The following is a 57671-nucleotide window of genomic DNA, read 5'->3' as shown; positions in this document are numbered from 1 at the left end:
TACTTGTTGAAACCGTTCACCTTCGCGGCTTTCAGAGACAAGCTCGAGCGCTACCGCGAGTTCCACGACGCGTTGGCTGCCGGCGAGAATGCAGCCAGCCAACGCGACATCGACCGTGCAATGTCACATCTGCGGATCGCCGACGATCGCGCCTCCACACCCAAAGGCATTGCGCCGCAGACGATGGACGGCATCACCGCTATCGTCCGTCAGTCGTCTGCCGGTCTCAACGCCTCCGAGGTCGCCAAGGCGGTCGGGGTGTCGCGAGTGACGGCCTGGCGGTACCTCGAACGCCTCGCCGACGACGGCCTGGTCACCCGCATCACCGAATACGGCAAGGCGGGGCGACCGCAGGTCCGTTACCTCTGGCGGTAGTCGAGTGAACCGCCCGTCTTGTCCACGATCCAGGCGTACTCGAAAGCCGCTTCCTTCCACTTCTCGTATCGCCCGCTGACGCCACCGTGACCCGCACTCATCTCCGTCTTGAGCAGCAGGTCGGAGTCACCGGTCTTCGTAGCGCGCAGCGCAGCAACCCATTTCGCCGGCTCGACGTACAACACGCGGGTGTCGTTGATCGAGGTGATCGCCAGGATGCTCGGGTAGTCCTTTGCCTCGACGTTCTCGTAGGGACTGTACGACTTCATGTACTCGTACACCTCCATGTCTGCCAACGGATTACCCCATTCGTCCCATTCGATGACGGTCAGCGGCAGCGATGGGTCGAGGATCGAGGTCAAGGGATCGACGAACGGCACATTGGCAAGAATCCCGTTGAACAGTTCGGGTGCGAGGTTCGCGACCGCGCCCATCAGCAGCCCACCGGCACTTCCGCCGTCGGCGACGAGATGCTGCGGCGAGGTGCGGCCACTGTCGATCAGATACTGTGCGGCAGCGACGAAGTCGGTGAACGTGTTCTTCTTGGTCAGGGTCTTGCCGTTGTCGTACCACGATCTGCCCATTTCGCCGCCGCCGCGAACGTGCGCGACGACGAACACGATGCCCCGATCCAGCAGCGACAGCCGTGCGACCGAGAAGGACGGGTCCATGCTCGCCTCGTACGAACCGTAGCCGTACAGCAGTGTCGGAGCCGGCCCATCCGGCACGTCCTTGCGCAGGACGACCGACAACGGAATTCGAGTACCGTCCGCGGCGGTGGCCCACTCACGATGCTGGACATAGTCGTTCGCGTCGAAGTCGCCCAATACCGGTTGCGACCTACGCAGCATCATCTCACCCGTTGCGAGGTCGTAGTCGTAGACCTTGGCGGGGGTGATGAACGAGGTGTACACCAGACGCAGCAGAGGCTGACTCCACTCCGGGTTGGAACCCGCTCCGACGGAGTAGAGCTCCTCGTCGAACGTCATCTCCGCGTACTCGCCGTAACCGTTCTCGTCGAGTGGCCAGATCGCCAGCCGCGTCAGAGCCTCGCGTCGATAGTTCAGTACGAGGTGGTCGGCAAACGCATCGACGTCCTCGAGTCGAACGTCGGTGCGGTGTGGAACGAGGATCCGCTGGTCCTCGGGGTTGTCGACGGGGGCCTCGGCGAGCAGGAAGTTCTCGGCCTTCTCCCCTTCGGTGCCCCAGCCGTTCACCGATCCGTTGTGCTGGATTAGGAACCGATCCTCGCCCTTCACGACAGCGTGTTCGACGCTGTATTCCACACCGTCGACGCGCGGGAGAACGACGCGGAATTCGCCTTCCGGATCGGCGGATTCGAGGACGAGGCATTCGGTGGTGATCTTCGACCCCACCCAGATCATCAGGTATTTTTCGCTGCGAGTGGATCCGAAGCCGACCCAGTAGCTTTCGTCGGGCTCGTGGAAGACCTTCTGGTCCTGCTCGGTAGGGGTGCCGAGGGTGTGACGCCACACGGTGTCCGGCCGCCAGGATTCATCGACGGTCTGATAGAAGACGTGGCGGTGATCGATAGCCCACGTTGCACCCGTGGAGACGTTCTCGATCGTGTCGGCGAGCAGTTCACCGGTCGAGAGGTCCTTGAAGCGCAGCGTGTATCGCTCGTCGCCCTCGGTGTCGGTCGAGTAGGCCAGGAGGTTCCCGTCCTGGCTGATCGAGAAGGCGCCGAGCGAGAAGAAGTCGTGTCCTTCTGCTTCGAGATTGGAGTCGAGGAGTATCTGCTCGCCGGCGATCTCGGTATCCGCCGATAGTGTCGGCGGAGTCCAATTATCGAGTGAGTCTACCGGGCAACGGCATTGGAGCCCGTACGACTTCCCTTCGAGGGTGCGCGAGTAGTACCACCAGTTGCCCATCCGCGTCGGGACGGACAGATCGGTTTCCTGGGTCCGCGATTTGATCTCGTCGAATATCTTCCCCCGCAGTTCGGCCAGCCCGGCGGTCTCCTGCTCGGTGTACGCGTTCTCGGCTTCGAGGTAGGCGATGACCTCGGCGTCGTCCTTCTCGCGCAACCACTCGTAATTGTCGACGAAGGTATCGCCATGATGGGTTCGCTTCAGCGGAACCTTTTTGGCGATCGGTGGTGTGAGTGTCATGGCTTGACCCAATCTTCGAAGTTCAGACCCGAAATACGTTCGTAGGCCTCGATGTAACGTGCGCGTGTCGCTGCGACGACTTCCTCGGGAAGCGGTGGCGGCGCGCTCTGCCCATGGCGGTCCCAGCCGGATTCACCGGTGAGCCAGTCGCGGACGTACTGCTTGTCGAAACTCGGCTGCACCCGGCCTTCGACGTATCCGTCGGCGGGCCAGTAGCGCGAGGAGTCGGGGGTGAGAACCTCGTCTGCGAGAACGAGATTGTTATCACGGTCGAGACCGAACTCGAACTTGGTGTCGGCCAATATGATTCCACGATCGAGCGCGAAATTAGCGGCACTGATGTAGATCTCGAGGGTTTCCGAGCGAAGCTTGAAGGCAAGCGCCTCACCGACCTGATCGACGACGGTCTGGAAGTCCACGTTCTCGTCGTGCTCCCCCATCGCTGCCTTGGCGGCCGGAGTGAAAATGGGCTCGTCCAGCTTGGAGGATTCGACGAGGCCCTGTGGCAGTTCGACTCCGCATACCGCACCGGTGCTGCGGTAGTCCGACAATCCGGAACCCGTCAGATAGCCACGGACGACGCACTCGATCGGGACCATCTGCAGCTTCTTCACCACCAAAGCCCGTCCGAGGAGTTCCTGCGGAATCCTCTCGTCGAGCGGGTCGCCGGCGAGGTGATTCACTCCACCGAGCTGGTCGAAGAAGAACACGCTCATCGCCGTCAGGACCCTGCCCTTGTCGGGGATCGGGGTATCGAGGACGTGGTCGTAGGCGGAGATGCGGTCGCTCGCGACAAGAAGCAGGTGATCTTCGTCGACGATATAGAGATCGCGAACCTTGCCGCCGGCCAGATGCTGATAGCTATGAAGAGTTGGGCGCACGTAATCACCCTATCTGGGCCTGATGGCGCGCTCTCCCGGCGACGGGAGAACAATGAACCGCAATGGCAACGAACAACGAAGTCGCCGACGTCGGCTTCCGGTCCGAACGCGGGCCCGTACTCATCGCGTTGATGCTCAGCACCTCGCTGGTTGCGTTGGACTCAACGATCATCGCCACCGCAGTCCTGACCATCGTCGGCGACCTCGGCGGCTTCGGTCAGTTCCCATGGTTGTTCTCGATCTACCTGCTCGCCCAAGCCGTGTCGGTGCCGCTGTACGGCAAGTTGTCCGACCTTTTCGGACGCAAGAAGATCATGCTGTTCGGAATCGGTGTCTTCCTGCTCGGTTCGATTCTGTGCGGACTGGCGTGGAGCATGCCGGCACTGATCGCTTTCCGAGCGGTCCAAGGTCTCGGCGCGGGGGCCGTGCAACCGATGTCGATCACCATCGCCGGTGACATCTACACGTTGGCCGAACGCGCGAAAGCACAGGGATATCTCGCGAGCGTGTGGGCCATGTCGGCGGTGCTGGGTCCGGCGCTCGGCGGAATCTTTTCCGAATACCTGTCGTGGCGCTGGATCTTCTTCGTCAACATCCCGTTGTGTCTGCTCGCGGCGTGGATGCTGATCACCAAGTTCCACGAGGGTGCCGTGGAACGGAAGAGGCCGAAGATCGACTACCTCGGAGCAGGCTTGCTCACCACGGGCGCAGCACTGATGCTGTTGGGTCTGCTCGAAGGCGGGCAGTCGTGGTCATGGGCGTCGCCGATCAGTATCTCGATCTTTTCCGCAGGTGTCCTCTCACTCACGCTGTTCGCGTGGGTGCAGACGCGAGTGCCCGAGCCGATCCTGCCGCTATGGGTCTTCACCCGGCGAGTCCTCGTCGTCAGTAGCGTCATCTCGTTGCTCGTCGGAGCGCTGGTTCTGGGCCTGACATCGTATGTTCCGACCTTCGTTCAAGGGGTACTCGGAACCGGCGCGATCGTGGCGGGCTTCGCGCTCGCAACTCTCACCCTCGGATGGCCGATCGCGGCCTCGCAATCGGGCAGGCTCTATCTTCGGTTCGGTTTCCGCACGACCGCGTTGACCGGCGCGTCCATCGCTCTTGTCGGTGCTGCTGCATCGACGTTCATCGGTTCCGGTAGCGCCATCTGGCAGATCGCCGTCGTATGTTTCGTCATCGGTCTCGGCATGGGGCTGATCGCCAGTCCCACCCTCATCGCCGCGCAATCGAGCGTCGAGTGGTCCGAACGTGGCGTCGTCACCTCCACCAACATGTTTGCTCGATCGATCGGAAGTGCCGTCGGCGTTGCCATCTTCGGAGCCATCGTCAACTCCCGGATCTCCGGCCCGGGCGAACCCGATCCGCAACAGCTGTCCGACGCCATCCACGTGGTCTTTCTCGGGGTGGCGGTGGCGGCGATGCTGATGGCTGTTGCTGCGCTGTTCATGCCGAGGAACTCGGCGCGATGACGCCCCCCTACAGCCCCACGCGCTCGAGCATGGCGTCGAATTCCTCGCTCGCCTCTTGTTCGGTGCGCCCGGCCTCGATGACGCTGTTATAGAGCGCCAGTGCCTCGCCCTGGTATTTCTTGTATTTCTCGAGCCACTGTTCGGACCGCGCGCGCCAGTATCCGATGATGTGGAAATGTGCGATGTCGTAACCTCGCTCCTTGCGGAAGTACTTGCGTACCACGCGCGAAGATGCGGCCTCACCGGCGAACCACACGTATCCGACGCCTTCGGGTAATTCGTAGCTGCGTACAGCGTCGTCGAGAACGCTTGCGCAGTCACCGTTTCCGGAACCGATGCGCCAGTCGTAGGTGACGGATGCTGCCGTGTCGAAACTTTGGATGTCGCCCCGCTCGAGCACCTCCACGACGGCATGAGCTCTCATGCCGGCCGGTAGTTCCTCGATGATGCGTCCGAGCGCTGGGAGTCCGGTCATGTCGGCAACGAGGAGTTGCCACTGAACGTCGGCCGGGACGCGGTACCAGGACCGCGGCCGCGCCAGCAGCACCCGTTGGCCGACGGTTGCCTGCCGCGCCCAGGTGGCCGCGACTCCCCCGTCGTGTGCGACGAAGTCGATGACCAGCTCGCCTTCGGTGCTGTTCAACCGCCGGACCGTGTAGTTACGACCTTCGGGGACGTCTTCGATTCCGTGATACCACCAGACGCCGTCGACCTCGGTCATCGGCGGTGGGGAAGTTTCACCGTTGCGCGGGAAGTAGACGGCGACGCATTCGTCCGGTACACCGATGCCCTCGTACCGGGCCAGGTGTTCTCCGCCGAACGTCACCCGCACCATGTGCGTGGTGAGTTGTTCCACGCCCACTACGTCGGCGTAGTAGAAGCCGAGCTCGCCTTCGCTCATTTCTTCGCCCTCGCTACGATGACCATTTCCGTAGGCTAGCCTACCCTGTGGCTTTCGTACAAGGGTGCCGCGAACTCCAACACCGTCGACCCCCACCCCAGTGACCCCACCCGAGCGGCTCCACCTCCGGATTCGGCTACCAACGCACACACCTCCGCTTCGGTACGACGCCCGGCACCGTAGAGACACAGTCGCAGCAGATCCTCTTCGGTGTCGTGATCGTCGGTCGTCGACGGGTCGAGTAGGTCGGTGATCAGCACGACTCGCGTGGCGGATGCCCCTAGGGTGCGCAACAGCAGCAGAGCGTCGGAGTCCGGATGCGTGTCGAGCACGTCGACAGCGATTGCCAAGTCGACCGGCGCTGCCAAAGCTGTGAATTCGCTGGCGTCGATGCGGGTGATCCCGTCCCGACGCGTCTCCGCGACGTCGCCGAGGTTCCTGGCGTTCGAGGCCGGAAGCCCGACGAGAGAAATCGACAGTTCCGGATGCACGCGAGCCAACGTATCGGCGTACACCCCGGCGCCTTCTCCGTAGATCGCGACCGACGTCACGTCCTCGAGGTCCACCGCCTCCGGCAAGGCCGGGGCGCGGTACACCGCTCCGAACGCGGACTCCTCGTGGAAGTCTTCGATGAAGCTCGGATCGGCCTTCTTGTCGAGGAAACTGTGCGCGGCGGCGGGCAACCCCGTCCGAATCGATTCGAGCAATCCGAGGAACGCCAGATCCAGACGAGTGTGGATCTTGTCGAAGTGCAATGCCTGGCTGGCGAATGTGTCCTGATCGGCGAGAATCGATCCCATCTCGGTCAAGGTGAAGCGGCCGTCGTCGTGGCTGAGGAGATCCATCAGCACGAGGTGTCGCAGCAGCTTCGCCGTCGCACCCGGATGCGTCGCGCATTCCGCTGCAATGGCATCCGCGGTATCCACACCGCCGTCGACGGCGGCAAAGATACCCACAGTCACCGCGGTACGAATAGCGAAAGGTGGCAGTAGTTCCGACATTTCGTGGAGCTGTTCGTCGGGGCTCGGCTCACCTGCGGGATCGAGAACCGGCTGGCCCGCAGCCACCGCGGACGTCTCACGAAAACGCCAGTATCCGGCGATCTCGACGAACTGCTTCGGGATTAGCTTGTCCTGCTTGGCCCATCGGCGCAACGGTTTGATGGTCGACGCCTCACCGGCGACCCAGAGATACGGCTGGCCCGGACGCCACTGCGCGGCCTGCACAGTGTCGACCATCCGCGACTGGCCGTCGTTCTCCGAGCGGTACAGCCAGGTGATGTCCACCGAAGCCGCGGAGAAGAGTTCCTGGCGGTGCGAAGGCTCGGCCACCTCGATCACCACCGTGGCCGGCAGATCTGCCGGCAGCTTCTCCAGGCAATGCGCGATGGCGGGCAGCGCGGTCTCGTCTCCGGCGATCAGCATCCAATCCACGTCACGCGGCAGCGAAGAAGAGTGTTTGGGCCCGGCGATGAGGATCTTCTCCCCCGCCTGCACTCCGAATGCCCAGTCTGCCGCCAGCCCACCATCGTGCATCGCGAAGTCCAGTGCCATCTCGCGGGTGTCCTCGTCGAAGCGGCGCACGGTGTACGTCCGGCTGTACTGGAACGAGCCTGTCGGCCAGTCGACCGTGCCGTTGTCTGAGTTGACCGGAACCGTGAACGGCAGGGTGCCGGTCGCTGGGTCGACGGGCAGAATCTTGACGTCGTCGTCGAAACCTCGGGTACGTACCGGAGGAAGCTCGACGCCGTCGCGAACGTGGCGATCCATCGAGGGACCCCCGACGATCACTCGACGCATTCCCGGGGTGATGTCCTCTACCCGTAGAACGTCCAGTTCTCGTATGCAAATCGGAAAAACCTCGACCTCGCGGACAGTCGCCACCATCGAAAATCCCTCTCTCTCAATTATTTTCAGTACTCGCCGAGTGCGACGGCGATCCAATGCGCGACGGTCGGGTCGGCGGCAAGCGTCGGAAAGTCGATATCGGGCGCACCCGCGGACCGCCATCGTTCCACAAGCCCCATGATGCGAATCGAGTCCAATCCTTCGTCGAGCAGGTTGGTGTCCTCGCTGATCGAGCCGAGCGGCCGATCCAGGGCGGTGGCGATATCACCGATGACGGTCTCGCGGGTGAGCACAGTGTTTTTCCTTCGTTGTTCGGTGAACAGGTTTCGGGCCGAATCGTCCTAAGCGGCGAACATCTCCTGGACCTGGTCCAGAGTTGCCATCACGCCGTCGTAGTCCGGACGGTAGCTGGTAGCAGGCAATTCGTAGACCTTGTTGCCGGCGAATGCAGGCAGGCCAACGTACAGCGGATCCTGTTGGAGCTCTGCAAGAGTGCGTCCGGCGACCGGAACGACGAACATGGCCGGGGCACTGCCTACCGGCGCCAACAGCTCGTTGCTGATGATGAACGAGTCACCCGAGCCGTACAGTTCGGGGTTGTTCGCCTTGGTGATCACATCGTCCGGCTCGAAACCGACGGCCGAAAGCAGAGTGGGCAAGGTGGCGCTCTGTGGGATGAACGCAGGTTCGTTGGTGCTCAGCGACAGGAAGTACGACACGGGCGTCGCTGGAATGGTGATCGAGTCCTTCACCTCGGCGACCTTGTCTTCGTACGCCTGCAGCAAACCGTCGACCTTCTCGCTCTCACCCGCTGCCTCGGCGACCGCGGTCAGCTGCTCCTGCCACGTTGCCAGCGAAGACGAAATCAATACCGTCGGTGCGATATTGCTGAGCTGATCGTAGGATTCGTTCGCCTGGACGGCGGAGATTCCCTGGCCGCCACCGATGATGAGGTCGGGTTCGGCCGCCGCGAGCGCCTCGATGTTCAACGTTTCACCCGCAGGCAGTTCTTGCGTGCCCTGCTTGTCTGCCTTCTCCGCCCACTGCGGTGGGAAGCCGCCGTCGAGATTCGTCACCCCGAGCAGCCTGGTGTCGGTGATCGCGATAGGGGCATCGAGGGTGAACAGGTAGCCGGCGAGGCCTGCCGACAGCACGGCGATCTTCTGCGGCTCGGCGGGCACCGTGATATCGCCCTTGTCGGTGGAGACCATCCGCGTCTCGGTACCCGAGGTGTCCTCGCTCGAACTGTCGGAGCTACATGCAGCCAACCCAAGCGCAACGAAAGCCACCGATGCGGTCGCAACTATGCGAAGACCACGTCGTCGAAACTGTGAATCTGACACTGAGATAGATCCTTTCGAGATCATCGATCGTAACCGGCACGCGGTGTTCGCGGCCGGGCCGGACTTCTTCATTCGCCTCGCCCTATGTCGACGAGTTGCGCTAGCGCCGCAACCGATTGACGGGTGAGAAGTTCGTTGACATCCACCGCGATGCCGGTTTTTCGGGTGAGCATCGACACCAGAGCCATGGCGGCCAAGGAGTCGCCGCCGCTGTCGGCGAAGCCGTCGTCTGCACCGATCTCGTCCAGTCCGAGCACCGCGCAGAACACCTCGGCCACCGTTCGTTGGCTGTCGGTATGCAAGCTCTCGCCGGCTTGTCGAACTGGAGGAGCCGGGAGCGCACCGCGATCGAGCTTTCCGTTGACGGTCAGCGGTATCGACTCGATGTCCACGATCTGCGCGGGCACCAGATGTGCAGGAACCCGGTCCCGGAGCATCTCACGCAGATCCCGCTCCGACGGCGCACCGTCGGTGACCACGTATCCGATCAACCGGGCGCTCGAACCGTGCTGCCGCACGCTCGCAGCGGCTCTCGCCACGCCGGGTAGCGCTTCGAGTGCAGACTCGACCTCTCCCAGTTCGATTCGAATTCCGCGAATCTTGACCTGCCGGTCGGCGCGTCCGAGATACTCCAGCCTGCCGCCTTCGCGATAGCGGACCAGATCTCCGGTGCGGTACATCCGCTCACCCGACCCGACCGGGTCGGCCACGAACACCGCACTGCTCTGCCCGGCCCGACCCCGGTATCCGCGCGCGATACCGTCTCCCGACATGTAGAGCTCACCGGCGGCACCCGGCGCGACTGGACGAAGTCCCGAATCCAACACCCATGCAACAGCATTGCGCACCGGGGTTCCGAGGCACGGAGTCTCGCTGTCGGCGACCGCCGAGCCCATGGCATTGATCGTGAACTCCGTCGGCCCGTACAGGTCGTAACCGTCAACCTCACGCTGATCGCGCAAGCGAGTCCACAATTCCTGCGGGACTGCTTCACCGCCGAGCATGACCAGTGTCGGCGCTCGCTCACCATCGAGCAAACCCGCTGAGATCAATTCCCTTGCATAGGAGGGCGTCACGTTCACCACGTCGATTCCCACGCTGCGATAGTGCTCGACCAACGTGACGGGGTTGGCTCGCGCATCCTCGTCGATGACGTGGACATGGTGGCCGGCGAGCATCCAGAACAGTTCTTCCCACGACATGTCGAAGGAAAACGACACCGTGTGTGCAATGCGTAGCTGCCTGCCCCCCACGATGTGTTCGGTGCGCGCGAAGATCTCGTCGCGATGATTGTGATACATCGAGGTCAGTCCGCGATGACCGATCTCGACGCCCTTGGGTTTACCCGTCGAACCCGAGGTGTAGATGATGTAGGCGGACTGATCTCGATGACGTGGTCCACCGACCTGATCCGGTGACACCGGTTGCGCCGGAATATGTCCGGACAGGATGTCGCTCACTGCCGGATCGGCCAGATCCACGACCGCGATGTCCAGCCCCGCTACGACGGCGGCGGCCGCAGTTGCGGACGAGGTGACGATGGTCGTAGCCCCGCTGTCGGAGAGGATCTCCCGCAACCGAGAAGCCGGGCTCTGTCGATCGAGCGGGAGATACGCTGCACCTGCACGCATCACGGCGAAGATTGCCACCACATGTTCGGTGGTACGTGGCAGCAACAAGGCGACCACGTCACCGACGCCGACACCCGTCGCTGCGAGATATCGCGCCATCGCGGTGACAGCGTCGTCGAACTCGCGGGCGCTCAGTGTCACGTTTCCGCACGTCAATGCGGGTGCATCGGGTGCCGCCGCAGCCCGCTCGGACAGCAACGCATCGATGCTGCCCTCGCGCTCCCCCGGACCTGGAACGGCGACGCGAGCGGCGATCAACGGCGTCCGCTCCAGTTCATCGAACCGGCGGCCGGTGTCGGCGACGGTCCGCGAATCGATCAGCGCACCCAGCATCTCGGTCATGGTTTCCAGCAACGATTCGGCAGTGCGATCGTCGATGAGATCCGGACGGCTTTCCATCGTCACTTCCATCGCGCCACTGCGACTTCGCGGATCGACGTCGACGGTCATGGCGTAGTGCGTGGCATCGTCGGCCTCGGCAGCAGTGATACCCGCACGTTCGAACACCTCGACGCGGGCAGCGTCGCCGCCGATGTTGCGAAACACGAGCAGCGTGTCGAATAAGGTGGCGAACCCTGCCGCACGGCTGATCTCGCCCAACCCGAGATGCTGATGTTCGATCAGCCCGCCCTGCTCTGCGAGCATCTCCTTCAACAGTTCCGGCAGCAGTACCGCAGGTCTCATACGCACCCGGACGGGGACGGTGTTGAGCGTCGGACCCACCATGCGATCGATCGACGGCACTACCGGGTCGCGCCCGGATACGGTGGAACCGAAGACCACGTCGTCGCGTCCAGTGAAGCGTCGCAACGTGAGAGCCCACGCCAATGTCACCATGGTCGAGACGGTGACTCCATGTGTTGCGGCAGCGGACACGATTCCTGCACTCACGTCGGCATCGATGGCACGGGTGCGCCGATGCGGAAGTGCCATGCTCGCGCGGTCGGGCGCAGGTGCCACCGACGTCGGCTCGGCGAGGTCGCCCAGGTATCGAGCCCACGCGTCGGTAGCACCGACGACGTCCCGCTCAGCCAGTCGGCGCAGGTGATCGGTGAAGTCCGCCGGCGGATCGAGCACCCGCGCCAACGCCGACGCCATGTCCGACTCCTCCGGGTACAGGCCGGCCGTCATGCGCGCCACCCCGTACAGCACGAACAGCTCGGTGAACATCACGCCCTGCGACCACGCATCGGTCAACAGATGGTGCTGGGTGACGATGAGTTCCTCGGAACCGCTCGGCGTCACGGCAATCAGCATCCGCATCAACGGCGTGCGATCGAGGTCGAAGGCTCGCCCGAATTCGGCCGCGGCGATAGTGCCGAGTGTGGTGTTGCCGCAATGTATGTCCGTGATGGATATCGTGCTGGGCCCGACGATCGCAACGGGCTCGGCAAAAGCGGTGTGGGTGAACGCGCCGCCCAGGTTCGGATACCGGCGTAGCACTGCATTCGCTGCTGCACCGAGCGCACGTCGATCGATCGACGCAGCGAAGGTGAACCGGTGCTGCACATGATAATTGTCGGTCGAGGTTTTGCCGCCGGTCACCGACTGGAAGTACATGCCTCGCTGCAGCGGCGTCAGCGGGAGAACCTGCTGCCACCCGGGATACGCCGCATCCAGCATTTCCCTGGCCTGCTCGTCCACCTCGACGAGCTCACCCGAGAACCCTTCTGCCTCGGGGACTGCCCCTGATTCCGTGCGGGACGCCCCGGCCGCAAGTTCGGTGAGACTGCTCGCGTCGAAGACGTCGGCGACGGCGATGTCGACCCCTCGCTTGCCAGCGGCGGCAACGAACCGCACGGCGGCGATGCTGTCGCCGCCGAGTTCGAAGAAGCTCGATGCCGGATCGACCTCGATACCCAGAATCTCCCCGGCCGTCGCGAGCAGGTCGGCCGATACGGTGTTCTCCGACACTGCCTTTCCGGACACTGTCTTTCCCGATACTGACGGAGGAGCTGCGATCTCGGGTTCGGGAAGCGCGGATCGGTCGAGCTTTCCGTTCAACGTTCGGGGAAGGCGGTCGATCACCGTGATCGTCTGCGGCACGAACTGATCGGGCAGCATGTCCGCGAGTTCCCCGCGCATCCGAGAGATGTCGGCCACAGCGCCTTCTGGTGTAGTCGCCAATACGACGTAACCGAACAGGCGGGCAGTGCCGTCGGCGATCTCGACGACTTTGGCTGCCGCGTCACGAACACCGGGCAGTGTCCGCAGCGCCGTCTCGACCTCACCGAGCTCGACTCGGAATCCGCGTACCTTGACCTGGTCATCGGTTCGCCGCAGGTATTCGGTGCGTCCTCCTCTGCGACGCACGAGATCGCCTGTCCGGTAGAGACGTTCGGTGGCTCGCTCCGGATCGGCGACGAATCGAGTTGCCGTGTGCCCGGGCCGTCCGAGATATCCCCTGGCCACCTGGGCACCACCCAGATACAACTCGCCGCTCGCGCCCTCGGGAACCGGCCGCAACATGTCGTCGAGAATGCGCGCTCGCACCCCGTCCCACGGGGATCCGATGCTGACGGGATTGCCATGTGTCATCTTGTCCGCAGTGGCCCATACCGTGACCTCGGTGGGCCCGTACACGTTCCACACCTCGGCGCAGGCGCCCGTCAGAGTGTCGGCCAGGGCAGCCGGCACGGCTTCCCCACCGATGAGTGCGCGCATTCGCGCAAGACGTGCACGGTCACCGGAATCGAGCAGCAACCGCCACAGGGACGGTGTTGCCTGCACCACGCTCACGCCGTAGTCCTCGATGATCGTCTCGAGCTTCGCCGGATCCACCACCGATGCCCGTGGCACGAGAACCACGGCCGCACCGACCGTCAACGGACACAGCAATTCCAGCACTGCGATATCGAACGACACGGTGGTCACCGCCGCGAGCCGGTCGGTAGGACGTACCCATCCCATGTCGGTCACCGCATCGGCGAACACCGCCATGTTGGCGGTGGTGACCATGACGCCCTTGGGCTTTCCCGTCGTGCCCGAGGTGTGGATGATGTAGGCCAGCTGGTTACTCGGCCCCGGGGGTGGCGGCAGTACAACATGCTCGGACGGGCGAGCTGCACTCGCGTCGACCTGCGGTAGCTGCATCCACCGGATCGAGTCGGCGACGGCGGCGGTGGTGACAACACAGACCGGATCTGCATCATCGATCATGTACTGCAACCGCTCCCGCGGATAGTCGATGTCCAGCGGGAGGTACGCCGCACCGCATCGCAGCACTGCGAGCAGTGCGATGGGCAGATTCCAGTCTCGTTCGACGGCGATACCGACGACGCAACCAGGGCCCACCCCAGTCGCGATCAATTCTCGCGCAAGCGAATCGACTTGCGCACCCACGTGGCGGTAGTCGAAGACACGCCCGCCTGCCATGATCGCCACGTCTTCGGGTCTCGTGTGAACCTGCTCCACGAACCGCTGAATGACCGAACGGGGAGCAGCACTCCGGCTCGGCTCGTCCGCGGGTGGAAGGTCTGTACCGATCTGGATGATCGACGTATCCGGGCGATGCACCACGACGTCGAGTACAGCGAAAATCTCGTCGAGTAGATACGCCGCAGTGGCCGCGTCGAACAGATCGGCGTCGGCACCGAGTCGGATGTCGGTGTACGGTCCGCGTTCGCGCAACCACACCACGACGTCCATCCGGGCGGGTGGATCGATCGGGTCGACCGGTCTCGCTTCGACCTCGCCCAACCGAACCGGTTCGCCGCCGATCTCGTGTCCGACGAAGGTCTGGAACAGCGGATGACGTCCGTTCGCTCGTGCGGGCGCTACCGCATCGACTACGCGATCGAACGGAACCTGCTGGTAGGAAAGCGCATTCACCCCTACCGTGCGCACTCGGTCGAGGACCTGCGCGAGCGTGGGGTTGCCCGCCAGATCGATCCGATGAACGACGGTGTTGACCAGGTACCCGACCGTGTCCCGATACCTGCCGTCGTCGAACAGTTCTCGCTCCGACACCGTCGTGCCGAGCGCGATGTCCTCTCCTGCGCCGAACCGCTGCCACACCAACGCCACTGCAGTTTCCATCAGCATCAGTGGACTGGCTCCGTAGCGGACGGCGGCAGCGCGGACGGCGGTAGCCATGGCGTCGGTCAGTTCTCGTGTCGAAAACACCGAGGTGTGTGTGGGATGTCGTGGGCGAGGCCGGTCCATCGGCAGTTCCAACTCGACCGGCAGCGAGGCGAGGTGCGATCTCCAGTACTGCAACGCCTCCTGCGCTTCGCTCGAATTGATCCGGGCGCGATCGGCTGTTGCGAACTCCGCAAACTCAGGAGCCTGCCCGGTCGGCGGCACAGCCGTGCCGTCCAGGTGACCGCGATAGGCCGTGGCCAGGGCGCCCAGTATCAGCGACACCGACGCGCCGTCGACGGCGATGTGGTGAATCACGATCACCAGTGCTGCCCAGTCCGGCCCGGTGAGATGAACCGCTCGTACCGGTGCGGCGTTCTCGATATCGAATGCTGCTGTGGTGCTCGATAGTTCACCTCGGACGGCGTCAGTGAGCGAGAGCGCACTCTCACGAGTCAGCACTGCGGGTATCGCGTCCTCGGCAAGGACCACTACCGAGGGCTCGCCGTTCTCGGCAGTTGGATAGCAGGTCCGCAGTATCGGGTAACGGATGATCACATCGCGCCACGCGGCACCGAGGGCGTCGAGATCCACCGGACCCGACAGTTCCAGCACCACCGGCACATCGTGCGTGTGGGAGGAGGGCTCGAGATGCTGCAGAATCCACAGTCGCTCCTGAGCGGACGAGAGCACCGGCACGCTGCTCGCTATCTCGTCGTTGCGTTGCCCAGCAGTCGGAACGAGGTCGACGGAGACCGTGCGCGAGAGCGACGCCAGCGCGCGTGGAGTGCGCGCACCGAAGATGTCGGCGACGGTCACCACGATTCCGCGCTTGCGCAGGCCACTGACTGCACGCATCGCTGCCAGCGAATGGCCGCCGTGCTCGAAGAAGTCGTCCTCGGGCTGCAACGGGGCATCGAGTACCTCGGCCAACACCTCGGTGACGGTCTCCACCGCTGGCACGCTGAAGGCTGGAACACCGATAGCCGGAACACGGACGGCTGCAGGGATATCCGCATGCAAGGAGGTCAGCCTGTTCACGGACGACGGCACGAGATCGGCGGCGGGAGAATCGAGACCGACCAGCATGGCCTCGATGACGTTCGGTAGCGCCGCTGCGACGGCGGAAGCGGTAGCCGAGTCGACGGCGGTCGGATCGTGATCGACCACGAGCCGGAAGCTCTCGCCCGGAGGTGCAAGCAGCGACAACGGGAATTGGGTCAGACTCAGATTGCCCACTGCGGTGATCCGCGTGGCGTCGGGATCGGTGTCGACCGCCTCGCCCCCGAAGAGCGCAGGGTAGTTCTCGAACACTACGAGTGTGTCGAAAAGAGCAGTGCCACTGGGGACGTCACTGCAGGCGGCGATGTCCGGCGATGGCAGGTGCTCGGCATCACCGAGGTCGTATTGCTCGCTCTGACTTTCCCGGAGCACCTGCGCAAGCGGGCGATCGTCCAGACACATACGGACCGGAACCGTCGTACTGAACAGTCCGACCATCTCTTCCACCCGCGCCAGGTCGGCGGGTCGTCCGGACACCGTGGTGCCGAAAACGACGTCCGCGCGGCCGACGAGCGAACACAGCACTGCACTCCATGCACCTTGAACGAACGTGTTGACCGTCAACCCGTTCTCGCGGGCCGCGACTGCAATTCGGTTGCCCAGCGATCGAGACAGTGTCACCTCGGTGGCTACGGCGTGTTCGCCGGTGCTCTCTCCTCGCGCCACCAACGTCGGCTCCGACAACCCGGACAACCGGCTCTCCCACGCTGCACGCATCGCACTGCGATCGCGCCGAGAGAGCCACCTGATGAACTCGGCGTAGTCCGCGGCCGGAGCAAGCGACCGACTTCCATGGTTGTAGTGATGAACCAACTCGCGCAGGACGATCGGAGTGGACCACCCATCGGTGACCAGGTGGTGTGCGTTGAGGATCAGCTGGGTCCGCTCCCCCGGCAACGCCAGCACGTGCGCAGCCAGTAGCGGTCCGGTGCGCACATCGAAGACGCGACCGGCAGCCTGTTGCTGTGCCAGCGATGCGGCTGCCGCCGCGGTCTCCGATGGCAGCAGACGCAGATCGGTACTTCGCCAGGCGATGTCGATCGTGCGAGGCACGGCCTGCACCGGAGTGTCCAGGGTGTCGAAATGGAAGCCCGCTGCAAGATTCGAGTGCCGGGCCACGACGCTCGCGAACGCACACCGTAGCCTCTCGGCGTCGAGGTCGCCTGCGAGGTCGACCACCGCAGTGAGTGTGTAGACGTCGTGATCGGCATAGCGTGCGGAATGAGCGAGCAACCCCTCTTGCAACGGGGAGAGCGCCATCACCCGCTCCAGCGGACCGGTCAGCAGTTCGAGTTCTCGAATCTGTCCCTGGGTGATCGCGACGGCGGGGCAGTCGACTGCGCTGAGTCCGCCCGGCGACAATGCTGCATGCGCGGCAAGAGCGGCGAGTGCACCGTCGAAGCATTCTTGGAGCGAGGTCACACTTGCAGCGTCGAGCACTTCGCTCGCAGCGGTCCACTCGAACTCGAGAAACATCCCCGCAGGACCTTCGCGAAGGAAAGCGTTGAGCGCCAACGCCTCCGAGAGCATACGCAGCGGTGGTTCGACGACCCCGAATGCATCCGAGGACACGCTCCGCCATCCCTGGCCCGCCATCGACGTCGATTTACCGAGGTAGTTCAGCACGATCTGCGGCGACGGTAGGGCCGAGAGCGCCTGACCCGCGTCGTCGAGGAATCGTAGGACCCCGTAGCCGAGGCCGTTGTCCCGGCCGAGCTGTCGTCGCGCTTTGATCTCGTGAAGGAGATCGGCCACGACGCCGCTTCCTGCCAGCGCCTCGCGCAGCACCTTCTCGTCCTCGAGGAGCGATACCGGCACCGAGACCGGATATTCGGTGGTGAACCATCCCACGGTCGAACCCGGGCCGGCCGAGGTGCGTTCGTCCGCATCGCGGCCGTGGCCCTCCATCATGACGGGGAAGTCCGCCAGTGCGCGGCCGCAGTGGGCCCGAACTGCGATCGTCAAGGCGACGAGCAGCATCTCGTCGGGGCGCATCCGGTATTTGCTGCACAGGTCGTCGAGGACGGCGCCGGTGATGGCAGGCGATGCCGAGGTCCGCGTGATCGACGCACTCGCGTGAGTGTCGATGCCGCCGCGAAGCGCCCCACCGGCAAACGGCTCGTTGCCGCTACCCAGCACGGTGTGCCAATGATCGACCTCGTCGAGGTACCGGTGCACGGTGCCGCGAGCGGCCAGATCCAGTGCGCGGTGCCGCCACGAAGTGCCAGTGCGGGGAGCCAGGCCATGTCCGCGGCACGCCGAGACGAAGTCGGTCAGTAGGACAGGCCACGACACCGCGTCCACGGCGAAGTGGTGCACGACGGTCAGTACCACATCCGGTCCATCGGAGACCCGAATCACGTCCGACTGCATCAGGTTTCCACTCTCGAGCGATAGCGAATCCGCCGCGATACGGGCGTAGTTCGCGAGTGCGCCCTCGACCTCGCGAACAGTGAGGGGACCGTACTCGGCCACCTCGACCTCTGCGCCCGATACGGTCTCGATAATTTCCACGCCCGCGGGATCCCGAACGATCATTCGCAGGGCAGGATGGTGATCGAGCACAGCCAGCACTGCCTCGCGCAGGGTAGCGAGATCGAGAGCGTCGTCCACCTCGACGGCGGTCCATTGGGCGTACGCCGCAACTGTTTCGATCGGGTTGTGGTCGAGAACGTTGCGCATGATCGGCGACGTCGGGGCCGGTCCGAACTCGATGTCGTCGACCGAGGCTTCGATATCGGTGGCCAAGGTCCTGCTCGTCTCGGCGAGAGTCACCAGATCACGACCGGACAGCATCTCCTTGGGGGTGAGCAGCACTCCGTGACTACGCAGGCGAGAGCTGATGCTGATCGCAGCGATGCTGTCGCCCCCGAGTGTGAACAGGTCGGCATCGAGAGCGACCTCGTCCAGATCGAGGACCTCGGCGATCACCGAGCACAACGCATACTCGGCGGCGGTGCTCGGAGTTCGCGAGGTCGGTGTACCGATCCGCTGTGGATCGGGAAGCTTCGCCCGATCGACCTTGCCGTTGACCGTCACCGGCAGTCGGTCGAGGACTGTCACCACCGACGGCACCATGTGTTCCGGAATTCGGGTGAGTAGATCGCGTCGAACCTGGTCGCCGACCAGATCGGCGACGTCGCTGTCGGCAACGACGTAGCCGAGCAATTTTGCCGCCGAACCGATTCCGGTGACGACGGCGACCGCGGAGGCGACGCCCACGGTGTGCGTCAATGCCGCTTCGACCTCACCGAGTTCGACGCGATGTCCACGAATCTTGACCTGGTCGTCTGCTCTGCCGAGGTATTCGTAGCCGCTCTCGGCGTCCCATCGAGCGAGGTCGCCGGTGCGGTACATGCGTTCCCCGGTGATACCGAACGGGTTTGCCACGAAACGGTCCGCGGTCGCGTCGGGTTGATCGAGATACCCGCGCGCGAGTTGCGGGCCTGCGAGGTAGAGCTCACCCGTCTCGCCTTCCAGAACGGGCCGTAGCGCGGTGTCCAGCAGGTACGCCGCAGTCCCTTCCAGTGGCCGACCGATACGCACTGTCGGCCCGTCGACCTGGGCACCGATCGCATCGACGGTGGCTTCTGTTGGTCCGTACATGTTGTAGACCTGCGCCGCGCTCGCGACGAGCCGCGCGGCAAGACTCGACGGCAGGGCCTCACCGCCGACAACTATCGTGCCGAGGGGTGCGAGTCCTGCATCGACGAGGAACGCTGCCATCGACGGCGTCGTGTCGATCACATCGATACCGTCCGCCGCGAACCGCTCGACCTGTTGCTCCGCATCGCGCTGCACTTCACTGTCGTACAGGTGGATTCGGTGTCCGTCCAGAATCCACAGCAGCGGATCCAAGGAAGCATCGAAGGCGAACGAGGTGGTGTGCGCAACGCGAAGGCGTCGACCTCCGGCCCGGAGAGTCGCATCGGCGTACAGCGTGTGACGGTGGCGCTGGACCAGATTCCTCAGCCCGCCCGTGCGGACCATGACGCCCTTCGGCGTTCCGGTCGAACCCGAGGTGAATAACACGTAGGCCACGTCTTCGGGGTGTCGTGCAGTCGCGAGCTCATGCGAGCCCAGACGATCACCGCGCAGAGACTCCAGCTCACGCACTGTCCGATCGAGACCCAGTTGCACAACCTCGCACTCGATCTCGGTCACCGACGCGTCTCGTTCGCAGATCAACAGGGACGGCTTCGAGCGCGCGGCCAGATCGTTCAACCGCTCGGTGGGATATGCGGGGTCGAGAACGACGTATCCCGCGCCCGCCTCCCAGACTGCGAACATCGCTGCCACCAGATCCGAGGATCGAGCAAGCGCCAGCGCGACAACGTCGCCGGCGCCTACGCCGCGGTCCCGGATCAGACGCGCGATCCGGTAGACGCGATCCGCCAGTTCGGCTGCGGTGGTGACTGAGTCGGATTCGGCCAGCACCACGGTGTCCGGCCGCGCGGCAACCATTGCCGCGAACATATCGGGTATGAACCCCTGATCGGACTGTGTGGATACTGCGACTGGGGCCCATGCCGGATCGATTCCCCCGCAGCGTAAGTCCACCTGGCCGAGCTGGGGGCTCGCGGGCAAGCACAGCGCCGACAGCAGGGCGGACAACCCGTCGACTCGAGCTCGCACGCGAGCCTCGGGCACCTCACCGGCGTCCACTTCGAATCCCAGCAACATCCGGCCACCCTCGATCGGGGTAGCGGTGAGACCGAACTCCTCGGGCGGCCCGCCCGCGACATTGCGCAGCGTCCCGACCGCACCGGCGAAGTTCAGCTCGAAGTCGAACGCTTTGAGATTGATTCCGACGCCGTGCAAAATCGCGCCTGCGTCGGGAGCGGCGAGGTCTCGAACGAGATCCTCTCCGCGGTATCGCTGGTGCTCGCGAAGTTCCCGTAGTGCGGTCGCCACCGACGTCGCCAATGCGGAGATGTCGCTGACGAGGTCGACCGAAACCCGCAGTGGCAGAACGTTGACGGCCATCGAGGGGGTGGTCAGCGAGGCCCGAGTGGTACGCACCATCATCGGAAATGCGACCACGACATCCGACGTGCCGAGCAGACGGGTCACGAAACCGGTGTAGGCACCGATCAGCACGTCCGCCCACGTGCAGCCACAGTCGTCGGCGATCGCCTTGATTCGGTCCATAGCGTCGCTGCCGACGATGGTCGTGGCCGAATGGGTTCGCCCGCTCGGGCCGTCATCGGAGCCTGCTCGTCGAAGATCTTCCGGAAGTGGTTCGAGTCTGTGTGACCAGTAGAGACGATCGGTCTCGAAATCCGAGGATCGACGATAGCGCGCGTCCTCGTCCACCACTTCACCGAACGATCCGAAAGCATTGGGGCGCAATGCCGTACCCGCAACCGCAGCGGTGTACCGTGCAGCCAGCCGACGCGAGATCATTGCCGCCGAGTAGCCGTCGACGATCAGGTGGTGGTAGAGCTGAACGCACCACACTTCGGTAGGCGACAAGCGCAGCAGAGTGTAGGCGAAGAGTCGACGATCGACCATGCTGCGGCACTCCGCCGCCGCTTGTGCCCTGCATTGCAGGACGCGGTCTGCGGCACTCGCCCGCGGGTTCTCTTCCTCGGTCAGGTCGATGATCGGTACCGACACCGCATCTGCATCGGCTATCCATTGCCGGGGCCCGTCCTCGGTCTCGACGAAACGCAGTCGCATCGTTTCCGCTTCGTGGACGGTCGCGTCGATGGCCTCGACGAGTGCGACCGAATCGATCGGAACCTCGTTCGCTGTTCCGTCGATCTCGAGCACTTCGCCGACGAGGTAGTACGGCGACTCCGGTTCGAGGCGTTGGGCATTCCAGATTCCCACTTGAGCGCCGGTCAACGGTAGCAACGTAGCTTCGTTCATCTTCACTGTCTTTTCTTGTCGATTTTGCCGACAGAGGTCTTCGGAAGCTCGGTCACGAACTCGAAGCGATCCGGCACGGTGTAAGCCGCTACCTTGCGCTCGGTGCGGAGAAATTTCCGGAGCAGATTTTCGGTCGGTGAGTCCGATTCGGGGTCGCGGCGGATGATGTAGGCACAGATCTTCTCTCCCAGAACATCATCGGGAAATCCCATCACCGAGACGTCGTGAATTTCTTCGTGGGCCAGCAGATGGTTCTCCACCATCGCCGGAGCGATCTTCTCGCCGCCGCGGTTGATCTGATCCTTGGTTCGCCCGACCACTCGGAGGTATCCCCGTCCGTCGCGGGTCACGATGTCGCCGGTGCGGTAGAAGCCGTCAGCGGTGAACGAGGTGCTGTTGTGTTCGGGCGCCCGGTAGTAGCCCCGAATCGTGTAGGGCCCACGCGTGTACAGGTTGCCCGGTTCACCGTCGCTTACAGCGCGACCCTCGTCGTCGACGACGAGTACTTCGTCATCGGGCGAAATGGGTCGACCGACCGTGGTGCACTCTGTCTCCTCGTCGTCGCCCCGTCGGGTGTAGTTGACCAGTCCTTCGGCCATCCCGAAAACCTGAGTCAAGGCGCAGCCGAGTTCCGGGGTGACTCTGCGTGCGACCTCGGCCGACAGTGTGGCGCCGCCGACCCAGAGGCCGATCAAGGACGAAATATCGCTACCACCGAGCAAAGACGAGTTCAGCCAGGCGACGAGCAGCGGTGGCACGAGGGCCACGTGTGTCACCGAATAACGCTCTACGAGAGCGAAGCAGGTGTCCGGGCTGGGGTCGGGCGCCATGACCACACATCCGCCGACCGCCAGGACTCCCAGCAGACCGGGCGAACTCATCGTGAAATTGTGTGAAATAGGCAGCGCCGCAAGCATCACCGAGGATTGCCCGAGATGACAGATTCGGGCACTCTCGCGAACGGAGTACAGGTAGTCCTCGTGTGTGCGGGGAATGAGTTTGGGGGTTCCGGTCGTGCCACCGGACAGTTGAAGAAACGCGACATCGGATGCGAGGGAACGATTCTGCCGCGGCAGCGGTGTGCCGCCTGCCCACTCGGCGTCACCGTGGGAAACCACCACAGTGATCAGATCGGGGAAGGCCGCACCGATCTCCGCCGCGATGGCACCGAAGTCGGTCATGCCGAAACGATCGACGCAGACGTACCCGGCCGCGGTCGTCGCAGCACAGAACTGAGCGATGTCCCCGGCACGGTGGGCAGCCAGCGCGAACACCGGCAATGCGCCGAGTTCGAAGAGCGCGAAGACCACCTCGACGTACTCTGTCGTATTCGGCATGTGCACGATCACCCGGTCGCCGCGACGGATCCCACGTGCATCGAGTTCGGCCGCGACCACGGCCACGCGGTTCGCTAACTCCGTGTAGGTCAGGCTGCGCGAATCGTCGACCACCGCAACGCGAGTGGGATGAGCGGCGGCACTGAGCGCCAACAGATCCGAGTGAGTCCGATCGATCCAGTAACCCTTGCTGCGGTACTCGGCAGCGAGATCGTCCGGATAACCGACGACGCCGTCGAGCAGCAGCGGCTCGACGGTCAACTTCTCGCCCCAACCCCAGCCGCAGCCACAGCGGTTGCGCGGCGCAGTGATTCGGTAACCGTGTCGGTAGTGACGACCGCGCCACATCTCTTGGCGGCATAGGTCGCTGCCATAAGGTGTTCCTCGCGGGAGAAGTCCGCGGTCGCGTCGAGGACGAAAAACGGGCACACATCGGACATGAAGGCCTCGGCCGCGCTGAGCATGCACCCCATGTGCGCATAGACGCCCGTGATGATGAGTTGGTCTCGCCCGTGATGACCGAGCAGTTCACGCAGATCGGTCCGCTGAAACGCCGAGTACCGCCACTTGGTGACCTCGATGTCACCGCACTGCGGCCGCAGTGCCTCGATGACCTCCGTGTCGCGACCGGACCCGAGACCCGGGCCCCAGAAATCCGCCAGAATTCCCCGACGAGAGGGGTGTTGGTCACCTGGTTGCATGGTGAACACCACGGGGATATCCAGCTCCGTGGCCAGCGTACGGATCGCGGCGATGTTCTCGGTCACCGAGGTGATCAATTCGGGGGCGTCGCGGTACGCATCGATGAAGTAGTTCTGCATGTCGTGGACGAGAAGTGCTGCCCTGCTCGGGTCGAGTTCCCAGTCGACCGCGTTGGCTGGAATCTCCTCGCGGGTGGGCATCGTGTAGCTCGCAATTGGCGGTATCGCCATCTTTTCGTTCCTCTCGCTTGGTTTCGTTTCTCGCTGTCAGCGGTGACGGCTCCAGGCCGCCCACAGTTCCGCATACCGGCCTGCCCGCTGGAGCAGATACTCGTGCGACCCCGTCTCGATGATCTTTCCTTTGTCCATCAACATGATTCGGTCTGCGCGACGGGCCTGACTCAATCGGTGCGCGACGATCAGCGCACTGCGGCCCTCGATCGCAGCCTCCGCGGATCGCTCCAACAGCGACGCACCGGCACTACCAGCATCCGCGGTCGCTTCGTCGAGAATGACCACCGGCGGATCGAGAAGCACCACTCGTGCGAGGGCGAGCTGTTGAGCCTGCATCGGTGTCAACCGATGCCCGCCATCTCCCACGCGGGTGTCGAGGCCATCAGGCAGTAGGTCGAACCAGTCACCTGCGAGAACCCTTCCGAGCGCCGACTCCATCGCCGCGTCGTCCGCATTCGGATCCGCCAGCGCCAGATCTTCGCGCAGCGTCCCGGTGAAGACGTGTACCTCTTGCGAGACGAGCACGATCCGTTGCGCTCGTTGCACTTCTGGTGCATCGAACAAGGAAACCGAACCGAAGTTCACCCGCCCGCGATCGGGTGAGAACACCCCGGCGAGCAAAGCCGCAAGAGTGCTCTTACCTGCTCCGGACGAACCCACGAGCGCGACGGTCTCACCGATCGCGATGCTGATGTCGACTTCGTCCAACACCGGGGACGACGCCGAGTATCCGAAGCTCACTTGCCTCGCCTCGAGCACCCCGGCGGCCGGCAACGCGATCGACTCCTCTCGCGTCGAGAGCACTCCATCACCGATCTCGATGACCCCGACGATGCGAGCCAGCGATGCAAGTGCCGATTGCAACTCGTCGATGACGAGCAGGAGAGCATCGATCGGATCGAACAACCGAAGGAAGAACAGCATTGCCGTCGTCGTCGCACCGACCGTCAATGCATCGGCGCCGACGAGAAAGTAACCGATGACCAGCAGGGCTGCCATCGCGACGAACTGAGCCGTGTTGAGCCGACCATAGAACCGGTTCTGCACGATGCGCGCTCGCATCGTCCAGCGGACGACCTCCCACGAGTGAAACCCGATGCGGCTCGACAGTTTCGGTGCCAGATCGAATTCGTGCACTGTCCTGAGGCCGCGGATGGACCCGAGTACCTGTTGTGCCCGCAAGCCCATCGCTGCCCGCTCGGCGGCGTAGATACCCGGCGCATGTCGCAGATACCACCGCACTGCCAGCACGTAGATCGGCACCACCAGCACCAGCGCACCGAGGAACCGCCAATCCAACGCCGTCAAGCCGACCGCGGTCAGTATCACCGTGAACAGCGAAGTCGACAGGGCGGGAACGACGTTCTCGATTGCCGAAGAGACCTCGTCGACATCGTCGGTAGCGCGGGAGAGAAGATCTCCGCTTCCAGCTCGTTCGACCCGTTCGAGCGGTAGCGACAGACTGGTGGCGAACATCCGCTCACGCAGTCGAGCGAGTGCCGTTTCGAACAACCGCGAAGACAGCACGACCCCGAGGGCGGTGAACCCGGCAAACCCCAGTGCCGCACACACCATCACGATGCCTAGCACCCAGATTCGATCGGAGGCGCCCTCGTCGATGACGACGTCGACCATTCGACCGAGAGCCCACGGCGCAACGAGACCCAGAGCGGCACCGATGACCATGGTCGTCACGACGGCGGCCAAGGGTCCACCCTGACCGGCCAGCGAACGCCGCACCTCGGCTCGGACGGCGCGCGCGTCCGCTATCGGTAGCTTCACTTGTACTCCAACACTTTCGAGTGGCCCGCGGTCACGGTCTCGACCGTCAACACCCGCGAGGCCGCAGCCAACAGGGCAGGCGCCGAGGTGAACACGATGGTCGTGCGACCGCTTCGCTCCCGAACGATGCGCTCTGCCACCACCGCTTCGGTGACCGAATCGACCGCGGTCGTCGGATCGAGAAGAACCAGCACTGCCGGATCGGCAGCCAACGCCCTCGCAAGGCAGACTCGTTGACGCTGTCCACCGGACAACAGCCGACCTGCCTCACCGACGTCGGTGTCGAGCCCGTCGGGTAGGGCCAGGGCGACGTCGTCGCAGGCGGCAGCGAACACTGCCCGTGTCACTGCGTCGTCGGTGACGGGGCCTGCAGCCTCTATGTTGTCGAGAACCGTCCCCTCGAACAAGTCACTGTGGTGTGGAGCAACCAGCAGGGTCTTCCTGCGGTCGGATCGCTGCAGTGCGTCGATGTCGATGCCGCCGACGGTGACGGAACCTGCTTCGGGTCGGGCGAGTCCGCCGAGTACCGCGGCAAGCGCGGCCGTGGCGACCGGGTCCGCCTGCACGGCAACGAACTCGCCCTCCGGCACTTGCCAATTCACTGCGCTGACGCCGCCGCATTCGGTACCGACGAAGTTCACCTCGAAACCGGTGGCAACTCCGAGATTGGCGGGCCGCTCGCTCGCGTACTCGGCATCGAGAACGCTCGCTACTCGTTCCGCCGAGGCCAGAGCCCCAGCCCAGATGGTGCCGAAATTGGATGCGAATGCCTGGAGCGGGCCCAGGACGAACTGCGTCACTGCAACCACGGTGATCAGCTGACCAACGGTCATCGCACCACCGACCGCCATCAGACCTGCCGCGACCGCAACGCCTGCGATGAACAACCCGGACACTGTCTCCATCGAACCGAGGTAACCGGCCCGAGCCACATTCGCCTTCAACGTCCCCTGCAGGGCGCGCTCGCTGGCAGCCTGGTAACGCCGACCTGCCGCGTGCTCTGCACCGATCCCCTTCACGATCCGGAACCCTCCAACCAGGTCGGAGGCGGTACCGGCAGCCTCCCCGGCGACCTGCTGCTGCTGAACACTTCTGCGGCGCAGTGGAGATCCCGCCCGGTCCATCAGCCACAGCATCAGCGGCGTCGCAACGAGGATGGCCAGCCCGAGCGGCCAGGAAATGGTCAGCAGGATCACTGCTGCGAAGAGCACGGCGGCGAACTCACCGAGGGGGTAGATGACGATTGCGACCGAAGTCGCCAGGGCACGCGCGTCGGAAGTGGCAATACTCAACAACATTCCGGGTTGACGAGCAGGTCCGGCCATGCCGCGTGCATCGAGGATGCGATCGGTGATCTTCGTACGCACCTGATGCGCGATGGAATTCATGCCGAGGAATCCGATGCGCCCACCGAAGCGAAAGGTGAACGACACGAAGGCGTAGTCGAGCGCCAGTACCGCGATCCACAGGACCATCTGCCGAGGGTCACGTGCGCTGATCGCTCGGTCGATCGCCAGGCCCATGATGACGGGAACCAGTGCAGCGCAGAGCTGATGGACGATCATCAGCACCCCCGCCGGGATCGTGTACTTCTTCGCCGCGAACATGGTTCGTAACGTCAGCTGACGTGGCGTCGTCGACGACGTGATCGAAATATCGGTGGTCGGGAGTGGAGTCACAGGCGCGTCGAAGAGAATCGGCAGTTTCATCACGTCAGCACGGCGTCGAGCATCGCCCTGGAAGCGAGTGAGTCCACGAGTTCTCCGGATCGCACCGCGATGTTCGACAGCAACGAGGAGGTCAGTCCGTGCGAGTGCTCTGTTCCGCCCTGGAGGTAGATCCCACCGGTGACCTTCTCTGCGGTGCGCAGTCGGTAGTCGCGTTGGACCTCAGGAGTTCCGTCCGCAGCGAAATTGCAATCATCAGCAAGTGGACCCAGGATGGCACGCAGATCCAGCGGTTTAAAACCGGTCGCGAAAATCACTGCGTCACAGAGCAATGTGTCCTCGCGGCCCGTCGGTCGATGATGCACCGATACCTCTACTCCGGTCCCGGTCACGCGCGGCGTCGACACTTCGGACGCACCGTGGACGAACAGTCTGCGGTCGCCGGAGACTCGTTCCCCGTACTCACGCTCGTAGAGTTCCTCGATCAACGGCAAATCGACGGCGGAGTAATTGGTGCTGCGGTGGTAGGCAATCAATTGTTCGCGAAGCTGCGGGGAGGAAGTATAGAAATCGTCGACGGCCTCCGGATCGAAAACGCGGTTGGCGTAGGGACTGTCGTCGGCAGGGCTGTACCCGTACTTGCCGAACACGGCGTGCACCTCCGCGCCGGGGTACCGATCGTGGAGGTGGGCGAGCACTTCGGCGGCGCTCTGACCTGCACCGACCACGACGAATCGCTGATGGCGTATCTCCGGCAATCCCTCGAGATGATCGAGTACCCGGTGATTGTGGAAGACGCGCTCCCCCGTTACGACGCCCGCGGGGAGTTTCGGGGTGAGCCCGCCTGCAAGCACGACCTCGCGCGAGCGCAGAGTGCGACTCTCCCCATCCGATGTCTCGACGGTGACCTCGAAATGCTCACCCGTCCACGCAACTCCGGTGGCCGACGAGCCGTAGAGCACGTCGGCGGCTACTTTGTCCGCCGCCCAGGTCAGGTAGTCGTGGAACTCCAGTCGGGAGGGAAAGAACGTCTGCAGGTTGATGAAGTGCGTCAAACGACCACGCTGCGAGAGGTATTCGAGAAACGTGTACTCACTACCGGTGTTGCGCTGCGTCGCCAGATCCTTCAGAAACGAAATCTGCATGGTCGCGCCGGGCAGCAGCATGCCGGGATGCCAGGTGAAGCCGGATTCCCTTTCCACGAACATCGAGGTGAGGCGGTCACCTGCGGGCACCTGCGCGTTGCGTTCCTCCAGCGCTATCGCAAGTCCCAGATTGGACGGTCCATAGCCGACTCCGAGGATGTCTACTACGTCGGGAAGGGTGTTCGCCATGTGGTTCCAGTCATCCTTTATCGGGTCGGAGTGAACGTAGCCTAACCTATTGCAGGAAGATAAGTTTAGGCTACGCATACCTAACCGTTCCGCGAGTCGACGGATCCAAGCGAGAAGAAAAGAGGTACGCGAATGGGCTCTCACACCGCCGTCCACACCACCACCGGACGGTTCGTTCTCTCACGCCCACACGGCTCGGTATCAGCTCATGGACTGCGCGCCCAGTACGACAGCGTTGCCGCGGCCGAAGCTGCGCTGCACTCGGGAGAAGTCCCCACGATCGTCGGCGCCCTTCCCTTCTCCACGCAGGCACACTGCGCACTGTCCGCACCGGAAGTGTTCACCGTGACGCAACAGCCCTGGAGTCCGAAGTCCGAATACCCCTCTCTACCAACGTTCGTCCTCGCCGACCCACTCGATGACGGCGAACACACCGACCGAGTCCGCACTGCACTCGACGTACTCCGCGAGCATTCGACGCCCCTGCAGAAGGTGGTCCTGGCACGCACGCTGACCCTGATCGCAGACGGCACAGTCGATCCGACCGCCGTTCTAGCGGCCCTGATAGCAGGAACACCCGAGCGCAACGGTTATTGCGTCGACCTGAGCGCCGCAGGCGGCCCCTACGTAGGCAGAACCCTCGTCGGATCGAGCCCGGAGGTACTTGTTCGCCGGCGTGGAACGGTGGTCACGTGTCACCCACTGGCCGGATCTGCCCCTCGCCACCCCGACGCGGCGCGCGATCGGCAAAACGGACGCAGTCTGACCGAGTCGGACAAGGACCGACGCGAACACGCCTTCGTCGTCGATGCAATCAGGGACTCGCTCGCCCCGTTCTGCAGCGAGCTGGACATACCGTCGGAGCCGACCCTGGCTCACACTCCGCAACTCTGGCACCTGGGCACTCCGATACGCGGCGAACTACGTGATCCATCCACTACTGCACTCGATCTCGCACGCGCACTACATCCCACACCCGCTGTGTGTGGGACACCCACCGACCTCGCGTACCGCACGATCGAGGAACTCGAGGGTGAGCGTGGCTTCTACGCAGGCGCCGTCGGATGGTGCACCGCAGACGGGGACGGCGAATGGATGGTGGCCATCCGTTGCGCGGAGATCAGCAGCGACCGAAAGCGCATGACGGCCTACGCAGGCGGGGGAATCGTCGCCGAATCGGACCCGGACACCGAATTACGAGAGACGGTAACCAAGTTCGGCACTCTCCTCGGCGCCCTCGGGGTGGCATTGTGACGCTCGCAGTCGTGGTCGGAGCGGGTAACGGAATCGGCCGCGCTGTCGCCATATCGCTCGCTCGAGCAGGCCACGACCTCGCACTGCTCGATATCGACGCAGCCGGTATGACGCATACGGCGTCGCAGATCACCGGCGTGGCCACCGCTCACGTAGTAGACGTGCGCGACGCCGAAGCCGTACTCACCGCGGTCACGGCGATCGAGGAGTCCGCCGGTCCCATCACCGCACTCGCCCATATCGCAGGCATTCTCGACACCGGATCCATCCTGGACTCCGACGTCGACGACTGGCGGGACATGTTCGAGGTCAACCTGTTCGGGCTACTCAACGTCGTCCGAGCCGTCGGTCGATCGATGCGTGAGCGACGGGCCGGGTCCATCGTTGTAGTCGGATCCAATGCTGCGGGTGTACCGCGCATGTCGATGGGCGCCTACGGATCCTCGAAAGCTGCATCCACCATGCTGACCCGTGTACTCGGCTTGGAATTGGCACCGTACGGAGTTCGCGCGAACATCGTCGCTCCGGGTTCGACCGACACCGACATGCAACGCTCGATGTGGGCGGACCCGAAAGACATGTCCTACGCACGGCCGGTCATCGACGGCGATCTCGCGACCTTCAAGAATGGAATCCCTTTGGGCCGCATAGCTTCTCCTGAGGACGTCGCCGACGCTGTCGAGTTCCTACTGTCGGATCGAGCCCGTCACATCACCATGCAGTCGCTCTACGTCGACGGCGGCGCCACGCTGCGAGCATGACCGGCATCCATCACGAGGGTCGTGGGCGCGCGAGCGGAATGACCAAAGGCGTGAGCGACTCCGGGTCCTCGATGATGCGACACGGCAATCCGAATACCGCCTCCACCAGTTCCGCGGTGATGACCTCCGCAGGATTACCGCGAGTGACCACCGCGCCGTCCTTCATCGCGATGATGTGATCGGCATAGCGACAGGCGTGATTGAGATCGTGCAGCACAGCGACCATCGTGGTGCCCTGATCTCGATTGAGTTGCGCGCACAGATCGAGAAGGTCGATCTGATGCGCGATGTCGAGGAACGTCGTCGGTTCGTCGAGCAACATCAACGGGGTTTGCTGGGCGAGAACCATTGCCACCCACACTCGCTGACGCTGCCCTCCGGACAACTCGTCGACCAACCGTCCGGAGAGATCGTTCACGCCGGTCGCGTTCATCGCGAACACGACAGCAGCCTCGTCGTCCCGCGACCATTGCCTTATCAGCTTCTGATGCGGATAACGGCCGCGTGCAACGAGATCCGCCACCGAAATACCGTCCGGCGCGATAGACGTCTGCGGCAGCAGCCCGAGGCGTCGGGCAACTTCCTTGGCCGGATAAGTCGAGATTGCCTTGCCGTCCAGAAGTACCGTCCCTACCGTCGGTTTCAACAACCGCGACAGTGCTCGCAGTAACGTCGATTTGCCGCTCGCGTTGGGACCGACGATGACGGTGAACTGACCGTCTGGAATCTCGACGGTCAGCCCCTCACTGACGATTCGCTTGTCGTATCCGATCGTGACGTCGTCCGCATGTAAGCGCGGCTTCTTTCCAGTCACTGTTTTCTACCTTCCCGAGCCAACAACCACACGAAATATGCCCCACCGATGGACACCGTCACGACACCGACCGGCAACTGCGTCGGCGCGAATATGCGCTGCGCGGCATAGTCACTGACGAGCAGTAGCAGTGCACCCATCACCGCCGAGGGAATCAGCGCGACACCCGCAGTCTTGGTCAAGCGTCGAACCAGCTGCGGCGCAGCGAGCGAGATGAACGAGATCGGACCGGCCACTGCCGTGACGAGCGCGGTCAGCGCCACGCCGAGAACGATGAGTATCAGCCGCGTCGGCTCCGCCCGGATACCGAGCGCTTTCGCCGCGTCGTCACCCATCTCGAGCATCCGGAGGCGCCCCGCGAAGATGGCCAGCAGCGGTGTGAGAACGATCAACACGATCACCACCGGACGTACCTGCCCCCAGCTGAGACCGTTGAGAGTCCCCGCGCCCCACACCGCTGCGGCCAGGGCATCGGAAAGATCGGCTTTGACGATCAACCACGTGTTGACCGACGCCAGGATCGCGCTGATCGCAATACCGACGATGATCAGCCGAAACCCTTGCACTCCACGTTTGAAAGCGAGGACGTACACCACTGCAGCAGTAGAGATCCCACCGACGAAGGCGCCCACGCCGGTGGGATAGTAGCCACCTCCCAGCGCGAGGATGACGATCAGCGCACCGGTGTACGAGCCGGTGTCGAAGCCGATGATGTCAGGGCTTCCCAACGGATTTCGCGTCAGCGATTGGAAGATCGCACCCGACACACCCAGAGCACCACCGAGAAGCAAAGCCAGGGCTACCCTCGGGAATCGCCACTCCATGACGATCAGTTCGGTGAACCTTCCGGCATCGGAAAACACCGCGGCCAGTACTTCGCCCGGCGCGATGTAGTAGTCACCGGTGCCGAGCGCTAGGACAGCGACGGCGAGCGATACGAGCGCCAGAAGGCAGCAGACCACCACGGTGCGGATGTCTACCCGCCCGCTGAGCTTGTCACCGGCAAGGCGAATGATGCGAACTCTGCGACCGAAATCGACCTCGGTCTCGGTCGTCACAGCCCACTGACTTTCTTGCGGCGCACGAGAAAGATGAGCACTGGCGCTCCGACGAACGCGGTGACGATCCCGACCTGCAGTTCGCCAGGCCTGATGACCAGTCGCCCGACGATGTCGGAGAGCAGCAGCAGGCACGGCGCCGCCACCACGGTGTACAGCAGGATCCATCGCTGATCTGGTCCGACGAACCACCGCACCATGTGCGGAATCATCAAGCCGACGAAGCCGATCGGACCTGCGGCCGCCGTCGCAGCACCGGCCAGAAGAGTGACTGCAATGACGCCGATCACCCGGGTGCTGTTCACCTTCGCACCCAGCGACCGAGCGAGATCGTCTCCGAGCGCAAGTGCATTGAGGGGTCGCGCGATGACGAGTGCGAGCACCGAACCGACGATGACGAACGGCGAGATCGCCAACGAAATGTCCAGTCCTCGACCAGCCAAAGAACCAGCACCCCACAATCGCATCTTGTCGAACGCATCTGGATCGAGCAGCAGCATGCCGGAAGTGATGCCCCCGAGCACCGCGGACAGCGCAATTCCGGACAGCGTGAGCCTGATCGGAGTCGCACCGGCTCGTGACATGGATCCGAGTGCATACACCGCCACCGTCGCGAGGATGGCGCCGAGGAACGCGAACCAGATATAGGACCAGATCCCGGTGAATCCCAGCATGCCGACAGCGAGTGCGACGAAGAAGGCCGCACCGGCGTTGACTCCGAGGATGCCCGGGTCCGCCAACGGGTTACGCGTCATAGCCTGAATAAGCGCGCCGCTGACACCGAGAGCGACACCGACGATCAACCCCAGCACCGTCCGCGGTACACGGATCTCGCGGATGATGACGTGGTTGTTCGACTCGTCGAAGTGGAACAGCGCATTCCAGACCTCGCTCGGCGGAATGTACTTGGTGCCGACCGCGATACTGAGCAGACAGATCGCGGCCAGAACGCCGAGCAGAACGAAAAGGCCGAGAGCGCGGCGCGAGTTCGTCTCGGCGAGCCCACCGGACTGTTCGAGCCTGTCGGACTCATCGGTCTTCTTCGTTGCCACAGGCATGGATCAGTTACCCCAAAGCGTCCGCGATATGTGCAGCCTGGGTGTCGAGCTCGGCGCGTTCGGGGGAAGTCGGTCGGGCACGAAGACCGAATCCGTCACCCGAGGTACGCGGAATGACATGAAGATGGACATGGAAGATTTCCTGGCCTGCGATTTCGCCATCCGCAAGAAACAGATTCACCCCCGCGCATCGGGGGTCGCTCGCCCGCAGCGCGGCCGCGATCTTCTGCCCGACGACGAACAGATGACCGCCGGTGTCCGGCTCCAACTCCGCCAACGAGCGAGCCTGCTTCTTCGGGACCACCAGAACGTGCCCACGCGTGACCGGCCGGATGTCCATGAACGCGATGACCACGTCGTCCTCGTAGACGCGAGACGATTCCGCGTTCCCTGCAATGATTTCGGCAAAGATCGTATAGGGGTTCACAAAGAGACAGTCTAGAACTGCACCGAAACGGTGCTGCGATTAAAGTCTGACCATGAGTATCTTGGGCGGCGTTCTGTTCGACATCGACGGGGTGCTCGTCACGTCGTGGAAGCCTCTCCCGGGTGCCCGCGAGACTCTCGACTATCTCGACCGCAAGGACATCGCCCGCGCGTTCCTGACGAACACCACCTCGAAAACTCGTACACAGATCGCGGAGTCGTTGACAGGAGTCGGTCTTCCGGTCCTTGCCGACGACATCGTCACGGCCGCGAGCCTCACCGCAGACCACCTGCGCGAAACCTACCCGGGCGCTTCCGTCGTACTCGTCAACAACGGCGACATCGCTGGCGACATGCCGGGAATCGAGTTCGTGGACGAGTCGTCGACGCACGATCCCGACGTCGTCGTCGTCGGCGGGGCAGGTCCCGAGTTCACCCACGAGCGCCTGAGCCGGGTCTACGACTGGCTGTGCCGCGGCATCCCCGTCGTCGCAATGCATCGAAGTCTCATGTGGACCACCGGAGCCGGACTCCGCATCGACACCGGAATGTATCTCGTCGGCATGGAGAAGGCATCCGGACACACTGCGCAAGCCATCGGAAAGCCTGCGCCACTTGGCTTTCAGACCGCCGCAGAAAGAATGGGCGCCGACCCGGTCGACGTCGTCATGGTCGGTGACGACATCGACAACGACGTACTCGCAGCCCAGGTCGTCGGCATGACCGGTGTCCTGGTCCGCACCGGGAAGTTCCGCCAGGACGCCCTCGACCGCCGAGCCAAGAACGAATTCGGTCTGCAGCCGAATCACGTCATCGGTTCGGTGGCCGATCTGCCGGAGCTACTAGAGAATCGGTGACGGAGAGTACTTCGCAGCTTCTGGGAACTGCGCGATCAGCGTCTCGACGTCGGAGACGACGGCCGCGACCTGCGATTCCGACGAGCCGATGAACGCCGACTTGTCGGCAAGAGCGGCATCGAGACCGGCGCGATCGAGCGGGATGCGGTCATCGGCGGCGAGGCGATCCAGCAGATCCGGATCCTGCCCCTGCTCCCGCATCGCGAGTGCGACAGCGACAGCGTGTTCCTTGATGGCCTCATGTGCCGTTTCACGACCGACCCCGGCGCGAACGGAAGCCATGAGCACCTTCGTCGTCGCGAGGAACGGCAGGTAGCGCGTGAGTTCCTTGGCGATGACGGCCGGGTACGCACCGAACTCGTCGAGCACCGTCAGGAGTGTCTCGATCATGCCGTCGATTGCAAAGAACGCATCCGGTAGCGCGACGCGGCGGACGACCGAGCAGAAGACGTCGCCCTCGTTCCACTGCGCGCCTGCCAGTTCGGCCGCCATCGATCCGTAACCGCGCAACACCACCTGCAGACCGTTGACGCGCTCACACGAACGCGTGTTCATCTTGTGTGGCATCGCCGAAGAGCCGACCTGACCGGGCTGGAAGCCCTCGGTCACCAGCTCGTGGCCTGCCATCAACCGAACCGTATGAGCGAACGAGGAAGGTGCGGCCCCGATCTGAACGAGGGCGGATACGACGTCGTGGTCGAGCGAGCGAGGGTAGACCTGACCGACGCTGGTGAGCACGTGCCGGAACCCGAGGTGGTCGGCGACGATGCGCTCCAGAGCGGTCAACTTCGAGGCGTCTCCCCCGAACAGGTCGAGCATGTCCTGCGAGGTACCCATCGGGCCCTTGATACCGCGAAGGGGGTAACGCGCGATCAGCTCCTGCATCCGAGCGAGGCCGATCAACAGCTCGTCCGCCGCCGATGCAAAGCGCTTGCCGAGGGTCGTTGCCTGTGCGGCGACATTGTGACTGCGCCCTGCCATCACGAGGGAGGAGTATTCCGCGGCGCGTTCGGCGAGCCGCGCAGCAACGGCCACGCCGTGACTGTGGACGTGTTCCATCGAGCGAAGAATCTGCAGCTGCTCGACGTTCTCGGTCAGGTCACGAGAAGTCAAACCCTTGTGGATGTGCTCGTGGCCCGCGAGAGCGTTGAACTCCTCGATACGGGCCTTGACGTCGTGGCGGGTGACACGCTCACGCGCAGCGATCGACGCGAGGTCGACGGTGCCGATCACGTTCTCGTAGTCGTTGATCGCGGCAGTGGGCACATCGACACCGAGGGTGGCCTGCGCTTTGAGAACGGCCAACCACAGCTGGCGCTCGAGGACGATCTTGTGCTCCGGAGACCACAGGTTCACCAGTTCTTTGCTCGCATAACGGGTGGCCAGGACATTCGGAATAGTCACGAGAGGCAAGTTTACGCAGGAGTGGAGCCTGCGGAACGACCAGGTGGTTCAGGCACGAGTGGAGCCTGCGGAACGACCAGGTAGGCAGGAGTGGAGCCTGCGGAACGACCAGGTGGGGCAGGAGTGGAGCCTGCGGAACGACCAGGTGGTACTGCGTTCATTGTGCGGGGGCCACGACGTCGATGACTCTGATCAACATGCTCCGGGCCATCGCTCGGGGTTCGGGGTCGACCTCGCCGAGAGCACCGACCACGACGCCGTCGACGACGGCCACGAGCCGTCGTAGTTGCAGTTCGTCGACGATGCGTCCTGAGCGTCGCAGGACGTCGGTGAGCAGGTCGTCGATCTGCGCGCGCAACCGCAACTGCACTTCCCGCAACTCGGGGTGTCGCGCCGAGGCGATGAATCGTTCGTAGCGGGCGATGAGCCGTTCGCGTCCTTCGATCAAGTCGTCTTCCGGCCCGATGAGCAGGTCCACGATCAGTTCGACTGTCGACTCGACGTCCTGATCGAGATTTCCGAGTTCGTCGATCCGTCCCCTCATCACTTCGAGTTCGCGGTTGCCCAGTATTTCCACGGCGCACGCGATGAGGTCGGCGAGCGAGTGGAAGTAGTACGTCGTCGATGCGAGCGGAAGATCCGCGCGGGTTGCGACCGCGCGGTGGCGCACCGCGTCGAATCCGCCCTCCACCAGGAGTTCAGCGGCGGCAGACGCCAATGCGTGTCGTCGACGCTCCCCTTTCGGGGTTGCGCCCGACACCTTGGTTGTTGGCCCTGCAGGTGCTTCTGGCATTTGAAAGCCATCGTGCCAGGCCCGCCCTTCTCCGCTGGGGCAAACGGGCCATTCGATCGTGTGCAATCGTGAACTTCATGCAACACAGAACTATCGACCTCCGCTCCGATACGGTGACTCGCCCGGATACGGCCATGCGGGCTGCGATGGCCGATGCCGAGGTCGGTGACGATGTCCTCGACCACGACCCGACGATGGCGCGATTGGAAGAACGCGTCGCGTCGATGCTCGGATACGAGGCCGCACTGTGGGTCCCGAGCGGTTCGATGGGCAACATCATCGCGCTGATGCTGCACTTGCGACGTGGTGATGCGTTTCTGGCGCCGGAGCATTCTCATGTTCTCGGGTCCGAGCTGGGGACGGCAGCGTGGTTGGCGCAAGGAATGCCGTCGGCGCTGCCACACGACGGTGGGCCCGGGCGTCCGACGCCTGCGACCGTGATGGCGTCGGCAGGCGGACCTGGGCCGTACTTCACCCTGAACACCACGCTGCTGTGTCTGGAGAACTCGCATAACTTCGCCGGCGGTGCAGTGTTCGGACCCGAGGAATGGAACTCGCTGCTGGATGCGGCTCGCAACGCGGGCCTGCTTGTGCACCTCGACGGGGCCCGTGTCTGGAATGCGGCCGTTGCGCAGGGTGTGCACCCCCGCGAACTGACAGTCGGCGCCGACACCGTCCAGGTGTGTCTGAGCAAGGGACTCGGCGCTCCTGTCGGGTCGATGCTCGTATCCGATTCGGCTCGCATCGTCGAGGCTCGACGCGTCCGCAAGATGCTCGGCGGCGGCGTTCGTCAAGGCGGAATTCTCGCAGCGGCAGGGCTGGTGGCGCTGGACAACCTCGCTTCGCTCGCGACCGACCACGTCAACGCTCGACTGCTGGCCGAGGGGCTACGCGAGCGGGGTTGGGATGTGGTGGAACCGGATACGAACATCGTGCTCGCGACGTCGGCCGACCCCGTCGGAACCGTCTCCGAGCTTGCAGAGAAGGGCATCGGCGCCGTCACTGTTGCGGGCAAAGTCCGATTCGTGACGCATCGCGACGTGTCCGAGGCCGACATCCGCGATGTCCTCTCACGCCTGTCGGCTGTGCGCGCGTAGGACCGGTGCCAGGCGCACCAATGCCTCCCGCATGTGCTCGGTCGTACCTGCGAACGAGAATCGAACGGTGTGGTGCCCTGCCTCGGTATCGAAGTCGACGCCGGGGGCAAGTGCCACACCCGTCGTCGCGAGCACGTTCTCGCACCATGCCCGTGAGTCCAGGGTCAGGTGCTCGATGTCGGCGTACGCGTAGAACGCCCCGTCCGCAGGCGCGAGATCGGTGATCCCGCCGGCAGCCAAACCGTCGAGCAGGATTGTGCGGTTGACGGCGTAGCGGCGCACGTGAGCGTCGAGTTCGGTGCGTGATTCCTCGGAGAACGCGGCAATGGCCGCTACCTGCGAGATCGCGGGCGGGCAGACGGTCATGTTCGATGCCAGTCGCTCCACCGCCCGGTGCAAGGTCTGTGGCAACAGCATCCAACCGAGCCGCCAGCCCGTCATCGAGAAGTACTTCGACACCGAACCGATCACTACCGATTCCTTCGAGGTCTCCCACGCGCTCGACGTCCGGGCGTCACCGTAGGAGATGCCGTGATAGATCTCGTCGGAGATCAGCAACGTTCCGTGCTGCTCACACCAGCGTGCGATCGCGGCGAGTTCGTCGGCGTCGATGATGGTGCCCGTCGGGTTGGCGGGACTGGCGATGATCAACCCTGCGGGCGGTTCCGGCAAAGCGTCGAGCATCGCGACCGTCGGCTGAAATCTGGACTCGATCCCGCAGTCCAGTTCCACGACCCGACACCCGAGTGCAGCGAGTGAATTCCGGTAGGCCGGGTACCCGGGCCGAGCCATGACCACGGTGTCGCCGACGTCGAAGGCCGCCAGAAACAGCAGCGTGAATGCCCCCGAAGAGCCGGTGGTCACCACGACGTCGTCGGCATGTACCGGGACCCCCGCCTCGTGTGCATGATGCCGGGCGATGGCTTCGCGCAGCGGCAGGATGCCGAGTGTCTCGGTGTACCCGAGTACATGTGCGTCGAGGGCCTCCCGTGCCGCCCGAAGTACCGGAGCAGGCGCCGACGTCGACGGTTGTCCGGCGGCCAGGGAGAGTACGTCGCCGTGCGTGCGCGCTCGCAGGGCAGCGGCTTTGAATACGTCCATCACGTGGAACGGCTCGATCTTGGATCTGTTCGACTCTGTGCGCACACCTCGAGGCTAGCCCGCGGTGAAAGACTGTACGAATGCCGGAATCGACGACCTGCCCCACCGTGACCGACGTAGCGAATGCCCTCGATGCACTCCGCTCGTCGACTCCGCTGGTGCAATCACTGACCAACGTGGTGTCCGCCAACTTCGTCACCAATGTTCTGCTCGCCGCCGGGGCCAGCAACGCGCACATCGACAATGTCCACGAGGCCGCCGGATTCGCCTCGATCGCTTCCGGAGTTCTCGTCAACCTGGGCACCCCCGACGATGGAACCGCTGCCGCCTTCACGCTGGCAGCGGAGGCTGCTCGTGCCGCAGGCACGCCGTGGGTCCTGGATCCGGTGGGCGTCGGCGGACTACCATGGCGGACCGAACTCGCCGCCGGGCTCTTGACGCTCGAACCCACGGCAATTCGCGGGAACGCGTCGGAGATCATCGCGCTTGCAGGGCTGGGCAGCTTCGCGCGCGGAGTCGACAGTGCTTCCGATTCCGAGGCTGCCGTTCCAGCAGCAGTGGCATTGCTCGAGTTCGCGCACGTGGTGTCGGCGTCCGGTCCGGTCGACTACATCGTCGGACGAAGCGAAGCCGGGCCCGTGGGCGTGAAGGTCGGTGGAAGTAGCCCACTTCTGACCAAGGTCACGGCTACTGGATGTTCGCTCGCGGCGCTCGTGGCCGCGTACCTCAGCGTGTCACCGACACCGTTAATCGGTATAACGTCGGCACACGCACACGTGGCAGTCGCATCGGAACGGGCAGCCGAAAAATCATACGGCCCAGGAACTTTCGCCGTCGCATATCTTGATGCGCTGGCTTCGGTGACCCCGGACGACATGCGTTCGGCTCTTGTCGAACCGTTGACGCTCTAGCCCTATCCACAGGCACGGCACTTATCCACAGATCTCGTTTCGAGCCCCCGACAGTGTCGAGAACGGTGCACCGTTCTTTGGCATGGGGGTGTACACACGCATGCAGCTCGAAGAATCAGGTATCGGTCGATCCGGCATCACCCGACGGATGCGCAATGGCAGCATGGTCCGGTTGCTGCCGGGTGTCTATTCGGACCCGGAACCGTCGTATTACGAACTGTGTGTGGCGGCGACGCTATGGCGCGAAGATGCAGTGTTGAGCCACCTCAGCGCCGCGTGGTTGTGGGATCTACTCGACACCGAGCCCACAGTCGTTCATGTGACCCTGCCCAGGAACTCGCGGATCGACGGGCCGGGCTGGCTGAAAGTACACCGACGCTCGGTGTCGCCCGAAGAGCACCGAGGATTCCAAGTCGTATCGGCGGTGCAGTGCTTCGTCGATGTGGCCGCCGCGATGCGGGGTCTACCTTTGGAACAGTTCTTCGACCGGTGCATCTCCTCACGGGTGTCGTGGAGAGATGTCGTCGACCACTGTGAGTCCGCCAAAGGAATGGCGGGTATGCGAGAGCTTCGTCGGCAGCTCGATAAATGTTGTCCAGGAACCTGGTCGGAGCCAGAGCGCCTGGTGGCGCGGGCTGTGTTGGCACGCGGTATTCGGATGGAGATCAACACGGCGTTGGGCCGATACATCGTCGACCTGGCCTGCCGGCTGGCGCGGGTGATCGTGGAAATCGACGGACGCCAGTTCCACATAGATCCGCGGACATTCGACAACGACCGCGTACGTCAGAACACGCTGGTGCTGGACGGCTGGTTGGTGCTGAGATTCTCTGCGGCGACGGTGAACCGCGATCTGGATCGAGTTGCCGATCAGATAGCTGCGGTGGTGCGGCGTCGTAGAAAGAGTAGGGGTGCGTGAAGCTCCACTATTGCGCGAAATTTACGGGATTCGGGAAATTTCGCGCAATAGTGGAGCAAAATTCACGGGGCTCACAAAGAGATTCGGCCCTCGAGGGCTGCGAGGCCGATATCGGTGCGAAAGTGGCTACCCGGCAACCGGATCGACTCGATCTTCGAATACGCATCAGCCCGAGCAGCAGCGAGATCAGCACCGGAACCCACGACGCTGAGTACCCGGCCACCTGCGGAGACAACCTTGCCCTCGTGCGAGGCGGTACCTGCGTGGAAAACGCCAAGACCCCCGGCCCCGGTGATCGCATCTCCGGTGCGCGGACGGCCGGGGTAGTTCTCCGCAGCCAGGACCACGGTTACCGCAGCGCCGTCTTTCCATTGCACAGGTGCCAAGGAAGCAAGCGTCCCGGTAGCTGTCGCTTTCAACGCCTCACCGAGAGGCGAATCGAGCAACTCGAGAATTGCCTGCGTCTCGGGATCACCGAAGCGACAGTTGAACTCGACCACTGCGGGGCCGTCGACGCCGATCGCGAGGCCCGCGTACAGCAAGCCGGAGAACGGGCAGCCACGCTTGACCATCTCGGCGGCGACGGGCTCGACGACCTCGGTGACGATCTGGTCCACGACGGCCTGCGGAAGCCATGGAAGCGGGGTGTACGCCCCCATGCCGCCGGTGTTAGGTCCGGTGTCACCGTCGCCGACGCGCTTGTGGTCTTGCGCCGGCAACAAGGGCATCACCGTCTCGCCGTCGACGAGGCAGAACAGCGACACCTCGGGTCCGTCGAGGAAGGATTCGAGCAACACCGGATGTCCGGTTTCGAGAAGTTCGGCAGCATGATCGCGAGCGACGAGCCGATCGGTAGTGACCACGACGCCCTTGCCTGCCGCGAGCCCATCGTCCTTGACGACCCAGTTGGGTCCGAATCGGTCGAGTGCCGCATCGAGCTTCGCGGGTGAATCGACGATCTCACTATGCGCTGTTCGGACGCCCGCCACTGCCATGACGTCTTTGGCGAACGCCTTCGAACCCTCGATACGAGCAGCTGCTGCAGACGGTCCGAAGGTCGCGATCCCGGCCTCGCGCAATGCGTCGGCGACGCCGAGCACGAGCGGAACTTCCGGGCCGATGACGACCAGGTCCGCTTCGACCTTTCGAGCCAGTTCGGTTACCGCCGCACCCGAGGCGACATCGACGGGGTGTTGCTCGGCGAGCTTCGCCGTTCCCGCATTACCTGGAGCGACCAGCAGCTTGCTGACCTTGGGGTCCTTGCTCAGAGCAAGGAGGAGGGCGTGCTCACGAGCACCGGAACCTATGACGAGTACGCGCACAGTGGACAAGAGTATCGGCTCGACCCGCTCCGAGCGAAAACTCAGCTATCTCAGGTCGGCGATCGTGACGACTACCCTTGCAACTATGGCATCGGTATTCAGCAAGATAATCAGCGGCGAGATTCCGGGACGATTCGTGTGGCAGGACGAGGACGTCGTGGCGTTTCTGACTATCGCCCCGGTTACTCCAGGTCACACGCTCGTCGTTCCTCGAGAGGAAATCGACCAGTGGCAGGACGTCGACGGCGCCACCTTCGCCAAGATCACGGCAGTCGCCCAGATCATCGGCACTGCGGTGCGGTCGGCGTTCGATGCACCGAGGGCAGGACTGTTGATTGCCGGGCTCGAGGTTCCGCACCTACACATGCACGTGTTTCCTGCCTACGACATGGGTAACTTCGACATCTCCGGGGCAGACCCGAACCCGTCACCACAGTCGCAGGACGAGGCCGCCGAGAAGCTGCGTGCCGCGCTCCGCGAGTCCGGCCACGGCGCCAACGTTCCTACCTGATCGGCCGAGCACAAGCCGTGACCCTGACCGACTCTGCCGTCGACCAACGACGGTCCCTCACGATCGCTGCCCTCGGCACTCTGCTCACCCTTGTCGCGTTCACGTCACCGCTGGCGACGATCAACTCCACCGCTGCCACTCTCGGCAGCGACACCGCCGGTAAGACCTGGATTCTCAGTTCCATGAGCATCGGGCTCAGTGCGGCACTACTCACCACCGGAACGCTGGCCGACGACTTCGGGAGGCGTCGCACGTTCGTTCTCGGCGCGCTCGTACTGGCCGTCGCCTCGGTGGTCTGCGCTGTGTCGCCGAATACGTTGATCTTCGTTCTTGCGCGCGTGCTGCAAGGACTGGGCGGCGCCGCCGTGATCGCGTCGAGCCTCGGAATCATTGCGCATACTCACCCGGCAGGCCCACGCCGTGCGCATGCCAGTGGCGTCTGGGGCGCCAGCCTCGGCGCTGGAATCGCACTCGGCCCACTCCTGGTCGCGACGCTCGATCGGCTGGCAACGTGGCGTGATGCGTATTGGCTCGTCGCGGTCGCCGGCGCACTGCTCGCCGTCGCCGCGCATCGATTCGTGCGGGAGTCGACGTCGGATACCCCTCGTGGACTCGATCCCGCCGGCGCGCTTCTGCTGGCGTTCGGGTTGAGCGCTCTTCTCGCTGCCCTTGTCGAAGGGCGCCAAGGATGGGCGCGGCCTCTGCCGTTGAGTCTTTTCGCGGTATCGGCGGTGCTGCTGATCGTGTTCGTCGTCGTCGAATACCGAAGTCGCGCGGCAATGCTCGATCTGAACCTGTTCACCCAACCGGCGTTCGTCGCAGCTACTGTCGCGGCAGTCGTCGCCGGTGCGGGGATCATCGCGCTGATGTCGTTCATGTCCGGATTTCTCGGTAACGCCTACAACATCGATGCCTTGGGCGCGGCACTGTTGCTCTTCGCCTGGTCTGCTACTTCCGTCGCGACAGCTCTTCTCGCACGACATATCCCAGCCCGCGTCACCGGCAGTGTGCAACTGGCAGCAGGTCTGATCGGGGTTGCGATCGGGCAGCTCGCAATGCTCGGCCTGTCGGTGGACTCGACCTGGCCTCGACTCCTCCCGGGCCTGCTGTTCGCAGGTATCGCGAGCGGAGTTCTGAACGCAGCACTAGGGCGCGAAGCCGTCGCGAGCGTCCCGGCCGGACGTGCGGGGATGGGCAGCGGCGCGAACAACACCGCCCGCTATGTCGGATCTGCGGTAGGTGTGACTGTGGTTGCGGTGTTGGCGGTGCCGCGAGGAACGAGTTCTCCTGCCGCGCTCGTCGAAGGTTGGAACTCCGCAGTCCTGTTCACCTCCGCAGTATCGGTAGTCGGCGCACTGGTCGTGCTGCTGTGCCGGGGAAAGAAGAACTAGCGCGCAGGCTGATTCGCGAAGCGGGCAGATTCGGTCATGATTTCCGTGTCAGCGCGAACCCTCTTGTGCCTAGAATGAATCCGATTGCAGCACCGATCATGGCGCCGAACAGAGGGAAGACTGCCAGTACAAACCAGTCCGGATCTCGAAAGCTTGGATCGAACAGCGACTGAGGTTCATGGGACATCGGCACTCCCGGTAGAGGTTCGTACACGCCGTCGTACATGACCTCGGAGGAATTGCTCGTGGTCTGCTGAGCCAACTCCCACAACAACGGAAGCGCACCCACGACAAGCCCGAGAACGATCAGCAGCAGGATGAGTCGACGCACAGTCGAACACTACGACAACTGCTTCGGTCGGTCATCGCTGCTCCACTTCTCAGCAGTAGTGGTTACCGAGCCAGCCGATAACGTAAATCATGTTCTCGGGCAAACGCTCCAGATCCCAGGGCTTCGCGGACTTCAGATTGTGGGAACTACGGCAGAACGGCCCCGATTCGTACCGGCAGTCTGCTCAGTTGTTGAACTATCGCTGCGAAGTCCCTGCGAACCCCAGGCCTGCGACAAGACGGTGCATGGGAGTGTTGTACGCATGGCTTGGTTGATTTTGGTCGTTTCCGGCGCCTTCGAAGCGGTCTGGGCAACGGCCCTCGGCAAGTCCGACGGATTCTCCAAACTTGGTCCGACGCTCGTGTTCGCCGTCGCTCTTGTGATCAGCATGGGCGGTCTCGCACTCGCGATGCGCACGTTACCGACCGGCACCGCCTACGCGGTCTGGGTCGCGATCGGCGCGGCACTCACCGTCACCTACGCGATGATCACCGGCGACGAGGCCGCGTCGTGGATCAAGGTTGCGCTGTTGATGGGCATCGTCGGCTGCGTGGTCGGCTTGAAGGCCCTTCCATGATGTCTCCAGCGGTTACAGTAAAACCATGAACTGGGTGTCGGCGATCACATTCCCTGCGCGTGCCGGGATCGCGATGACGGAAACTGCGCTGCAAGTGACCAGCACGGTCCTCTCCACCACGCGATTCGTCCTGGAATCCGGCGCCGTCAACCCGATGAGCCTCGCGGCGGTAGCCAATCCTCGCGGCGGCACCATGCAGTTGCTCACACAACTCGGCCAGCTGACTTCGGACGACCGTGCCTTCGGTAACGCCCTCCGCGAAGGTGGGCCACTGGACCGGCTCCTCGCACCCGGTGGCGTAGTCGATCGGTTGACATCGGAGGAAGGCACGCTGGAACGGCTGTTGGCCGACGGCGGCCCGGTCGATCGAGTGACGGCAACCGGGGGGCCTCTCGATCGACTGCTTGCCGAAGACGGTCCGCTCGAACGACTACTGGCCGAGGGGGGTCTGCTGGATCGGATCACCGCCGTCGAAGGTCCGCTCGAGCGGCTCACCGCGACCGATGGTCCCCTCGAATTGCTGACGAGGGAGGGCGGAATCATCGAGCGGGCACTCGAGGAAGGCGGCCTGCTCGAACAACTACTCTCCGAGGGCGGTGCCATCGAACGACTGACCGCCAAGGGCGGTCCCCTCGATCAACTCGTCACCCTGTCCGAGACATTGTCTTCGCTGGCCCCGAACCTGGAACGGATGGGTGTCAGTGTCGACATCCTGCAGGATTCGGTCGAGATACTTTCCGCCGCAGTAAATCCGCTGGGTGAACTGGTCGGACGGCTTCCCAATCGCTGGCTCAAAGGAAAACAGCCCGTGTCCGAGCTTCAGTGAAGGTGTCGATCGAAAAAGTCGAACACCCGAGCAAAGGCGTCTTCGGCCTGCTCATCTTTGAATCCGAGGCCACTGATACGCCGTAGAACCGCGGCTTTCTTGTTGCCAGGGAGCGCGTTTGCGAAACTGTGACCGGCGCCCGGATACGTCTTGACGTCGTGCGGTATTCCCTTGTCGGACAACACTTTGCCGAGTGTCTTGCCGGCACCGATCAAGCTCGGATCGCTCTTTCCGTACGAGGCGACGATCGGGCATGCGCCGTCGAGCGCTTTCTCCATGTCTTTCGGCGAGACGCCGTAGAACGGCGCGCTCGCCCCGAACCCTTTCGGCGACAACAGTAGAGCGAATCCACCGCCCATGCAGAACCCGACTATCCCGACACTGTCGGTCGCGTCCTCACGCGCGAACAGATACTCCCGAGCCCCCAGCAGATCGTCCACGGCGACGCCGCTCTGCCCGAGAAGCGCACTGAAGACCCCGACGACGCACTTGCGCATTCCGCCCCGGCTGTACAAGTCGGGAGCCAGCGCGAGGTAGCCCTTATCGGCGAACCGGCGCGCGATTCCCCTGGTGTCCTCGTTCAGTCCGAATGCGTCGTGCACGATCACGACACCGGGCCACGGCCCTTCCCCAGCGGGCAATTCCAGTACAGCGGCAATCGGGCCTGCGGGGGTGTCGACCTGGATGTCAGCCATCACCGAAGATTAACCCACCGACCGCAGTCCCCGCGCGATCACGAGACGCTGAATCTGGTTGGTGCCCTCGAATATCTGCGTGATCTTTGCATCCCGCATGTACCGCTCGACCCGGAAGTCGCGGGTATATCCGTATCCACCGAACACCTGGACGGCGTCGGTGGTCACCTTCATCGCGGCATCGGTGGCGATGAGCTTGGCGACGGATGCACTTCGCGAATAGTCGAGCCCGCTGTCGCGGCGTCGGGCGGCGTCGATATACGTAGCGCGGGCAGAGTCGACGGCGGCTGCCATGTCGGCCAGCAGGAATCCGAGCCCTTGATGGTCGACGATCTTCTTGCCGAACGTCGTGCGTTCGTTCGCGTAGGCCACCGCGTCGTCGAGGGCCGCTTGGGCGATTCCGACGGCGACCGCGGCAATCCCGAGGCGGCCGGAATCGAGGGCACTGAAGGCAATCTGCAGGCCCTGCCCCTCGGTACCGATACGTCGTTCGCCTGGAATGTAGGCGCCGTCGTAGTGCGCCGAGGTCGTCGGTACCGAGTGCAGTCCCATCTTCTCCTCGGGTTTGCCGAAGGTGAGCCCGTCGAGGTTCTTGGGCACCAGAAAGCAGGAGATGCCCTTCGATCCCTCTCCGGTGCGTGCGAAGAGGTTGTAGAAGTCGGCGATGCCGCCGTGGGTGATCCACGCTTTCGCGCCCGTGACGGAGTATCCGTCGCCTGATGGCACCGCCTTGCAGGTCAAGGCGGCGGCGTCGGAGCCGGCCTGCGGCTCGGACAGGGAGTAGGCGCCGATCTGCGAGCCTCCGAGCATCTCCGGCAACCAGCGTTGCTTCTGCTCTTCGGTTCCGAATGCCAGTAGCGGCGAGCAGGCGAGGCTGTGCACGCTGACGGCTACGGCGACCGCTGCCCATCGCGAAGCCAACTCTTCGAGGACCTGGAGGTAGACCTCGTACGGCTGCGCTCCGCCACCCCACTCCTCGGGGAACGGCAGGCTGAGCAAGCCTGCCTCACCGAGCTGAGCGAACACGCCGTCCGGATACGTCTCCGCTTTTTCGTGTGCGTCGACTATCGGGTCGAGCACTTTGTCCGCGACGTCACGGGTGAGCTGGATGAGATCTTTGGCTTCCTCGGTGGGCAGCAGGCGATCGACGGGCACTGGGCACTCCTCACGAAACCACGGACAGTACTGCAATGAAGCTCACGGTACTGCATACCGTACTGCGACGTCGACTGCAGTACTATTTTGCGATATGACCGCAGCTCACGCGACTGCACGGCGCGCCCAGCTCTTCGACCAACTGGTCGCGTTGTTCCTCGACGAAGGATTTGCGCACCTGACGCTCGAGGACATCGCGGCACGCCTGCGATGCAGTAAATCGACGTTGTACACGTTGGCTGGGAGCAAGGGTGAGCTCGTGCGGACCGCGACCGTTCACTTCTTCCGTGGCGCGACCGACCGTGTCGAGGCATCCATCGCTACCGTCGACGGGACCGGCGCGCGACTGACCGAGTATCTGTCGGCGGTCGGCATCGCACTGCAACCCGCGTCGGCGCAGTTCATGGACGATCTCGCAGCGTTCCCCCCTGCCCGCGAGGTCTACGAGCAGAACACCGCTATTGCCGCCGAACGCGTGCAGCAACTGATCGACGAAGGAACTTCGGCCGGGGACGTCCGCGGAGTCCACGCCGCGTTCGTCGCCGATGTGGCTGCGACGACGATGGCTCGAATCCAGAGCCGCGAGGTGGCCGGGCGTACCGGGCTCGAAGACTCGCAGGCCTACGCCGAACTGGCCGCGCTGCTCACGACGGGCATCACCTGATCAATCGCGCCGCGGCAGAAGCCGGAGCTGAATCTCCATCAGCATCCGCTCGTCCGGATCGGAAAGGTCGGCTCCGAGAATCTGCTCGACGCGAGTGATCCGGTACCGCAGCGTGTTCGGGTGCACACCCAGTTCCGCTGCAGCACTCCTAATCTCGCCGAAGTGGGAAAGATAGGCTGCCAAACTCGACACCATCGCCGAAGAGTGCTTCGCGTCGTAACTTCTGAGCGTCTCCATTCGCGAATCGAGCAGTTGCGGGTGATGGGAGACGAGTTCAATGATTTCGCCGAGCAGAACGGACGTACGAGACTCGGCAAGTGAGGTCACTCGATGTTCGCCCATGGTGCGGTCGAGCACCCTATCGACTTCGAATCGACCTGCCGGTACGTCGGTGAGTGACGCGACGGGAACGGTCAGTGCTGCACGCAGCGCGACGCCGGTGCGCTCTTCGATCCGAACGATCACTTCCCGCGTCCAGGATTCCACGGCCTTCACCGAGGTGATCGCCGGGAACAGTACATAGATGCGGTCACCGATCGTCGTCGCCAAGGACAGGCGATGAAAGGCACTGGCATGCAACCGAACCGCGGGCGCCACCTCGCCGACAGGGCGGCTACCCGCCGCGGCGAACCCGATCATCGCGGCCGGCCCCGACGTCGGAATAGACAGTGCCGCAGCGAGCGACGGGATGTCGACGCCTCCCCCGCGAGCACCGAGCAATCGCTGAATCTGCACGGCCTCGTTGCTCGGCGCATCCAGAATGCGTGTGATCAACCGAGCCGCGACGGCAGCGGCACCGGTCAGGACGCCATCCGCGTCCTCCAATAGCGGCCGATTACCTTCCTGAACCCAGATCGAGCCCAGGTTTACGACGGTGCCGGACGCGTCGGGAATCGATCTGATCCCCACGACGAGTCGACGCCGAATGCCGAGGTCGGGGGCGGCGGGCACTTCGAGAACGTCGTCGCTGGATCTGATGCGTTCGAATACGCCCCAGTCGGTGAGGGTGCGCAGGTAGTCGGCCGGGCCTTCGCGACCGAGAATGGACAGTGTTCGGAGTTCGTCGGCCGCGCTCTCCGACGCCGAGTACGCCAGCACGTGCGATCGCTCGTCCTCGATACTCACCATCCCCTTGGTCAGGGATGCGACCGTGCGCGCGAGACCGTAAAGGTCGGTGTCGGCACCGAAACGTCCTTCGTCGACATCATCGGTGTCGAGGCACCGAAGCGAATGATCGAGCACACCACGAACGATCGACAACAACCGTTCCCAGTCCGTCTGCGGATGGACGGCGATCAGCGCAATCCCGCACTGCCGCGCCGCGTGTTGGATCGGCACCGAATCGCCGACGCCTTTGGCCATCACTGCCCGTGGCCGCGCGTGCGGCCGCGCCAACTCCAGATCGTCGAACCATGCCAGAAGTCCGGATTCGGAGGCACCGACCACCAGAGCCAGGTCCGCGACCGCGCTGTCGGACAGGTCGCTGCTGTCGAGCAACGCGACCGAGCGGATGTCAGTGTGTCCCCCGGCCGGACTCACGACGAGTTCGACGAACGCAACGGGTAAGGCGTCGAGCAGTGTCGCCAGCTCGACTCTGGAATCTTCGTCCATCTGGACAAGTAGAGCACACACCTCTCGTTCGATCAGCTGAATACAATCGGCTGTTCACAGGCTTGGATTGGTCCCACGTACCCCGAATAGTTCAGCGAGTGCGGTCAGGAGGAATCTTCATGGACGCCGTCACTTCGGTACCTGTTCCGATGAACGAACCGGTCAATACCTATGCCTCCGGCAGCCCTGAGCGCGCTCGCCTGCGCGCTCGATTGGACGAACTTTCCTCGAGTTCAACCCACCTTCACCAGGTCATCGGAGGCGTACATCGCTCCGGTACCGGACCCGAACAGCACGTCGTGCAACCCCACCGGCACTCGTCCGTCATCGGCAGCTTCACCGGCGCCACACACCAGGACGTCCGCGACGCCATCGACGCAGCCCTCGCGGCCGCACCGGCATGGCGTGATCGCTCGTTCGACGATCGGGCCGCGGTGTTCCTGCGGGCCGCGGACCTCCTTGCCGGCCCCTGGCGTGAAACAGTGGCGGCGGCAACGATGTTGGGCCAGTCGAAGTCCGTCTACCAGGCCGAGATCGACGCGCCGTGCGAGCTGGTCGACTTCTGGAGATTCAACGTCTCTTTCGCGCGGCACATTCTGGCGGACCAGCCGGTGAGTTCCCCAGGAGTGTGGAATCGGGTGGACTATCGCCCGCTCGAAGGGTTCGTCTACGCCATCACTCCGTTCAACTTCACGGCGATCGCCGGCAATCTGCCCACTGCGCCCGCGCTGATGGGCAACACCGTGCTGTGGAAGCCGTCGCCGACTCAGTCCGTCGCCGCATATATGACTCTGCAACTACTCGAAGCGGCGGGACTTCCGCCCGGAGTGATCAACCTGGTGCTCGGGGACGGTCCACTCGTATCCGAGCACGCATTGAGCGACCCACGGCTGGCAGGGATCCACTTCACCGGTTCGACGGCGACGTTTCAGCACCTCTGGCGTGAGGTGGGACACAACATCGCCCGGTACAACTCTTATCCGAGGCTGGTCGGCGAAACGGGGGGCAAGGACTTCGTTCTCGCACACAGTTCGGCCGATCCTGACGTCCTCACCACTGCGCTGATCCGGGGAGCGTTCGACTACCAGGGACAAAAGTGCTCCGCCGCATCACGGGCTTTCGTACCGAGGTCCCTCTGGAAACGGATGGGAGATCCGTTCGTCGAACAGGTGTCGCAATTGAAATTCGGCGATGTGAGCGACCTGTCCAATTTCGGTGGCGCAGTCATCGACCAGCGGGCCTTCGACCGCAACGCCGCCGCGCTCGATCGCGCCAAGTCCACGCCGGGCCTCACCATCGCGACAGGTGGAACGTGTGACGACTCCGAAGGTTACTTCGTCTCTCCCACAGTTCTTCTCGGCGACGACCCGACGGACGAAGCATTCGCCACCGAGTACTTCGGTCCGATCCTGACGGTGCACGTGTACGAGGATTCTGCGCGGAATTCCTATCAGGACATCCTGCGCAAAGTCGACTCCGGATCGAAGTACGCACTCACCGGAGCAGTCGTTGCGAACGATCGGACGGCCATCGAGCAGGCGCACTCGGCATTGAGATTCGCCGCAGGCAATTTCTATGTGAACGACAAACCGTCCGGCGCCGTCGTGGGTCAGCAGCCGTTCGGCGGAGCGCGAGCGTCCGGGACGAACGACAAGGCAGGGTCAGCGCAGAACCTGCTGCGCTGGGCCTCCGCGCGCACGGTCAAGGAGACATTCGTTCCGCCTACCGATCACCACTACCCCCACCAGGCGGGCAAGGGTTCGACGTGAGTGCGGTGGTTGCCAATCCGCTCCGACCTGTGCTTCTGGCCGCGGCACGATCCGCGAGACTCGAAGCGACGGTGAGCCGGTTTCCACTCACCAGAACGTTGGTGGACCGTTTCGTAGCAGGGGAATCGGAGTCCGACGCGATGGCGGCAGTGCGTTCGTTGTCGGCCTCCGGCCGGAAGGTCAGTGTCGACTACCTCGGGGAGGACACCACCGACGTAGCGACGGCGAAGGCCACGGTCGATGCGTATCTTTCTTTGCTGCAGTCTTTTTCGGCCTTGCGACCCGAACAACACCACGCCCTCGAGGTATCGGTGAAATTGTCGGCGCTCGGGCAGGACATCGATCGTTCGATCGCACTCGACGGTGCACGCACCATCTGTTCCGCCGCCGCTCGGTCAGGGGCCTGGGTGACAGTGGATGCGGAGAACCACACGACGACGGATGCGAGGTTGTCCGTCGTAAGGGAACTGCGTCAGGAGTTTCCCGACGTCGGCACCGTACTGCAGGCCTATCTCATGCGCACCGAGGACGATTGCCGCGAGTTCGCCGGCCCTCACTCTCGGATTCGATTGTGCAAGGGCGCGTACGACGAACCCTCGACGGTCGCCTACCGCAGCCCCGGTGACGTCGCCGAGTCGTATGTGCGATGTCTCCGAATCCTCATGAATGGCGACGGCTACCCGATGGTGGCGTCCCACGACCCCGAGATGATCGACGCTGCAGCACGATTCGCCCAGTCTTCCGGCCGAACGAAAGCAGACTACGAGTACCAGATGCTGTTCGGAATCCGCGAGGCAGAACAGCTCCGCCTGACAGGCGAAGGGAAGAACCTTCGGGTCTATGTTCCCTACGGCAATCAGTGGTACGGCTACTTCATGCGCCGCTTGGCCGAGCGGCCTGCGAACGTCATGTTCTTCTTTCGCTCACTGCTCGCGCGCAAGTAGGGCCGCTCGTTCGCGTATTTCCTGCACGGCGGACCGGATGAGATCGGAATCGGAACCGTCCGCCCTCGAACCGATTTCGAGCTCGATGACGTCGCGCAACACTCGTGCGGGCAAGCTCTGCACGAGCTGCGGACGCACGGGGAGTACGCCCACCACGAAAATCTGCTCGACGGTCTTCGTGTCGTACATCTCGGCGACGATCTCGGCGACGGTCTTCTCACCTGCGCGGTGTCGGGGCGGAGTTCCGGACTCGACCGTAACCGAACTCGTCGCGACGCCCCGGGCATCGAAGGTGTCGATATCGGCGCCGCGTTGGTCCACCGATACGACGACATAAGGCCCGGCGTCCTCGAGCGGATCGGATTCGGTGTCCACTCTCGGCACACCGACGAACCGGGCCTCGGTCGGCTCGGCCCCCGGCTCTAAGTCGGACGCGTCCCGCGCGGCCTCGACAGGCGCCCCTGAGGACACCGCATCGTCCACCGAATATGACTGCATATGCTCGCGCTCACTGCTCGTCGACATCTGGATGGGGTGCCCAGGTCTCCGAGCACCAAACATCACGACCGTTGTATCTTTCGCCGAGACGTACCGTAGGACTCATGACACTTCGCTCCGCGGACGCCGTGGTGATCGGCGCCGGACACAACGGACTCGTAGCGGCTGCTGCGCTGGCAGACGCAGGCTGGGACGTAGTAATTCTGGAGGCAGGCCCCGAAGCCGGTGGCGCTGTCCGCAGTGCCGAGCTGATACCAGGATTCAGCAGTGATCTCTTCAGTGCGTTCTATCCGTTGGGGGCTGCGTCGCCAGTGATGACCTCACTCGACCTCGAGCATCACGGCCTGCGGTGGTCGCGTTCGCCTACCGTCTACGGCCACGCACGCTCCTCGATGGACGAGTCCGCACCCGTCGTCCACAACGACGTCGCCGATACCGCTGCGGCTCTGGCCGAATACGACCGTCGCGACGGTGATGCCTGGTTCGACCTGTTCGATCAGTGGACGAAGATCCGGAAGCCGATGCTCGACGCTTTCTTCGGACCGTTCCCGCCGGTGCGCGCCGCTGCGTCGTTGGCGAGAACCTTGGGTGCCGCGGACACACTGCGGTTCGGACGGTTCATGGCTCTACCGGCACGCGTCATGGCGCACGAGCTCTTCCGGAGCGAGGCTGCCAGGTGCCTTGTGCTGGGTAATGCCATGCACGGTGACGCCCCCTCCGACGCACCCGTCAGTGGTGCGATGGGCTATCTGCTGACGATGTTGGCGCAGGACGTCGGATATCCAGTACCGACGGGTGGCGCGAGCAAGCTCGCCGACGCGCTCGTCAGCCGTGCAGGCAAGGCGGAACTGCGCTGCGGCAGCCCGGTCGATCGCATCGACGTCACCGATGGACGTGCGTCAGCGGTTCATACCAAAGGTGGGGACACGGTGTTCGTCCGTCGGGCCGTGATCGCCGACGTCTCCGCACCGATGCTCTACGGATCCTTGCTTCCGGCTGACGCGGTACCCCGACGGGTGCACGAGGATCTCCGCAACTTCGAATGGGACACCCCGGTGGTGAAGGTCAACTACGCTCTCGACCGCCCCATCCCGTGGCGCTCGACCAGCCTCTCGGATGCGGGGACCGTACATCTGGGTGCCGACGACGACGGCCTGGTCCGGTGGTTGGCCGACCTGACCACCGGGGTGCTCCCGGAACGTCCGTTCATGCTGTTCGGGCAGATGACCACGGCAGACGCCTCCAGATCACCGGTGGGTACCGAGAGCGCGTGGGCGTACACGCATTTGCCGCGCGGAGTGGCCGACGACGCGTCAGCCGATACGGTCGCCGACCGGGTACGCGATGTGCTCGAGGAACACGCACCAGGGTTCAGCGGGTCGATCATCGCCGAGGTGGTTCAGCGGCCGTCCGATCTGATGGCGGAGAACGGCAATCTCTACGGCGGCGCAGTCAACGGCGGAACCGCACAGTTGCAGCAGCAGTTGATCTTTCGCCCGACACCCGGACTCGGACGTTCGGAAACCGTCGTCGAGGGGTTGTTCCTCGGTAGCTCTTCGGCGCACCCCGGGGGCGGAGTTCACGGAGCAGCCGGGATGAACGCTGCGCGAGCGGCATTGGGCCAGCAGGGCCCGCTCGGCCGGATACGAAAAAAGGTGACCAGCTCCTTGCTGGAGCTGGTCACCCGAGATCGAGAAGAACGTTAAGGCTTCGTTGCCGCTTCGACCGCGTCGGCAACTCGATCGAAGACCTGCACGGCAGGTTGGAGAGACGCAGCCTCCAACAACCGATGTACTGGGTGTCCTTCTACGAGCGACCAGCTCGACCCTGCTTCTTGGGTCCCACTGTCGAGCGCGCTGAACACGGTCAGACCGGCAATTCCGAAGAAGCCGACATCGGACAAGTCGAGTACGAGATGCCGGTGCGCATCGATGTGGGTGGACACGAACTCGGCCAGCATCGGTGCACTTCGGATATCGATGTCGCCGTGCACGCTGACAACGAGCGCGGCCGAGCCGAACGGTACGGCTCGAAATATAGCGCCGGTAGCAGCGACGGACACCGAGGTATCTGCTGTGGCGTGTGTGTTCACTGCAGCGTGGTTGTGTGCGGTTGCGTCGTCTTCGACACCGCGTGGAGTAACAGTCATAGCCATCCCATCGTCTTTTCGATCGGGAGGGAAACGGTACGAGCGCGGTGACAGTCGAATGTGAACATGAGTTCCGCTAACGGCTGCGACAGCCAGGGCGTCTCCCCCGACAACGGCTGTTAGCTCAACCTCGGTCAACCCTACGTTACTCGGGCCGTCCCGCATAGTGAAGACGAATCGAACACCGAGATCTCAGGTGATGCCTGGACGCAGCTCCTCGTGATGCGCACGCATCGAGTCGATCAAAGCGACGAAAACTCGATGAGCCGCAGCAAGATCCGAGTCGGGCACTTGGGCAAGCGCAGAAGTGGTCCGCATACCGAGTGGACCGAAAAATTCACGTGCGACGGCCATGCCGTGGTCGGCATAACGAAGAATCACTTTTCGACGGTCACGTTCGTCTTTTTCCCGTCGAATGTGACCCGACTCGATCATCCGCTCGACCAAGTACGTCATAGCTGCCGACGACAACCCGAGCCGGGCGCCGAGTTCGCCCGTCGTCAGCGGCGTGCCTTCGACGTCGGCGACCATGATCAGGAGCAGTGCACGAAAATCGTTGTGTCGCAGTTCGTGTTGTGCGCTGAATGCGCGCCCGATCTCCTCGGAGACGGCAGACAGCGCACGTACGTCGGACGAGATTTTCGATTCCAGCTCGCGTCGATCGGCCACTGCGGTCCTCTCTCTTCGAAGATGCGCTCAGACTATCCGCACGCCGAGTGGGTGATCTTGCCGGTTGATTAATGTCTCAGTTAGTGAGATTGTTTTCCGGTGGACAGCTCCCGCCGCGACGACGGCTTCTGGATCGGATTCGCCCGGATTGTCACCTCACGCCGGTCGTGGGCAGTCGCGCTTGCCGTCCTGGTGCTCTCACTAGGGTTCATGGCCCTCGTCGGTGAGAACGACTCGGCCGGAAGCGCACCATCCTCGGTACCACCGGAAGCAGAGTCCGCCCAGGTCACCGAGCTGCTGACCCAATTCCCCGGCGCGGACACCGCACCCGCGATACTCGTCGTCAGTCGATCCGATGGCGAGGTGCTGTCCGAGGCCGACCTGGCCGCCGCGCAACAAGCCCTCGATCGGACCGCGGTCGCCGCGGGCACCGACGCCGGTTCGCCTCCGCTCGTGCCGGCACCCGACGGCAAAGCAACGCTCGGCCTGGTTCCGATAGACAGTTCGCTGTCCGGGTTCACACTCGACGACCTCGTCACCTCACTGCGCACCGCTGCCGTCGACGGCCTTCCCGACGGCCTCGACGCGCAGGTGACCGGCGGACCGGCATTCGGTGCCGACATCGCGAACTCCTTCTCCGGCGCCAACTTCACCCTTCTCGCGGTCACCGCACTCGTGGTCGCGATCCTTCTCATCGTGACGTACAGATCGCCTGTTCTGTGGCTGGTTCCGCTCCTCGTCATCGGCTTCGGCGATCGCGTCGCCACCTCTGTCGGAACGGCACTCGCCGAGGTGACAGGCCTGTCGTTCGACGGCTCCACCTCCGGTATAACCAGCGTTCTGGTGTTCGGAGCGGGTACGAACTACGCGTTGCTGTTGATTTCGAGATATCGGGAAGAGTTGCGTGCCGAGTCCGATCATCGACGTGCACTTGCCCGAGCCGTCCGCCACGCCGGGCCTGCAATTCTCGCCAGCAACGCCACCGTCGTGCTGGCACTGCTGACGCTGCTCCTGGCAATCCTGCCCAGCACCCGCAGCTTGGGTGCACTCGCGGCGGCAGGCCTCGTCGTCGCAGCCGTGTTCGTCCTCCTCGTCCTCCCTCCACTGCTGGCGCTGTTCGGCCGCAAATTGTTCTGGCCCTTCATCCCGGGCCCTGACGATCGCGACACCGCCACCTCGGGGGCCTGGTTCTCGATCGCGGCCGCAGTGTCACGACATCCGGCCCGCACCGCATCGATCACGATCGTCGCCCTTCTCGCCTGTGCCGGTGCGCTTTTCGGAACTGGAATCGGCTTGTCGCAGACCGAACAGTTCCGCGTGACCGCCGAATCCGTCGAAGGCTTCGAAACACTCTCCGAGCACTTCCCCGCAGGTCTGGCCGATCCGACGACAGTGGTCGGAAAGACCGATTCGGCTGCCGAGATCGAGTCCGTCCTGGCAGCCGACGACGCCA

Annotated in this window: 44 protein-coding genes (2 of these 44 cut by a window edge); 17 read left to right on the top strand and 27 right to left on the bottom strand. The window is 63.7% G+C overall.

What is annotated here, in order from left to right:
* Positions 1-375 carry the 3' portion of a response regulator gene (locus tag QMK32_RS08025; protein ID WP_283474204.1) on the top strand. It extends 306 nt beyond the left edge of the window, so 375 of the gene's 681 nt are visible here — the last part of the coding sequence; its start codon lies beyond the left edge, outside the window; it ends in the stop codon at positions 373-375.
* Here the strand turns inward: QMK32_RS08025 and QMK32_RS08020 are convergent.
* Both QMK32_RS08020 and QMK32_RS08015 read right to left on the bottom strand, forming a co-directional pair.
* Positions 360-2507 carry a S9 family peptidase gene (locus tag QMK32_RS08020; protein ID WP_283474203.1) on the bottom strand — a complete coding sequence of 716 codons (2148 nt, stop codon included), beginning with the start codon at positions 2505-2507 and terminating at the stop codon, positions 360-362. The genes QMK32_RS08025 and QMK32_RS08020 overlap by 16 nt on opposite strands.
* The gene (locus QMK32_RS08015; protein ID WP_283474202.1) at positions 2504-3388 is read right to left on the bottom strand and encodes a phosphoribosylaminoimidazolesuccinocarboxamide synthase; all 885 of its coding nucleotides are present in this window, start codon (positions 3386-3388) and stop codon (positions 2504-2506) included. Before QMK32_RS08015 ends, QMK32_RS08020 begins: the two co-directional genes overlap by 4 nt.
* Before the next feature lie 62 nt (positions 3389-3450).
* Between QMK32_RS08015 and QMK32_RS08010 the strand changes: the two genes are divergently transcribed.
* Positions 3451-4860, top strand: coding sequence for an MDR family MFS transporter (locus QMK32_RS08010; protein ID WP_283474201.1), 1410 nt, complete (start codon positions 3451-3453; stop codon positions 4858-4860).
* Positions 4861-4867: 7 nt separating this feature from the next.
* Here QMK32_RS08010 and QMK32_RS08005 read toward each other — a convergent pair whose 3' ends face one another.
* The 10 genes from QMK32_RS08005 to QMK32_RS07960 form a co-directional block, all read right to left on the bottom strand.
* On the bottom strand, positions 4868-5761 hold the full coding sequence (locus tag QMK32_RS08005; RefSeq protein ID WP_283474199.1) for a siderophore-interacting protein: 894 nt from the start codon (positions 5759-5761) through the stop codon (positions 4868-4870).
* Positions 5762-5796: 35 nt separating this feature from the next.
* Complete coding sequence (locus QMK32_RS08000; protein ID WP_283474198.1) at positions 5797-7647, bottom strand: SIP domain-containing protein; 1851 nt, start codon at positions 7645-7647, stop codon at positions 5797-5799.
* Between the two features lie 26 nt (positions 7648-7673).
* Positions 7674-7901 (bottom strand): phosphopantetheine-binding protein, encoded by a 228-nt coding sequence (locus tag QMK32_RS07995; RefSeq protein WP_256895633.1) that lies wholly within the window; start codon positions 7899-7901, stop codon positions 7674-7676.
* A gap of 48 nt (positions 7902-7949) precedes the next feature.
* Positions 7950-8951 (bottom strand): ABC transporter substrate-binding protein, encoded by a 1002-nt coding sequence (locus QMK32_RS07990; protein WP_283474197.1) that lies wholly within the window; start codon positions 8949-8951, stop codon positions 7950-7952.
* A gap of 68 nt (positions 8952-9019) precedes the next feature.
* Positions 9020-21598 carry a non-ribosomal peptide synthetase gene (locus tag QMK32_RS07985; protein WP_283474196.1) on the bottom strand — a complete coding sequence of 4193 codons (12579 nt, stop codon included), beginning with the start codon at positions 21596-21598 and terminating at the stop codon, positions 9020-9022.
* Between the two features lie 2 nt (positions 21599-21600).
* Positions 21601-23196, bottom strand: coding sequence for a (2,3-dihydroxybenzoyl)adenylate synthase (locus tag QMK32_RS07980; protein WP_283474193.1), 1596 nt, complete (start codon positions 23194-23196; stop codon positions 21601-21603).
* Positions 23193-23867 (bottom strand): isochorismatase family protein, encoded by a 675-nt coding sequence (locus QMK32_RS07975; protein WP_283474192.1) that lies wholly within the window; start codon positions 23865-23867, stop codon positions 23193-23195. Before QMK32_RS07975 ends, QMK32_RS07980 begins: the two co-directional genes overlap by 4 nt.
* Before the next feature lie 36 nt (positions 23868-23903).
* A complete protein-coding gene (locus QMK32_RS07970; protein ID WP_283474191.1) occupies positions 23904-25652 on the bottom strand; it encodes an ABC transporter ATP-binding protein in 1749 nt (582 codons plus the stop codon).
* Positions 25649-27361, bottom strand: a complete 1713-nt coding sequence (locus QMK32_RS07965; protein ID WP_283474190.1) for an ABC transporter ATP-binding protein — start codon at positions 27359-27361, stop codon at positions 25649-25651. The genes QMK32_RS07970 and QMK32_RS07965 overlap by 4 nt, the downstream gene beginning before the upstream one ends.
* Complete coding sequence (locus tag QMK32_RS07960; protein ID WP_283474189.1) at positions 27361-28653, bottom strand: lysine N(6)-hydroxylase/L-ornithine N(5)-oxygenase family protein; 1293 nt, start codon at positions 28651-28653, stop codon at positions 27361-27363. Before QMK32_RS07960 ends, QMK32_RS07965 begins: the two co-directional genes overlap by 1 nt.
* A gap of 132 nt (positions 28654-28785) precedes the next feature.
* Here QMK32_RS07960 and QMK32_RS07955 point away from each other — a divergent pair, with 132 nt between their 5' ends.
* Together QMK32_RS07955 and QMK32_RS07950 are read left to right on the top strand one after the other, a co-directional pair.
* Positions 28786-29907, top strand: a complete 1122-nt coding sequence (locus tag QMK32_RS07955; protein WP_283474188.1) for an isochorismate synthase — start codon at positions 28786-28788, stop codon at positions 29905-29907.
* A complete protein-coding gene (locus QMK32_RS07950; RefSeq protein WP_283474711.1) occupies positions 29901-30668 on the top strand; it encodes an SDR family oxidoreductase in 768 nt (255 codons plus the stop codon). Before QMK32_RS07955 ends, QMK32_RS07950 begins: the two co-directional genes overlap by 7 nt.
* Before the next feature lie 10 nt (positions 30669-30678).
* Here QMK32_RS07950 and QMK32_RS07945 read toward each other — a convergent pair whose 3' ends face one another.
* Genes QMK32_RS07945 through QMK32_RS07930 form a run of 4 tightly spaced genes read right to left on the bottom strand, consistent with a single transcriptional unit; the run spans position 30679 to position 34025 of the window.
* Positions 30679-31482 (bottom strand): ABC transporter ATP-binding protein, encoded by an 804-nt coding sequence (locus tag QMK32_RS07945; RefSeq protein WP_283474186.1) that lies wholly within the window; start codon positions 31480-31482, stop codon positions 30679-30681.
* Positions 31479-32540 (bottom strand): FecCD family ABC transporter permease, encoded by a 1062-nt coding sequence (locus QMK32_RS07940; RefSeq protein WP_283474184.1) that lies wholly within the window; start codon positions 32538-32540, stop codon positions 31479-31481. Before QMK32_RS07940 ends, QMK32_RS07945 begins: the two co-directional genes overlap by 4 nt.
* On the bottom strand, positions 32537-33598 hold the full coding sequence (locus QMK32_RS07935; protein ID WP_283474183.1) for a FecCD family ABC transporter permease: 1062 nt from the start codon (positions 33596-33598) through the stop codon (positions 32537-32539). Before QMK32_RS07935 ends, QMK32_RS07940 begins: the two co-directional genes overlap by 4 nt.
* A 7-nt stretch (positions 33599-33605) precedes the next feature.
* On the bottom strand, positions 33606-34025 hold the full coding sequence (locus QMK32_RS07930; protein WP_269301262.1) for an HIT family protein: 420 nt from the start codon (positions 34023-34025) through the stop codon (positions 33606-33608).
* Between the two features lie 52 nt (positions 34026-34077).
* Here QMK32_RS07930 and QMK32_RS07925 point away from each other — a divergent pair, with 52 nt between their 5' ends.
* Complete coding sequence (locus tag QMK32_RS07925) at positions 34078-34881, top strand: HAD-IIA family hydrolase (protein ID WP_283474181.1); 804 nt, start codon at positions 34078-34080, stop codon at positions 34879-34881.
* Here the strand turns inward: QMK32_RS07925 and purB are convergent.
* Together purB and QMK32_RS07915 are read right to left on the bottom strand one after the other, a co-directional pair.
* A complete protein-coding gene (gene purB / locus QMK32_RS07920) occupies positions 34867-36285 on the bottom strand; it encodes an adenylosuccinate lyase (RefSeq protein ID WP_502943554.1) in 1419 nt (472 codons plus the stop codon). The genes QMK32_RS07925 and purB overlap by 15 nt on opposite strands.
* Positions 36286-36442: 157 nt before the next feature.
* Positions 36443-37078, bottom strand: a complete 636-nt coding sequence (locus QMK32_RS07915; RefSeq protein ID WP_283474179.1) for a TetR/AcrR family transcriptional regulator — start codon at positions 37076-37078, stop codon at positions 36443-36445.
* Between the two features lie 77 nt (positions 37079-37155).
* Between QMK32_RS07915 and QMK32_RS07910 the strand changes: the two genes are divergently transcribed.
* Positions 37156-38175: a threonine aldolase family protein gene (locus QMK32_RS07910; RefSeq protein ID WP_283474178.1), complete on the top strand. Its 1020-nt coding sequence runs from the start codon at positions 37156-37158 to the stop codon at positions 38173-38175.
* On the opposite strand, the gene QMK32_RS07905 is transcribed toward QMK32_RS07910, so the two are convergent.
* Positions 38149-39276 carry a pyridoxal phosphate-dependent aminotransferase gene (locus tag QMK32_RS07905; RefSeq protein WP_283474710.1) on the bottom strand — a complete coding sequence of 376 codons (1128 nt, stop codon included), beginning with the start codon at positions 39274-39276 and terminating at the stop codon, positions 38149-38151. The genes QMK32_RS07910 and QMK32_RS07905 overlap by 27 nt on opposite strands.
* 80 nt (positions 39277-39356) lie before the next feature.
* Between QMK32_RS07905 and thiM the strand changes: the two genes are divergently transcribed.
* Both thiM and QMK32_RS07895 read left to right on the top strand, forming a co-directional pair.
* Positions 39357-40187, top strand: a complete 831-nt coding sequence (thiM, locus tag QMK32_RS07900; RefSeq protein WP_283474177.1) for a hydroxyethylthiazole kinase — start codon at positions 39357-39359, stop codon at positions 40185-40187.
* An 82-nt stretch (positions 40188-40269) separates the two neighbouring features.
* The gene (locus QMK32_RS07895; RefSeq protein ID WP_283474176.1) at positions 40270-41106 is read left to right on the top strand and encodes a DUF559 domain-containing protein; all 837 of its coding nucleotides are present in this window, start codon (positions 40270-40272) and stop codon (positions 41104-41106) included.
* Positions 41107-41177: 71 nt separating this feature from the next.
* On the opposite strand, the gene purD is transcribed toward QMK32_RS07895, so the two are convergent.
* Entirely contained in the window at positions 41178-42428 is a 1251-nt protein-coding gene (gene purD / locus QMK32_RS07890) for a phosphoribosylamine--glycine ligase (RefSeq protein WP_283474175.1), read from the bottom strand.
* Positions 42429-42513: 85 nt separating this feature from the next.
* Here purD and QMK32_RS07885 point away from each other — a divergent pair, with 85 nt between their 5' ends.
* Complete coding sequence (locus tag QMK32_RS07885; protein ID WP_283474174.1) at positions 42514-42939, top strand: HIT family protein; 426 nt, start codon at positions 42514-42516, stop codon at positions 42937-42939.
* Between the two features lie 17 nt (positions 42940-42956).
* Positions 42957-44330 (top strand): MFS transporter, encoded by a 1374-nt coding sequence (locus QMK32_RS07880; RefSeq protein WP_283474173.1) that lies wholly within the window; start codon positions 42957-42959, stop codon positions 44328-44330.
* A 34-nt stretch (positions 44331-44364) separates the two neighbouring features.
* On the opposite strand, the gene QMK32_RS07875 is transcribed toward QMK32_RS07880, so the two are convergent.
* Positions 44365-44661, bottom strand: coding sequence for a hypothetical protein (locus tag QMK32_RS07875; protein WP_283474172.1), 297 nt, complete (start codon positions 44659-44661; stop codon positions 44365-44367).
* 262 nt (positions 44662-44923) lie between these two features.
* Between QMK32_RS07875 and QMK32_RS07870 the strand changes: the two genes are divergently transcribed.
* Positions 44924-45238 carry a DMT family transporter gene (locus tag QMK32_RS07870; RefSeq protein WP_283474171.1) on the top strand — a complete coding sequence of 105 codons (315 nt, stop codon included), beginning with the start codon at positions 44924-44926 and terminating at the stop codon, positions 45236-45238.
* 25 nt (positions 45239-45263) lie between these two features.
* A complete protein-coding gene (locus tag QMK32_RS07865; RefSeq protein WP_283474170.1) occupies positions 45264-46064 on the top strand; it encodes an ABC transporter in 801 nt (266 codons plus the stop codon).
* Here QMK32_RS07865 and QMK32_RS07860 read toward each other — a convergent pair.
* Complete coding sequence (locus QMK32_RS07860) at positions 46058-46759, bottom strand: dienelactone hydrolase family protein (protein WP_283474169.1); 702 nt, start codon at positions 46757-46759, stop codon at positions 46058-46060. The genes QMK32_RS07865 and QMK32_RS07860 overlap by 7 nt on opposite strands.
* Before the next feature lie 9 nt (positions 46760-46768).
* A complete protein-coding gene (locus QMK32_RS07855; protein ID WP_283474168.1) occupies positions 46769-47914 on the bottom strand; it encodes an acyl-CoA dehydrogenase family protein in 1146 nt (381 codons plus the stop codon).
* A 94-nt stretch (positions 47915-48008) separates the two neighbouring features.
* Here QMK32_RS07855 and QMK32_RS07850 point away from each other — a divergent pair, with 94 nt between their 5' ends.
* Positions 48009-48578 (top strand): TetR/AcrR family transcriptional regulator, encoded by a 570-nt coding sequence (locus tag QMK32_RS07850; protein ID WP_269301278.1) that lies wholly within the window; start codon positions 48009-48011, stop codon positions 48576-48578.
* Here the strand turns inward: QMK32_RS07850 and QMK32_RS07845 are convergent, their stop codons facing one another.
* Positions 48579-50189, bottom strand: a complete 1611-nt coding sequence (locus QMK32_RS07845; RefSeq protein WP_283474165.1) for a PucR family transcriptional regulator — start codon at positions 50187-50189, stop codon at positions 48579-48581.
* Positions 50190-50308: 119 nt separating this feature from the next.
* On the opposite strand from QMK32_RS07845, the gene pruA reads away from it, so the two are divergent.
* Together pruA and QMK32_RS07835 are read left to right on the top strand one after the other, a co-directional pair.
* Positions 50309-51958 carry an L-glutamate gamma-semialdehyde dehydrogenase gene (gene pruA / locus QMK32_RS07840; RefSeq protein WP_283474163.1) on the top strand — a complete coding sequence of 550 codons (1650 nt, stop codon included), beginning with the start codon at positions 50309-50311 and terminating at the stop codon, positions 51956-51958.
* Complete coding sequence (locus QMK32_RS07835) at positions 51955-52902, top strand: proline dehydrogenase family protein (RefSeq protein ID WP_283474161.1); 948 nt, start codon at positions 51955-51957, stop codon at positions 52900-52902. Before pruA ends, QMK32_RS07835 begins: the two co-directional genes overlap by 4 nt.
* On the opposite strand, the gene QMK32_RS07830 is transcribed toward QMK32_RS07835, so the two are convergent.
* Entirely contained in the window at positions 52882-53427 is a 546-nt protein-coding gene (locus tag QMK32_RS07830) for a baeRF2 domain-containing protein (RefSeq protein ID WP_283474160.1), read from the bottom strand. The two genes, QMK32_RS07835 and QMK32_RS07830, sit on opposite strands and share 21 nt — an antisense overlap.
* Before the next feature lie 77 nt (positions 53428-53504).
* Between QMK32_RS07830 and QMK32_RS07825 the strand changes: the two genes are divergently transcribed.
* A complete protein-coding gene (locus tag QMK32_RS07825; RefSeq protein WP_283474159.1) occupies positions 53505-55106 on the top strand; it encodes a phytoene desaturase family protein in 1602 nt (533 codons plus the stop codon).
* Here the strand turns inward: QMK32_RS07825 and QMK32_RS07820 are convergent.
* Complete coding sequence (locus QMK32_RS07820) at positions 55103-55549, bottom strand: STAS domain-containing protein (RefSeq protein WP_283474158.1); 447 nt, start codon at positions 55547-55549, stop codon at positions 55103-55105. The two genes, QMK32_RS07825 and QMK32_RS07820, sit on opposite strands and share 4 nt — an antisense overlap.
* A gap of 192 nt (positions 55550-55741) precedes the next feature.
* Complete coding sequence (locus QMK32_RS07815; protein WP_283474157.1) at positions 55742-56218, bottom strand: MarR family winged helix-turn-helix transcriptional regulator; 477 nt, start codon at positions 56216-56218, stop codon at positions 55742-55744.
* Positions 56219-56428: 210 nt separating this feature from the next.
* Between QMK32_RS07815 and QMK32_RS07810 the strand changes: the two genes are divergently transcribed.
* Positions 56429-57671, top strand: the 5' portion of a protein-coding gene (locus tag QMK32_RS07810; protein ID WP_283474709.1) for an MMPL family transporter. Its footprint extends 752 nt past the window's final position; the window shows 1243 of its 1995 coding nt (coding positions 1-1243); it begins with the start codon at positions 56429-56431; the stop codon falls past the right edge of the window.

The organism is Rhodococcus sp. H29-C3 (genome assembly GCF_030063405.1).
GTDB lineage: Bacteria > Actinomycetota > Actinomycetes > Mycobacteriales > Mycobacteriaceae > Rhodococcoides.
This window is presented reverse-complemented; position numbering and strand designations above follow the sequence as displayed.

Coding starts and splice junctions, on each gene's coding strand:
- QMK32_RS08010 (WP_283474201.1), top strand. CDS start 3,451: ATGGCAACGAACAACGAAGTCGCCGACGTCGGCTTCCGGTCCGAACGC.
- QMK32_RS08005 (WP_283474199.1), bottom strand. CDS start 5,761: ATGAGCGAAGGCGAGCTCGGCTTCTACTACGCCGACGTAGTGGGCGTG.
- QMK32_RS07820 (WP_283474158.1), bottom strand. CDS start 55,549: ATGACTGTTACTCCACGCGGTGTCGAAGACGACGCAACCGCACACAAC.
- QMK32_RS07910 (WP_283474178.1), top strand. CDS start 37,156: ATGCAACACAGAACTATCGACCTCCGCTCCGATACGGTGACTCGCCCG.
- QMK32_RS07830 (WP_283474160.1), bottom strand. CDS start 53,427: ATGTCGACGAGCAGTGAGCGCGAGCATATGCAGTCATATTCGGTGGAC.
- QMK32_RS07895 (WP_283474176.1), top strand. CDS start 40,270: ATGGGGGTGTACACACGCATGCAGCTCGAAGAATCAGGTATCGGTCGA.
- QMK32_RS07870 (WP_283474171.1), top strand. CDS start 44,924: ATGGCTTGGTTGATTTTGGTCGTTTCCGGCGCCTTCGAAGCGGTCTGG.
- QMK32_RS07865 (WP_283474170.1), top strand. CDS start 45,264: ATGAACTGGGTGTCGGCGATCACATTCCCTGCGCGTGCCGGGATCGCG.
- QMK32_RS07955 (WP_283474188.1), top strand. CDS start 28,786: ATGGGCTCTCACACCGCCGTCCACACCACCACCGGACGGTTCGTTCTC.
- QMK32_RS07965 (WP_283474190.1), bottom strand. CDS start 27,361: ATGAAACTGCCGATTCTCTTCGACGCGCCTGTGACTCCACTCCCGACC.
- QMK32_RS07860 (WP_283474169.1), bottom strand. CDS start 46,759: ATGGCTGACATCCAGGTCGACACCCCCGCAGGCCCGATTGCCGCTGTA.
- QMK32_RS08000 (WP_283474198.1), bottom strand. CDS start 7,647: ATGGTGGCGACTGTCCGCGAGGTCGAGGTTTTTCCGATTTGCATACGA.
- QMK32_RS07985 (WP_283474196.1), bottom strand. CDS start 21,598: ATGAACGAAGCTACGTTGCTACCGTTGACCGGCGCTCAAGTGGGAATC.
- QMK32_RS07825 (WP_283474159.1), top strand. CDS start 53,505: ATGACACTTCGCTCCGCGGACGCCGTGGTGATCGGCGCCGGACACAAC.
- QMK32_RS08020 (WP_283474203.1), bottom strand. CDS start 2,507: ATGACACTCACACCACCGATCGCCAAAAAGGTTCCGCTGAAGCGAACC.
- pruA (WP_283474163.1), top strand. CDS start 50,309: ATGGACGCCGTCACTTCGGTACCTGTTCCGATGAACGAACCGGTCAAT.
- QMK32_RS07905 (WP_283474710.1), bottom strand. CDS start 39,276: ATGGACGTATTCAAAGCCGCTGCCCTGCGAGCGCGCACGCACGGCGAC.
- QMK32_RS07845 (WP_283474165.1), bottom strand. CDS start 50,189: ATGGACGAAGATTCCAGAGTCGAGCTGGCGACACTGCTCGACGCCTTA.
- QMK32_RS07885 (WP_283474174.1), top strand. CDS start 42,514: ATGGCATCGGTATTCAGCAAGATAATCAGCGGCGAGATTCCGGGACGA.
- QMK32_RS07850 (WP_269301278.1), top strand. CDS start 48,009: ATGACCGCAGCTCACGCGACTGCACGGCGCGCCCAGCTCTTCGACCAA.
- QMK32_RS07935 (WP_283474183.1), bottom strand. CDS start 33,598: ATGCCTGTGGCAACGAAGAAGACCGATGAGTCCGACAGGCTCGAACAG.
- thiM (WP_283474177.1), top strand. CDS start 39,357: ATGCCGGAATCGACGACCTGCCCCACCGTGACCGACGTAGCGAATGCC.
- QMK32_RS07975 (WP_283474192.1), bottom strand. CDS start 23,867: ATGGCGATACCGCCAATTGCGAGCTACACGATGCCCACCCGCGAGGAG.
- QMK32_RS07915 (WP_283474179.1), bottom strand. CDS start 37,078: ATGCCAGAAGCACCTGCAGGGCCAACAACCAAGGTGTCGGGCGCAACC.
- QMK32_RS07960 (WP_283474189.1), bottom strand. CDS start 28,653: ATGGCGAACACCCTTCCCGACGTAGTAGACATCCTCGGAGTCGGCTAT.
- QMK32_RS07925 (WP_283474181.1), top strand. CDS start 34,078: ATGAGTATCTTGGGCGGCGTTCTGTTCGACATCGACGGGGTGCTCGTC.